General features: G+C 61.4%; 48 protein-coding genes and 1 tRNA gene (1 of these 49 running past the window's edge). 18 read left to right on the top strand and 31 right to left on the bottom strand.

The genetic code is table 11. The features are described from left to right. Nucleotides 1-266: 266 nt before the first annotated feature. The 3 genes from HA052_RS13100 (at nucleotide 267) to HA052_RS13090 (ending at nucleotide 3268) form a co-directional block, all read left to right on the top strand. Complete coding sequence (locus HA052_RS13100; protein WP_166452253.1) at nucleotides 267-905, top strand: TetR family transcriptional regulator; 639 nt, start codon at nucleotides 267-269, stop codon at nucleotides 903-905. 88 nt (nucleotides 906-993) lie between these two features. After that, nucleotides 994-2391: a purine-cytosine permease family protein gene (locus HA052_RS13095; RefSeq protein WP_166452252.1), complete on the top strand. Its 1398-nt coding sequence runs from the start codon at nucleotides 994-996 to the stop codon at nucleotides 2389-2391. Nucleotide 2392: 1 nt separating this feature from the next. Beyond that, complete coding sequence (locus tag HA052_RS13090; RefSeq protein ID WP_206118893.1) at nucleotides 2393-3268, top strand: nitrilase-related carbon-nitrogen hydrolase; 876 nt, start codon at nucleotides 2393-2395, stop codon at nucleotides 3266-3268. Here HA052_RS13090 and HA052_RS13085 read toward each other — a convergent pair. Together HA052_RS13085 and HA052_RS13080 are read right to left on the bottom strand one after the other, a co-directional pair. Further along, nucleotides 3162-3974 carry an AraC family transcriptional regulator gene (locus tag HA052_RS13085; RefSeq protein ID WP_240937357.1) on the bottom strand — a complete coding sequence of 271 codons (813 nt, stop codon included), beginning with the start codon at nucleotides 3972-3974 and terminating at the stop codon, nucleotides 3162-3164. The genes HA052_RS13090 and HA052_RS13085 overlap by 107 nt on opposite strands. 210 nt (nucleotides 3975-4184) lie before the next feature. After that, complete coding sequence (locus HA052_RS13080; RefSeq protein ID WP_166452250.1) at nucleotides 4185-6434, bottom strand: M9 family metallopeptidase; 2250 nt, start codon at nucleotides 6432-6434, stop codon at nucleotides 4185-4187. Between the two features lie 718 nt (nucleotides 6435-7152). Here HA052_RS13080 and HA052_RS13075 point away from each other — a divergent pair. Beyond that, nucleotides 7153-7237: transfer RNA gene (locus tag HA052_RS13075), tRNA-Tyr, on the top strand. Nucleotides 7238-7287: 50 nt separating this feature from the next. On the opposite strand, the gene fghA is transcribed toward HA052_RS13075, so the two are convergent. Beyond that, entirely contained in the window at nucleotides 7288-8121 is an 834-nt protein-coding gene (fghA, locus tag HA052_RS13070) for an S-formylglutathione hydrolase (RefSeq protein WP_206118897.1), read from the bottom strand. A gap of 19 nt (nucleotides 8122-8140) precedes the next feature. Next, nucleotides 8141-9265 carry an S-(hydroxymethyl)glutathione dehydrogenase/class III alcohol dehydrogenase gene (locus HA052_RS13065; RefSeq protein WP_166452248.1) on the bottom strand — a complete coding sequence of 375 codons (1125 nt, stop codon included), beginning with the start codon at nucleotides 9263-9265 and terminating at the stop codon, nucleotides 8141-8143. 131 nt (nucleotides 9266-9396) lie between these two features. Between HA052_RS13065 and HA052_RS13060 the strand changes: the two genes are divergently transcribed. The 5 genes from HA052_RS13060 to HA052_RS13040 all read left to right on the top strand — a co-directional run bounded on the left by HA052_RS13060 (nucleotide 9397) and on the right by HA052_RS13040 (nucleotide 16596). Next, the gene (locus tag HA052_RS13060) at nucleotides 9397-10290 is read left to right on the top strand and encodes a LysR substrate-binding domain-containing protein (protein ID WP_166452247.1); all 894 of its coding nucleotides are present in this window, start codon (nucleotides 9397-9399) and stop codon (nucleotides 10288-10290) included. A 76-nt stretch (nucleotides 10291-10366) separates the two neighbouring features. Further along, a complete protein-coding gene (locus HA052_RS13055) occupies nucleotides 10367-11377 on the top strand; it encodes a nucleoid-associated protein (protein WP_240937356.1) in 1011 nt (336 codons plus the stop codon). Between the two features lie 830 nt (nucleotides 11378-12207). Next, nucleotides 12208-13461, top strand: coding sequence for an EAL domain-containing response regulator (locus tag HA052_RS13050; RefSeq protein ID WP_166452246.1), 1254 nt, complete (start codon nucleotides 12208-12210; stop codon nucleotides 13459-13461). A 94-nt stretch (nucleotides 13462-13555) separates the two neighbouring features. Further along, on the top strand, nucleotides 13556-14212 hold the full coding sequence (locus tag HA052_RS13045; protein ID WP_081549221.1) for a response regulator transcription factor: 657 nt from the start codon (nucleotides 13556-13558) through the stop codon (nucleotides 14210-14212). A 2-nt stretch (nucleotides 14213-14214) separates the two neighbouring features. Then, nucleotides 14215-16596 (top strand): ATP-binding protein, encoded by a 2382-nt coding sequence (locus HA052_RS13040; protein ID WP_166452245.1) that lies wholly within the window; start codon nucleotides 14215-14217, stop codon nucleotides 16594-16596. A 222-nt stretch (nucleotides 16597-16818) separates the two neighbouring features. Here the strand turns inward: HA052_RS13040 and HA052_RS13035 are convergent, their stop codons facing one another. The 8 genes from HA052_RS13035 to hemF all read right to left on the bottom strand — a co-directional run bounded on the left by HA052_RS13035 (nucleotide 16819) and on the right by hemF (nucleotide 24996). After that, nucleotides 16819-17718: a 4-deoxy-4-formamido-L-arabinose-phosphoundecaprenol deformylase gene (locus tag HA052_RS13035; RefSeq protein WP_166452244.1), complete on the bottom strand. Its 900-nt coding sequence runs from the start codon at nucleotides 17716-17718 to the stop codon at nucleotides 16819-16821. Nucleotides 17719-17775: 57 nt separating this feature from the next. Beyond that, nucleotides 17776-18819 (bottom strand): bifunctional UDP-4-keto-pentose/UDP-xylose synthase, encoded by a 1044-nt coding sequence (locus HA052_RS13030; RefSeq protein ID WP_052051892.1) that lies wholly within the window; start codon nucleotides 18817-18819, stop codon nucleotides 17776-17778. 70 nt (nucleotides 18820-18889) lie between these two features. After that, nucleotides 18890-19792 (bottom strand): formyltransferase, encoded by a 903-nt coding sequence (locus tag HA052_RS13025; protein ID WP_166452243.1) that lies wholly within the window; start codon nucleotides 19790-19792, stop codon nucleotides 18890-18892. After that, nucleotides 19789-20736, bottom strand: coding sequence for a glycosyltransferase (locus HA052_RS13020; RefSeq protein WP_166452242.1), 948 nt, complete (start codon nucleotides 20734-20736; stop codon nucleotides 19789-19791). The genes HA052_RS13025 and HA052_RS13020 overlap by 4 nt, the downstream gene beginning before the upstream one ends. A gap of 6 nt (nucleotides 20737-20742) precedes the next feature. Then, nucleotides 20743-21870 carry a DegT/DnrJ/EryC1/StrS family aminotransferase gene (locus HA052_RS13015; RefSeq protein ID WP_166452241.1) on the bottom strand — a complete coding sequence of 376 codons (1128 nt, stop codon included), beginning with the start codon at nucleotides 21868-21870 and terminating at the stop codon, nucleotides 20743-20745. A gap of 16 nt (nucleotides 21871-21886) precedes the next feature. Next, on the bottom strand, nucleotides 21887-22258 hold the full coding sequence (locus HA052_RS13010) for an SMR family transporter (protein ID WP_019102862.1): 372 nt from the start codon (nucleotides 22256-22258) through the stop codon (nucleotides 21887-21889). A 28-nt stretch (nucleotides 22259-22286) separates the two neighbouring features. After that, nucleotides 22287-23957 (bottom strand): glycosyltransferase family 39 protein, encoded by a 1671-nt coding sequence (locus tag HA052_RS13005; protein ID WP_166452240.1) that lies wholly within the window; start codon nucleotides 23955-23957, stop codon nucleotides 22287-22289. Between the two features lie 127 nt (nucleotides 23958-24084). After that, nucleotides 24085-24996: an oxygen-dependent coproporphyrinogen oxidase gene (gene hemF, locus HA052_RS13000; RefSeq protein WP_166452239.1), complete on the bottom strand. Its 912-nt coding sequence runs from the start codon at nucleotides 24994-24996 to the stop codon at nucleotides 24085-24087. Between the two features lie 97 nt (nucleotides 24997-25093). On the opposite strand from hemF, the gene HA052_RS12995 reads away from it, so the two are divergent. Beyond that, nucleotides 25094-25714: a glutathione S-transferase N-terminal domain-containing protein gene (locus HA052_RS12995; RefSeq protein WP_166452238.1), complete on the top strand. Its 621-nt coding sequence runs from the start codon at nucleotides 25094-25096 to the stop codon at nucleotides 25712-25714. A gap of 65 nt (nucleotides 25715-25779) precedes the next feature. On the opposite strand, the gene HA052_RS12990 is transcribed toward HA052_RS12995, so the two are convergent. The 4 genes from HA052_RS12990 to HA052_RS12975 all read right to left on the bottom strand — a co-directional run bounded on the left by HA052_RS12990 (nucleotide 25780) and on the right by HA052_RS12975 (nucleotide 30028). Beyond that, nucleotides 25780-26370, bottom strand: a complete 591-nt coding sequence (locus tag HA052_RS12990) for an outer membrane beta-barrel protein (RefSeq protein ID WP_166452237.1) — start codon at nucleotides 26368-26370, stop codon at nucleotides 25780-25782. Nucleotides 26371-26830: 460 nt separating this feature from the next. Continuing rightward, nucleotides 26831-27652, bottom strand: coding sequence for an alpha/beta hydrolase (locus HA052_RS12985; RefSeq protein WP_081549207.1), 822 nt, complete (start codon nucleotides 27650-27652; stop codon nucleotides 26831-26833). 306 nt (nucleotides 27653-27958) lie between these two features. Continuing rightward, nucleotides 27959-29305, bottom strand: a complete 1347-nt coding sequence (locus HA052_RS12980) for an ATP-binding protein (RefSeq protein ID WP_166452236.1) — start codon at nucleotides 29303-29305, stop codon at nucleotides 27959-27961. 3 nt (nucleotides 29306-29308) lie between these two features. Further along, the gene (locus HA052_RS12975; RefSeq protein WP_081549203.1) at nucleotides 29309-30028 is read right to left on the bottom strand and encodes a response regulator; all 720 of its coding nucleotides are present in this window, start codon (nucleotides 30026-30028) and stop codon (nucleotides 29309-29311) included. 244 nt (nucleotides 30029-30272) lie between these two features. Between HA052_RS12975 and HA052_RS12970 the strand changes: the two genes are divergently transcribed. Both HA052_RS12970 and HA052_RS12965 read left to right on the top strand, forming a co-directional pair. Further along, nucleotides 30273-32333, top strand: a complete 2061-nt coding sequence (locus HA052_RS12970) for a carbon starvation CstA family protein (RefSeq protein ID WP_166452235.1) — start codon at nucleotides 30273-30275, stop codon at nucleotides 32331-32333. Continuing rightward, on the top strand, nucleotides 32333-32521 hold the full coding sequence (locus HA052_RS12965) for a YbdD/YjiX family protein (protein ID WP_043589723.1): 189 nt from the start codon (nucleotides 32333-32335) through the stop codon (nucleotides 32519-32521). Before HA052_RS12970 ends, HA052_RS12965 begins: the two co-directional genes overlap by 1 nt. Nucleotides 32522-32587: 66 nt before the next feature. Here HA052_RS12965 and HA052_RS12960 read toward each other — a convergent pair whose 3' ends face one another. The 3 genes from HA052_RS12960 to HA052_RS12950 form a co-directional block, all read right to left on the bottom strand. Beyond that, nucleotides 32588-33535 (bottom strand): AEC family transporter, encoded by a 948-nt coding sequence (locus tag HA052_RS12960; RefSeq protein ID WP_166452234.1) that lies wholly within the window; start codon nucleotides 33533-33535, stop codon nucleotides 32588-32590. A gap of 3 nt (nucleotides 33536-33538) precedes the next feature. Next, a complete protein-coding gene (locus tag HA052_RS12955; RefSeq protein WP_081549197.1) occupies nucleotides 33539-34780 on the bottom strand; it encodes a hydroxymethylglutaryl-CoA lyase-like TIM-barrel protein in 1242 nt (413 codons plus the stop codon). Nucleotides 34781-35170: 390 nt separating this feature from the next. After that, nucleotides 35171-36196, bottom strand: coding sequence for a YeiH family protein (locus HA052_RS12950; RefSeq protein ID WP_166452233.1), 1026 nt, complete (start codon nucleotides 36194-36196; stop codon nucleotides 35171-35173). 116 nt (nucleotides 36197-36312) lie between these two features. Here HA052_RS12950 and HA052_RS12945 point away from each other — a divergent pair, with 116 nt between their 5' ends. Next, nucleotides 36313-37197, top strand: coding sequence for a LysR family transcriptional regulator (locus HA052_RS12945; RefSeq protein ID WP_166452232.1), 885 nt, complete (start codon nucleotides 36313-36315; stop codon nucleotides 37195-37197). Between the two features lie 42 nt (nucleotides 37198-37239). Here the strand turns inward: HA052_RS12945 and HA052_RS12940 are convergent, their stop codons facing one another. The 5 genes from HA052_RS12940 to arsC form a co-directional block, all read right to left on the bottom strand. After that, nucleotides 37240-38772, bottom strand: coding sequence for a DHA2 family efflux MFS transporter permease subunit (locus tag HA052_RS12940; protein ID WP_166452231.1), 1533 nt, complete (start codon nucleotides 38770-38772; stop codon nucleotides 37240-37242). A 12-nt stretch (nucleotides 38773-38784) separates the two neighbouring features. Beyond that, nucleotides 38785-39945 carry an EmrA/EmrK family multidrug efflux transporter periplasmic adaptor subunit gene (locus HA052_RS12935; protein ID WP_166452230.1) on the bottom strand — a complete coding sequence of 387 codons (1161 nt, stop codon included), beginning with the start codon at nucleotides 39943-39945 and terminating at the stop codon, nucleotides 38785-38787. A 10-nt stretch (nucleotides 39946-39955) separates the two neighbouring features. Then, nucleotides 39956-41362 (bottom strand): efflux transporter outer membrane subunit, encoded by a 1407-nt coding sequence (locus HA052_RS12930; protein ID WP_166452229.1) that lies wholly within the window; start codon nucleotides 41360-41362, stop codon nucleotides 39956-39958. Between the two features lie 109 nt (nucleotides 41363-41471). Then, on the bottom strand, nucleotides 41472-41972 hold the full coding sequence (locus HA052_RS12925) for a MarR family transcriptional regulator (protein WP_081549171.1): 501 nt from the start codon (nucleotides 41970-41972) through the stop codon (nucleotides 41472-41474). Nucleotides 41973-42115: 143 nt separating this feature from the next. Then, a complete protein-coding gene (gene arsC / locus HA052_RS12920) occupies nucleotides 42116-42463 on the bottom strand; it encodes an arsenate reductase (glutaredoxin) (protein WP_081549169.1) in 348 nt (115 codons plus the stop codon). 185 nt (nucleotides 42464-42648) lie between these two features. On the opposite strand from arsC, the gene HA052_RS12915 reads away from it, so the two are divergent. Further along, nucleotides 42649-43845, top strand: coding sequence for a multidrug effflux MFS transporter (locus HA052_RS12915; RefSeq protein ID WP_166452228.1), 1197 nt, complete (start codon nucleotides 42649-42651; stop codon nucleotides 43843-43845). On the opposite strand, the gene HA052_RS12910 is transcribed toward HA052_RS12915, so the two are convergent. The 7 genes from HA052_RS12910 to HA052_RS12880 all read right to left on the bottom strand — a co-directional run bounded on the left by HA052_RS12910 (nucleotide 43842) and on the right by HA052_RS12880 (nucleotide 52562). Further along, nucleotides 43842-45035, bottom strand: coding sequence for a GumC family protein (locus HA052_RS12910; protein ID WP_166452227.1), 1194 nt, complete (start codon nucleotides 45033-45035; stop codon nucleotides 43842-43844). The two genes, HA052_RS12915 and HA052_RS12910, sit on opposite strands and share 4 nt — an antisense overlap. 31 nt (nucleotides 45036-45066) lie before the next feature. Continuing rightward, on the bottom strand, nucleotides 45067-47043 hold the full coding sequence (locus HA052_RS12905) for an SLBB domain-containing protein (protein WP_240937355.1): 1977 nt from the start codon (nucleotides 47041-47043) through the stop codon (nucleotides 45067-45069). Between the two features lie 11 nt (nucleotides 47044-47054). Further along, a complete protein-coding gene (locus tag HA052_RS12900) occupies nucleotides 47055-49889 on the bottom strand; it encodes a YjbH domain-containing protein (RefSeq protein WP_166452226.1) in 2835 nt (944 codons plus the stop codon). Between the two features lie 193 nt (nucleotides 49890-50082). Further along, a complete protein-coding gene (locus tag HA052_RS12895; protein WP_166452225.1) occupies nucleotides 50083-50352 on the bottom strand; it encodes a hypothetical protein in 270 nt (89 codons plus the stop codon). 173 nt (nucleotides 50353-50525) lie between these two features. After that, the gene (thrB, locus tag HA052_RS12890; RefSeq protein WP_166452224.1) at nucleotides 50526-51470 is read right to left on the bottom strand and encodes a homoserine kinase; all 945 of its coding nucleotides are present in this window, start codon (nucleotides 51468-51470) and stop codon (nucleotides 50526-50528) included. Nucleotides 51471-51480: 10 nt separating this feature from the next. Then, a complete protein-coding gene (locus tag HA052_RS12885; RefSeq protein WP_081549046.1) occupies nucleotides 51481-51807 on the bottom strand; it encodes a DUF2782 domain-containing protein in 327 nt (108 codons plus the stop codon). Nucleotides 51808-51833: 26 nt separating this feature from the next. Then, complete coding sequence (locus tag HA052_RS12880; protein WP_019101898.1) at nucleotides 51834-52562, bottom strand: LOG family protein; 729 nt, start codon at nucleotides 52560-52562, stop codon at nucleotides 51834-51836. Nucleotides 52563-52577: 15 nt separating this feature from the next. Here HA052_RS12880 and polA point away from each other — a divergent pair, with 15 nt between their 5' ends. From polA to HA052_RS12860, 4 genes are all read left to right on the top strand, one after another. Continuing rightward, the gene (gene polA / locus HA052_RS12875) at nucleotides 52578-55346 is read left to right on the top strand and encodes a DNA polymerase I (RefSeq protein ID WP_166452223.1); all 2769 of its coding nucleotides are present in this window, start codon (nucleotides 52578-52580) and stop codon (nucleotides 55344-55346) included. Nucleotides 55347-55527: 181 nt separating this feature from the next. Beyond that, complete coding sequence (locus tag HA052_RS12870) at nucleotides 55528-56064, top strand: GspH/FimT family pseudopilin (RefSeq protein WP_081548955.1); 537 nt, start codon at nucleotides 55528-55530, stop codon at nucleotides 56062-56064. Further along, nucleotides 56048-56494, top strand: a complete 447-nt coding sequence (locus HA052_RS12865; RefSeq protein ID WP_166452222.1) for a hypothetical protein — start codon at nucleotides 56048-56050, stop codon at nucleotides 56492-56494. The genes HA052_RS12870 and HA052_RS12865 overlap by 17 nt, the downstream gene beginning before the upstream one ends. Before the next feature lie 2 nt (nucleotides 56495-56496). Further along, nucleotides 56497-57250: the 5' portion of a PilW family protein gene (locus tag HA052_RS12860; RefSeq protein WP_166452221.1), read on the top strand. It continues 98 nt past the right edge of the window; 754 of the gene's 852 nt are visible here — the first part of the coding sequence; the start codon lies at nucleotides 56497-56499; its stop codon lies off the right edge, out of view.

The following is a 57250-nucleotide window of genomic DNA, read 5'->3' as shown; positions in this document are numbered from 1 at the left end:
GCTGCGCTGCGGCGATACGGCGTTGAAAACCGCTTCGAAATGCTCATGTACCACGTGTACATTCCGCTTTCTCAGCCGTTTACGCCTTGTCTCGCTCTTGCTCGCGAGGTCGTAAATAGACTCTAAGAAAAGTTTCAAAAGATCGAGGGACGGCAGGTCGGCGCGCCTTGCCTTGGCGGCGCTGAGTGTTGTCCATTCAATTAATCAATCACGGTTGATTAATTAATTCTTTGAGGTAGCATCTGGGGAAAAGTTCAGAGGCGGATATGGCCAGGAAAACCAAGGAAGAATCGCAAAAAACCCGGGAGGCGATCCTGGACGGCGCGGAGCGGGTGTTTCTGCTGCAAGGCGTGGCCAACGCCACGATGGCGCAGATCGCCGATGCTGCCGGCGTGTCGCGCGGCGCGGTCTATGGCCACTACGACAATAAGATGGAGGTGTGCCGGGCCATGGTGGACCGCGTCTTCGAACTGGACGCGTTGCGCTTCCCGGCGGAGCAGGCGTCGGCGGGCGAAACCCTGGTGGCGGTGGGCATGTATTATCTGCGCCAGTTCCACGAGCCTGGTCCGGCGCAGCGGGTGACGGAGTTTCTGTATCACAAGTGCGAGCGCAACGAGGAAAACCGCGGCATCCTGCGCCGCCGCGAGCTGATGGACCGCGCCACCATGCATTATGTGCGCCGCCAGCTGAGACGCGCCATCGCCCTGGGAGAGCTGCCGCAGGACATCGAGGTGGGCATCGCCGCCGAGTTCCTGGTGCGCTTGTTTGAAGGCATGTACGGGATGATGGACGGCGGCAAGGCGCCGTTCGCGGCTTGCGAGCGCATTTTGCGCGGGGCCTGGCTGAGCCTGGCTACGGTGCCGGCCTGGCGGGGCGGGGCTTCGCATTCATCCGCGTCAATATGAACATTGCGCATTAGGTATGGGTTGCCGCCGCGCGGCCGCCTAGACTGGCTCCTCCCCCCGGCGGGTACCGGGCAGACAGGAGGGGCTCATGACTATAGGCGACAAGCGGAAGCGGCGCGTGCCGGCTTGGGTGGAGACGCGTTCCATTGATTATGTGCCGGCGGCGGAGCGGCGCGGCAAAGTCTGGCATCAGGCGCCGTTCTGGTTTGCCGGGAATTTCGTGTTGACCACCATGATGGTTGGCTTCACCGGGCCCTTGCTGGGCTTGGGGGTGGGCTGGTCCATTCTGGCGGTGGCGCTGGGCGTGAGCCTGGGCACTTTGCTGATGGCCTGCCACGCTAATCAGGGGCCGCGGCTGGGTTTGCCGCAGATGATACAGTCGCGCGCCCAGTTTGGCCGTCGCGGCGCCGTTTTGCCGTTTATGGCGGTGGTCTTCATCTATATCGGCTTCAATGTGTTCGATGTGATCCTGGCCGCCGACGCCATCGCCGTGGTGGCCGCCGCGCCGCGCTCCGTCAGCTATGCGTTGTTGATCGCCGCGGCGGGCATCGTCTCCATCGTCGGTCACGATCTGCTGCATGTGGTGCAACGCTGGCTGACCGGTTTGCTGATCCTGATATTCGGCGCGCTGAGTCTTGCCCTGTGCGTAAGGCTGGCCGCCAGCGGCGGCGTGGCGATGGGGGCTTTCGCCTGGCCGGCCTGGCTGGCGCAGGGGACGGCGGCGGCGGCTTATCAACTCAGTTACTCGGTCTACGTGTCGGATTATTCGCGCTATCTGCCGGAGGAGACGCCGGCGGCGCGGCTGATCGGCTGGACCTGGCTGGGGGCCGCCGGCTCCGCCTTGTGGTTGATGTCGTTGGGCGCGGCGCTGGCGGGAGAGCAGGCGTCGCCGGACGCCATCCAGAGCCTGAAACGGCTGGGCGATGGGCTGGCCCCGGGCTTCGGCTCGCTGGCCGTGCTGGCCGCGGCGCCGGCCTTGGTGGGCATCATGGCGGTGAATTTCTACGGCGCCACGCTGACCGGGCTCAGCGTGCTGGACGCGGTGCGGCCGGCGCCGCGGGGGCTGGCCTTCCGCGTGGGCGGGGTCGCGTTGTTCGCCGTGGCGGTGTGGCTGGCGGCGCTGGGGCTGCCGGCGGATTACCTGGCCAGTTTTCATATTTTTGTCGCGCTGATGCTCTACTTGCTGGTGCCCTGGAGCGCGGTCAACCTGATGGATTTCTACGGGGTGCGCCGCGGGCGCTATGTGATCCGCGACATCTTGCTCGCGGACGGTGTTTACGGACAATGGTCGCGTCCCGGCCTGCTGTCCTATCTGGGCGGCTTGCTGGCGATGTCGCCCTTCGCGGCGGTGGGGGCTTATGTCGGGCCGGCCGCGGCGGCGTTGGGGGGCGTGGATCTGTCGCTGGCGGTGGGTTTATTGGCGTCGGGCGGCACGTATTGGGTGTTGAGCCGCAATGGGGCGGTCGCAGCGGCATGGGAGCGATAAGGTGAGGCAGATCAAGGTGGCGTGTTGTCAGGTGGCGCCGGTGTTTGGCGATGTCGAAGGCAATCTGGCGCGCGCGGAACGGGCGCTGGAGCGGGCGGCGGAACTGGGCGCGCGGGTGGCGGTGTTGCCGGAGCTGGCCAATACCGGTTATGTGTTCGCCTGCCGCGAGGAGGCGCTGGGCCTGGCCGAGGCGGCCGACGGCCGCAGCGTGTCGTTCTGGGCAGCGCTGGCGCGGCGGCTGGGCATGGCGGTGGCGGCGGGCTTTTGCGAGGCCGGCGCCGACGGCGGGTTATACAACAGCGCGGTCTTGCTGGGGCCGGACGGCGAGCGGGCCGGGTACCGCAAGGCCCATTTGTGGGATGCGGAGAAGCTGGTCTTCGATCTGGGCGAGCAGCCGCCGCCTGTGCTGGAGACGCGGTTTGGCCGGCTGGCCTTGATGATCTGCTATGACCTGGAGGTGCCGGAGTGGGTGCGTTTGCCGGCCTTGGCCGGCGCCGATCTATTGTGCGCGCCGGTGAATTGGCCGGTGTTGCCGCATCCGCCCGACGAGCGCCAGGCCGAGCGTTTCAAGGCCCAGGCCAACGCGGCCTTCAACCGCTTGCCGATCGCGGTGTGCGACCGCCATGGTCGCGAGCGCGGCGTGGACTGGAGCGGCGCTTCTCTGATCGTCGACGCCGACGGCTATCCGCTGGCGCTGGCCGAGACGGGGCGGGACGAGGATCAATTGCTGCTAGCGGATCTGGACCTGGCGGCGAGCCGGGACAAGTTCATCAGTCGGCGCAATCATGTGCATGCCGACCGGAGGCCCGAGCTGTACCGAGCGCTGCAGGATGAGGAAAGCCGAGCGGCGTCCGCAGCCGCAACTGACGCGGGCTGAGGCCGAACATCTGCCGACACAGCCGGGTTAGCGCGCTTTGATCGGAAAAGCCGCAACTGGCGGCGATGTCGGCCAGCGGCCGGCCGCTGTGCTGGATGGCGTGGCAGGCGGCTTCCATTCGGGTGCGGCGGATGAATTCGCCTACGCTGGCCTGGAACACCCGCTTCATGCGCCGGTCCATCTGGCCGATGCTGAGGCCGGACAGATCGCACAACTCCTCCAGGTGCAAGGGTCGGTCGTAATGGGTCTGGATGTGGTCGACGCAGGCGGCGAAGCGTTCGTCCAGCAGCTTCTCTCGGGTTAGTTCGGTCAGATCCTTGGAAATGCAGACCAATCCGATCAAGTGTCCGTCAGGGTCGTGCAGCGATTGTTTGTTGGTCAGGCACCAGCCGGGCGCGCGGTCGTGGTAGACGGTGAGGTCCAGCCGGTTGCGCACCGGACGGCGCTCCGAGAAAACTTGCAGATCCTGGCTGCGGTAGCGGTTGGCCATGGCGTTGGGAAACAGCTCGTGCGCGGTCTTGCCTTCCGCCTGCCATTTGTTGCGCAAGGCGCAACGGCCTACGCAGCCCTCGCTCAAGGCCAGATAGCGGCTGTCCAGGTCTTTGACCGCGAACACTACGTCGGGCAACTGATCGAACAAGACGGCCATCGCCTGCATGGCGTTCAGGTCGCTGACGATGTAGGGGCGTTGCGGCGGCATGGACATGGCGGGCGGCCTTATAAGCGGTTTACGGTGTGTTGAGCTCCAAAGAAACAGCCGACCGCCGACGGCGGATCGGGCCATTTAATCTTCATGTCATTCATTAATCATTGTTTGAAAACAAAGTGCATTAATTCAACCCATTTTGCAAGTCCGCCGCGGACGGGCCGCGGCGGCTTGGGTTGAGGTGCTTGGCGCGAGGGTTTGAACCGGGTCTTAATCGTAGCTGGCGCTGACCGTGACGTTGGCGAAGGGTTGGCGCGCCTGTAGCGTCAGGTAGTACCAGCGGCCGGCTTGCGGCGCGGCGATGGCCACGCTTTCCTCATTGCCGGCCGCGGCGGACGCGTAGTCGTAATTGCCGGGCGTTGGGTAGCGGCCCAGCGCCACGTAGAGATCGACGTCGCCGCTGCCGCCGCTGGTCCACAGCTTGAGGTTGCGCGCGCCGGCCGGCAGCAGGATGGTGGCGTAGGCCGCGCCGGAAGCGGAGGCGGAGAGACCGCCGATGGAGCAGTTCTTGCCTAGGTAGCTGGGAGAGGTTTCCTTGCACGGCGGCAGGCCGGTGTCCGACGGCAGCGGCGGTTGGCCTGCGGTGGTGGCGCTTTGCGCCCAGCTGGAGAATTCGGCGTCGTAGCGGCCGCCTATCTGCTGGATCTGATTGAAATAGCCGTTGTAATCGCCGCTGCGGAAGCGGGCGAGGAAGCCGTCCACGTCGCCGCGGTGGCGTTCCATCATGAAGCGGGTGGCCATATAGCCCCAGCGGTAGGCGCGGGTGACGTAGTCCGTCATGTCGTAGGTGTTGCCGAAGATCTGGCTCAGCGTGTAGTTGCCGCTGCGGGCGGCGTCTATGGCCGGCTGGTTGACGTTGCCCAGCGACAGGTATTCGGCCAGCCCTTCTATCCACCATACCGTGGGCAGGCGGGTGCTGGCGCCGAAATCGCCGTACATGTCGAAGCGGCCGTCCAGATAGTGGATGTATTCGTGTTCCAGGTTCCAGACTTTGAAGGTGGGGCGCAGCCAAGAGGCTTCGTGAGCGATGAAGCGCGCTTGGTTGCCGGCCGCGGCCGGGTCGCCTTCAAGATACATGCCGCCGTTGTCGGTGCTGATGCCGTAGATGATGGAGGCGTATTTGGCGTAGTTGTTGTAATCGTCGAACACCACCACTTCCAGCGAGGTGTTGTTGTCGTTGGCCACCGGCTGCTTGCGGGTTTGCAGCATCTGGTGGAAGTAGGACTCCTCTTTTTGCAGCAGCGCGCAGGAGGACTGCAGCTGGTCCAGGGTCATTTCCTGGGAGCGGATGCGGATGCTGGCGCTGCAGGTGTAGCGATTGACCAGGATGGCGTCGGCGAGCCGGGTTTCGAAGTCGCAGGTGCCGTAATCGGCGCAGCTGGCGGCGTCGTAATACTTCACCGCTTCGGCGGCGGCCAGCCACAGCTCGTTGTCGTTGCCGGTCATGCTGCTGCCGGAGAGAATGGCCTGGACCTGGGGTTTGATCGCGGGCTTCAGCGCCGGGTATTGCATGAAGCGCAGCCCTTCTCGGGTGGCGTCGCCCAGCTGGAAGGCGCTTTCAGTGCCGAGCAGGGCGCTCTTGTTGGCCAGGGCGAAGCGGGTCAGCGCCGCCGAGTAGCTGCCGTCATTCTGCAACAGCGGCGCGGCGTTGGCGCGGCCGTGGGCGTAGAAGAACACGGTCAGCGCGCCGGTGAAGCCCTGGCTGGCGGTGGTTTCGCGTAGGGCCTGGGCGGCATTGGGCTGGCCGGCGCTATTGGTGTAGCGTTGCACGATGGCGCGCATGCTGGGCAGGTAGTAAGCCTCGTCCGCCATATTGGTGATCAGCTTCATCACCTCGCCGGCGGTCGTGGAGGCCTGGGCGTTGGCGGAGAACAGTGCGTTGCCGTCGGCCAGTTGTTTGATGCCGGGGCGCAGCACGGAGAGCAGATTGGGGTCCAGCGCCGGCAGGGCGCCACCGCTGGCCAGGTAATAGCCGGCGCGCAGGTAAAGGGTGAGGTTGACCAGGGCCATGGAGCCGGCATTGTACGCCGCGGCCTCTTGGGCGAAGCGTCCGGCGACGGCGTTGAGGTTGGCCGCGCTGTAGAGCGTGGCGGCCAGTTTGCTGTCCAGGGAGAACAGGCCGTAGGTGCAGGTGTAGTCGGGCAGGCCGACCAGGTAGTTGGCCAGGGCCGCGCCGCTGTAGCCGGCCATGGCTTTCACGTCCGGGCATTGCACAACGGCGGCGCGGCGGATCAGCTTGCTTTTGGGCTTGCCGATCACGGTGCGGTCGTCAGGCAAGCGGTAGCGGGATTGCGCGTCGCTTGGCGGACGCTGTTGCCATTGTCGCGGCGGCGGCGCTTGTTTCGGCCGGGCCTGCGCCTGGTGGGGGGCTTTTTGCAGCTTGGGCGCGGCCAGCGCCGGCTGCGCCAGCAAGGCGGCGGCCAAGCTTAGGCTCAGCGCGGCGAGAGGAATGATCTGCATGGCTTGTCTCCGTATGTCAGGGCGTGTCCCTGATGGCGAGATCATGCCAATGGCACAGCGGGCTTTCTTGGCGCGCTTGAGCGTCCGCGCGCGCAGATTTGCCAAATCCGCGGCTGGCGCGGGGGAGCAGGCTAAGAGCCTGTTTACGATCGCGCCAGCAAGGGAGAGACAAGGCGTTGCGGCTAAAGAAGCGGAGTGGTCATACGGTGCATGAGCATGTCGAAGCCGGTTTCAACGCCTTTTATCTATCCATCCCGCCGACGCGCAGCAGATCGTAAACAGGTTATAAGAACCTGCTTACGATCTTTTGTCTGTGCTTTGAAACACGGTTTTCTGCACAGGAGGCAGCGTATCCGACGCGCCCCGGGTCCCTTCAAGCCTGCCGTCGGGTGGCAGGTCCGAGGTCTTAAGCGGCTGCCTGTTCGAGCAGCGCGACGGTAGCGCGCTGCGAGTTCAGCCGCGCCTCGGACCTGACGGGAACCGGCGGGAAGTCGTAGGCCTGGCTTGCAGGGTGGCCTTTAGGGGTGGAGGGGATATTTGGCCAAGCAAATATCTCCTCCCTGCTCGCCGGGCAGCCCCGGCAATCAAAATCATCATCCGCGCAGCGGATTCCATGTCTTGGAGCCATCTCTCGGAAAGATCGTGAACAGGCTCTAAGGGTTTTCGCTAGGCAGTGATTGACGTGGGCGGCGCGAGGCTATATTATCCGCCTCTCTCTGGAGGGGTTCCCGAGCGGTCAAAGGGATCAGACTGTAAATCTGACGGCTCTGCCTTCGAAGGTTCGAATCCTTCTCCCTCCACCAGATTCAACAAAAAAGCCAGGCGATGCCTGGCTTTTTTGCGTTCCGCCGTCTCACAGGCCAAGGTGGCGCGCGTGGAAACGCAGCTGTTCCTCAATCAGGCTGGCGACGAAGTAATAGCTGTGGTCGTACTCGGCGTGGCGGTGCAGCTCCAGCGGGTAGCCGCAGTCCCGCGCCGCCCGTTCCAGCGCCTCCGGCTGCAATTGCACATCCAGAAAGCTGTCGGCGAGGCCAATGTCCACGCGCAGCGGCAGTTGTCGCTGCGCGTGTTTGAGCAACAGGCTGGCGTCCCAGTCCTCCCAGGCGGCGCGGTCTTCGCCCAAGTAGGCGGCGAAGGCCTTTTGGCCCCAGGGCGCGTTGACCGGGTGGCAGATGGGGCTGAACGCCGATGCCGAGACATAGTCCTGCGGTCGTTTCAGCGCGCAGATCAGCGCGCCGTGGCCGCCCATCGAGTGGCCGGCCACCGCGCGTTGCTCGGTGACGGGGAAGTTGGCTTCGATCAGCGCCGGCAGTTCCCGGCTGACGTAATCGTACATCCGGTAATGACGGTCCCACGGCGCCTGGGTGGCGTTCAGGTAGAAGCCGGCGCCCTGGCCCAGGTCGAAAGCCTCGTCGTCCGCCGCTTCCGCGCCGCGCGGGCTGGTGTCCGGCGCGACGATGGCCATTCCCAGTTCCGCGGCGACGCGTTGCGCGCCGGCCTTTTGCATGAAGTTCTCGTCGGTGCAGGTCAGGCCGGACAGCCAGTACAGCACCGGCACGCGCCGGCTGGCCCCCGCTTGCGGCGGCAGGTAGACGGCGAAGCGCATCCGACAGCCCAGCGTCTCCGAATCATGCAGATACTGTCGGTGCCAGCCGCCAAACGATTTGTTGACGCTGATGTTTTCCAGGTTCACGCGCGTCTCCGGCTCAGTAATGGATCACGGAACGGATGCTCTTGCCCTCGTGCATCAGGTCGAAGGCTTCGTTGACGCGTTCCAGCGGCATGGTGTGGGTGATGAAGTCGTCCAGGCGGAATTCGCCCTTCAGATAACGTTCCACATAGTCCGGCAACTCGCTGCGGCCGCGCACGCCGCCAAAGGCGGAGCCGCGCCATACCCGGCCGGTGACCAGCTGGAACGGGCGAGTGGAGATTTCTTGCCCGGCCCCGGCCACGCCGATGATCACCGATTCGCCCCAGCCCTTGTGGCAGCATTCCAGCGCCGCGCGCATCACTTTGACGTTGCCTATGCATTCGAAGGAGAAATCGACGCCGCCGTCCGTCATTTCCACGATCACGTCTTGGATGGGCTTGTCGAAATCATTGGGGTTGACGCAATCGCTGGTGCCCAGCTTCTTCGCCAGTTCGAACTTGCTCTCATTGATGTCGATGCCGATGATGCGGCCGGCGCCGGCCATGCGCGCGCCGATGATGGCGGACAGGCCGATGCCGCCCAGGCCGAAGATGGCCACGCTGTCGCCGGCCTTGACCTTGGCGGTGTTGATCACCGCGCCCATGCCGGTGGTGACGCCGCAGCCCAGCAGGCACACTTCTTCCAGCGGCGCGGCCGGATTCACCTTGGCCAGCGAGATTTCCGGCAGCACGGTGTATTCGGCGAAGGTGGAGGTGCCCATATAGTGGTAGATGGGCTTGCCGTCCTTGGAGAAACGGGTGCTGCCGTCGGGCATCAGGCCCTTGCCCTGGGTGGCGCGGATCTTCTGGCACAGATTGGTTTTGCCGGACAGACAGAATTTGCACTCGCGGCATTCCGGGGTGTACAGCGGGATCACGTGGTCGCCCACCGCCACGCTGCTGACACCGGGGCCGACGGATTCTACGATGCCGCCGCCTTCATGGCCCAGGATGCAGGGAAACACGCCTTCCGGGTCTTCGCCGGACAGGGTGAAGGCGTCGGTGTGGCACACGCCGGTGGCCACCATTTTCACCCGCACCTCGCCGGCGCGGGGCGGCTGCACTTCCACTTCTTCTATGCTCAGCGGCTGGCCGGCGGCCCAGGCCACGGCGGCCTTGCACTTGATGATGTCCTGGCTCATGAGCCCTCCTTTGGTGTTGGATCGTCGTCGCCGGCGGTTTTTGGCCGACGGCGGCAAAACTTTCATTGTATTTCTCGTGTTTGAATAGATAATCGTGGCAATTGGTAAATGATTTTTTCCGAGGTGGAATAATGTTGGGTTGGGAAGGCATTTGCGAATTCGTCAGCGTGGCGGAACAGGGCAGTTTCACCAAGGCGGCGCAGGCGCTGGGGATTTCCGTCGCCCAGGTTAGCCGTCAGGTCACGCATCTGGAGCGGCGGCTGGGCGCCAAATTGCTGTATCGAACCACCCGCCATCAGGCGCTGACCGAGATCGGCGCGTTGTATCTGCGCCACTGTCGGCAGTTGTTGGATTCGCTGGCGGAGGCGGAGCAGGCGATTTCGCGTCATCAGGCGCAGCCGCAGGGCAAGCTCAAACTCACCGCGCCGCTGGCTTACGGCGAAAGCCATATCGCGCCGCTGTTGACTCGGTTTCTACAGTGCCACCCGCAGCTGGAGGCGAGTTTGAACCTGTCCAACCAAGTGCTGGATCTGGTGCAGGACGGTTACGATCTGGCGATCCGCATCGGGCATCTGAGCGATTCCACGCTGATGGCGCGGCGGTTGGCCTCGCGCCGTCATCATGTCTGCGCCGCGCCGGCCTATCTGGAGCGCTGCGGCACACCCTTGGAGCCGGCGGACCTGGAGCGCCACAACTGTCTGTCTTTGGGGGGAGAGCATTGGCATCTGCTGGACGGCGGCCGCAGGCGGCAGGTGAGGATCAAGGGCAGCTTGCGTTGCAACAGCGGTCACGCCTTGGCGCACGCGGCGCGCTTGGGCCTGGGGCTGGCGCAATTGCCGGATTACTACGTCGCCCGCTTTTTGAGCAGCGGAGAGCTGATCGAGGTGCTGGCCGATTACCGCGAGCCGGAAGAGGGCATCTGGGCCTTGACGCCGCATAACCGCCAACTATCGCCCAAGGTTCGGCTGCTGATGGACTTCCTGGCGAACTCCCTGACCGACGATCCGTTGGCCTTGCCGGAATAGCAGGCCGCTTTCGCGGTTGCCAAGCCAGGGCGCAGTGGCAATAATCGCGCATTCGATTTTAGGCGGGAGCGCGGAAATGTTGGCGATTGGCGAATGCAGGGTGGAGCGGTTGGTGGTGCACCGGGTGGGCAACGCCGCGCGCGGCGAGGGCGCGCGCTTGTCCGAGCGGACCAGCTCCGTGGATGAGGAAGTGTCCTCCTTGTTGCTGGGCGGCTATTTGAAGAACATTGTGTCGGACAAGCGCCAACACCAGTTTTTCCATGAGTCCGATCTTAATCTGAACGAGATCTACCATTTCACTCGCCAGTTTTTCCGCGGAGAGCTGGATTTCCTGGCAGTGTCCCAGCGTATCGCCAAGCATCTGTACGCGCGTTCGCAGCATCCCAACATCAATGCCGGCGACCTGCTGGTGATCTTGTTTTCCGGCCTCAGCGACGGCGACCGCGAGCTGCGCGCGCTGGGGGTGTTCAAATCCGAGATCCGCGATGATTTCCTCACGGTGGTGGAATCCGGCGACGTGTTCGACATCAGCCACGCGTCCGGCATCAATCCGCGCTTGATCGACAAGGGCGCGTTGATTTTGGAGCATGGCCCCACGGTGTACGCGGTGGACCGGCTCAGCCGCGAGGCCAAGTTCTGGCTGGACGATTTCCTGAAAGCCATGCGGGTGCCGGACAAGGTGTCCAGCAGCAAGATGATGGCCAGCGTGGTGGAGCAGTTGTCGGAGGAGATAGAAGACCCGCTGCAACAGGCGCGCTTCAAGGATGAGTTTCTCACCCTGGTGAGCAGCGAGGAAGACGTGTCGGCCAGGCAACTGGCCAGCGCCGCCGAGAAGTTCGTTCCGCGCGAGCAGGTGGATCAGGCCATGGGTTCCGCCGCGGAGTCCTATGGTTTCGCGCTGGACGAGGAGGCGAAACTGCCGGCCAAGGGCATGGCGCGGCAGTTGGAAAAAACCTTGTCCAAGTACGGCGTCGGCCATGGCATCAGCGTGTTGCTGCCCAGCGGCGTTACCTTGAAGAATATCCAGTCGCAAAATGACGGCGAAGGCGAACTGACCCTGACCCTGCGTCTCAACAAACGCGGCTGATCGCTAGCCGAGTTTGTGTCTTGCCGCGCCGGTCGCGTGACCGGCGCGAAATCTTTTGTCGTGTTTCCTCGTCAAGCGTGTGGCCCTTGTCGCCTTGCCCTGCTTAGAGCCGCGGAAAACCCCCTGCCCCTTCTTGTCGTTCAATCTGTACCGTCTACGGCGGCGCGCCTTGGTTCAAGTGGTCTGCGGGGTTTTGTTTGTCTTGCTCTCCCTTCTTGTCGCTATTCTCGGCATCGCCATGTCTGGCGGCCTGGGTCGTATGCGCTATTGATTATTGTTTGTCGGAAATAATGTTGGTGTTGTTATTTATATCTTTAAATGTTTATTAATTCATATATTAATAATATATTTAAAAAAAGAATTATGCGTACTGGGTTGTGTTTTAAGATAAATCCTATATTTGATTATGAAATATTTTTTTATCATCGAGTTTTAAAGCCTAAATAAAGCGGCGTTATTCCGTTTTGTTTCACACGCGAGCAGCCGCCGCGGGAGCGACGGCTATGAATACGCAGGCATGATGTGTGCGGTGAGTCACGGCCGGCACGGCTTGTTTGGTAAAGACGGACCTTGCATTGCCATGTCAAAGACATTATGGCGCGGGGCTTTGCCGGCAGGGGTTTGCAACCTTGGATGATTCTTTGAGATTCATTGACTTGGGATGGGTGCTGCCGGCAATGTGACTGCCACATTGTCATGAGTTAATTGGCTAAGTCAGAGCCGTAATTAAACTTGTAAATCATATGCTTTTTGGGATTCTTAAAATGACGGCGCGTCAAGGCGAGCGTGGCGGATATTAAGCTGTCAGTATTCCAAACGGTAGGAAATCCATGGAAAATCTTAATGTTATGCTGGTGTCCGGATCTTCGCGGGACAATGACCGTTTTCAGCGCATGCTGTTTCGGGCCGGTATCCGCAATATTCGTCATTGCGGCCATATTCGCGAGGCGGAGCAGCAATTGCTGCGCGAGCCGGTGGATTTGCTGGTATGCGATATTCAGATGCCGGACGGCGGCGGCGCCGAACTGATCGCCAAAGTGTATGCCGGCGTGCGTCGCGGCGAGTTGGCGGACACGCCGATGCTGTTGTGGCAGAGCGCGGCGGGCAAGCTCTTGCAGGAGTCGCATGTCAGGCTGGCGCGCGAAGCCGGTTTCAACTATGTCTGGGTGACGCATCCCAGCATGGATGACGGCGAATGCGCGCTGTTTCTGCGTCAGGTCGAGTTGGCTAGGGAGGCGATGGCCGAAGCCGCCCGGGTCAACGGCGTGCCGGGGCGTTTGGGAACCCGGCCTTTTAGCGAGCAGGAGGTGATTGAAGCCCTGTGCTCCAAAGGCAATATCTCGATCGATTTGCAGCCGCAGGTGCGCCTGCGCGATGGGGCGGTGGTTGGCGCGGAGGCGCTGGCGCGTTGCATGCATCCGACGCGGGGCAATATCCGCCCGTCGGTGTTTCTGCCTGTGGTGAGCAAGTTGGGCCTGGATTTGCTGCTGTTCTTCCATGTGCTAAGCGGCGTGATCGCCACTCAGCAAGCGTTGAACGAGCAGGGCGTGCGCTTGCCGATTTCCATCAACGCGTCGGCGGCCACCCTGGCGTCGCCGAATCTTGTGCGGGAGATCACCATGCGTTGGGACAAGACCAAGCTGGCCCGATCGTTGCTGGTGATCGAACTGACGGAAAACATCGAGCCGGAAATCGGGCTCGATTTGATGGTGGCCTTGAACCAGTTGCGCGCCAATGGCTTCGACATTGCCTGCGACGACTACGGCATCGGCATCTCTTCGTTGAAGATGTTGTCCGCCATGCCTTTCTCGTCCCTGAAGCTTGATCAACTGTTCGTCGCTTCGATGCTGGAGAGCTCGCGACATTACGAAATCGTCCGCTCTTCCATCCTGCTGGGCAAAGAGCTGAATCTGCAGGTAATCGCCGAAGGAGTGGAGAGCGCGCGTCACGTCAAAGCTTTGCGGGAAATGGGCTGCGAGACCGGTCAGGGCTTTGGTCTGTACCGTCCGATGGCGCCGTCTCGCTATATCGAACTGGCGCGGCGGGCACCGGTGGAGTGGGATGCGCGAAGCCCGGACAGTTAGGCTAGGCGGCGGGGAAGCCGGGTGGGGAAGGAGGCGGAGGCATTCCCGCAGGAAGCGGCGATAAGCGGATGGGTCAATTTTAAATGAGAACGGCATGAGAAAAAGAATATCGCTGATGATTCTGGATGACCATGACGTGGTCAGGGTGGGGCTGGAAGCCAACCTCAAGCAATATCAGGAGTTCGAGATCGTTGGAAGTTTCGCGCAGAGCTCCCAGCTGCTGGCGGTTTTCCGCAAGCAGCTGCCGGATGTCCTGTTGATGGATTTTTCCTTGGGCAGCAATGAAGTGGACGGACTGAACCTGATTCAGTCCATCAATGTCCGTTATCCGGAGTGCAAGGTCCTGGTGCTGTCGTCGGTCGACTTGGTGGGAACGGTCAACCTGATGCTGCGCGCGGGCGCCCGCGGCTTTTTCAGCAAGTCGCAGCCGGTGGACGCGCTGGCGGGGGCGATTCACAGCGTTTATGCCGGACGGGTGTATCTGACGGTCAAGATGATGAGCGAGATGAATCTTTTGCTGTCGGGCGACATCAAGCTGGAGGAGGGCAAGGTGTTGGATCCGTATTCGCGCCTGTCGCCGCGGGAACGCGAGGTGGTGCGCTGTTGCCTGGACGGCATGAGCACCAGTCAGATTGCGGAGAAGTTCTCGCGCAGCATCAAGACGGTCAGCACCCAGAAAAAGGCGGCTTTTCAGAAACTGGGCATCAATACGGACAGGGAACTGTTTTTATTGAACTCCAAATTGGAGTAGCGGTGCGACTTCGACATTTGGGCTGCCTGATCGTCCTGTGCGCGCTCTTGTCCGCTTGCGCGGATCAGGGCAGCAAAATCCAGTTGAGCCGGGAAGAGGCGGAGTGGGTAGGCCGGCATCCGGTAGTGGATGTGTACGTACTCAGGTCCAAGCTGGCGCCCAATCGCAAGAACAGCAATATCCAGTACAAGGGTGTTGAGGCTTTCTTTCTGCAGTACGTGGGCAAGAAAAGCGGCTTGCAATTCAACATCGTGCAAGTGCATTCGGCGCAGAGCCTGATCGAGGCCAGTCGCGGCGGACGGGCGATGATGCTGGCCAGCATCAATCAGGACGCGATAGGCGAATTGAACCTGAACAAGGACTACTACTTCACCCAACCGTATTCCTCGCAGCCCTTGATGGCGATCACGCGTCGCGACCACCCGGTGGTGTTCGACCACGACAAGCTGCACGGGCGCAAGCTCGCTTTCATCTTCAACGACAACTCCCGTTCCTGGCTGCTGGGAGACCAGGCCAATCTGGACCTGCTTGTGGTGGAAACGCCGACTCAGGCCTTGAGGGCGATCCGGGACCGGCGCGCGGATGTTGGCCTGGTGCCGGAAAGCTACGCCCGCTTTCTGTTGAATTATCGTTTTCCCGATTTGACCAGCTCCGGCGCGCTTCCCGGGTATTACGCGATCTACCGAATGGGGGTCAGCAAAAGCCAGCCCCTGCTCTATGCGATCCTGCGGCGCAGCCTGGAGCAGATGTCGGCCGACGACGTCGACGCCGCCCGCCTGGCTTGGGAAGAACAGGTGGCGGCCCGGCCGTCGGTCTACAACGTGTTCAGAAACTATGCCGGAGAGGGCACTGTGCTGGTGCTGCTGTTCTTCGTCTTGCTGTTGGCGATGCGCTCCACCACGCAACTGCTGCGCAAGGCGCGAATGGGCGAAGCGGCCAAGAGCGAGTTCCTGGCGGTGGTCAGCCATGAAATCAGAACGCCGATGAACGCCATCATCGCCGCCGGCGAAATGCTGCAGGCCATGCCCATGGGCGAAAAGCAGCGCGAACTGGTGTTGCAGTCCAATCTGGCGGCCAACAGCCTGCTGCAACTGCTCAACAATATTCTCAACGCTTCGCGCTTGGACGCTGGTCAGGAAAGCCTGGAGCCGTCCTTCGTTAATGTCGGCTCTATCTTGGAAGGGCTGGTGAAGCTGTACACGCTGGCGGCGCGGATGAAGGGGCTGGAGCTGCGTTATGTCTGCGAGCTGCCTGAGCAGGCGCTCCGGCTGGATCCTTCGCACCTGCAGCGGGTATTGCACAATCTGATTTCCAACGCGATCAAGTTCACCGACAAAGGTTCGGTCACGCTGCGGGCGAGCTTGCAGAGCGGCCGCTCGGGCGGCAAGCGCGGCGTGCTGGTGTGTCAGGTGATCGATACCGGCATAGGCGTGCCGCTGGCGGCGCAGAAGACTATTTTCGAGGCCTTCGTGCAGGCGGATTCCGTCGCCACCCGCAAGTTTGGCGGCTCCGGGCTGGGGTTGACCATCTGCAAACGCCTGGTGGGCTTGATGAAGGGGCGCATCACGCTGGACAGCGACGGCGAGACCGGCACCACGCTTACCATCAAGCTGCCGGTGCGTCTGGGGCCGGCGCTGGCCAAGGAGGAGACGGAGACGGAATCATCCGGGCCGCCTCAGGCGGTGGGGCAAGGGCAGCGAGTATTGGTGGTGGAGGACCATCCCGCCAATCAACTGATGATTTGCGAGCAGCTGCGCCAGTTGGGCTGCCGGGCCATCGTGGCCGGCACCGGCGCGGACAGCCTGTTGATTCTGCAGCAAAGCCAGGATATCCGGTTGATCCTGATGGACTGCAGCCTGCCGGACTTCAGCGGTTACGAGGCGGCGCGACGGATACGGGCGTGGGAGCAGGCAGAGGGTCGCGCTCTGTTGCCCATTGTGGCGATCTCCGCGGCCAGCGGCGATCCGCACCGGGAAAAGTGCATGGACAGTGGCATGAACGGGGTGCTGGTCAAGCCTTTGCGGCTCAGGGATCTGCAGCACATGCTGTTCATGTGGCTGCCGGAAACGGTTCCAGTTTCCGACTCCGCGGGATCGCCGCTCCAGGACAGCGGGCTATGGGAGATGTTCATCGAACACAATGAGCGCGATTACCGCCAGGCGGTGAGGGCGGTTCAGCACGCTCATTGGTCCACGGCCAGCCAGCATTTGCACCGGATCTACGGCGCGGCCATGACCATGGAGCAGCAGGAGCTGGCAGAGTTGGCGCGAGAGCTAGAGGGCATGCTGTTGCAGGGCGATGCGGAGGGTTTGAATGAGCTCATGGACGCGTTGCGCGCGATGCTGGATCGGTTGGCAGGCCAAGCGCCGCCGGTCGGAGAATGAAGCTGGCCGGCGGCTTGGAGCTTGTGCGTTGGGCTATCGTTTCAACCCTAGTAAAGCGTGAGCCGGCTTTTGGAGCGTGTTCACGATCTCGCGAGCAAGAGCGAGACAAGGCGACAACGAGCGAAAAAGCGGAATGTACGAGGGGTACATGAGCATTTTGAGCTTGTTTTTAACGCCCTTGTCTAAAATCCCGCCGCAGCGCAGCAGATCGTCAACAGGTTCTCAGGCTTGCAGCGCCAGAGCGCCGCTGCGCCCGGGAATCTCTCCCATCACTACGCGGCCGGCGGGCAGCGCGGCCGTGTCCAGGCTGTTGAACAGCTCGATGCAGCTGCACAGCTGGTAGCCCTGGGCTTTCCAGCCCACCAGCAGATGCTCGAAGGTATAGCCCAGGCGCAGGCCTTCCAGCTCGGCGTGCAGGGTGTACACATGGCCGGTGGCCGGCGCTTCTTCCGTCAGCGCCAGGATATGGTGATGGACGTTGTCGGCGGTGAGGCCGTCCAGGCCTATCAATTCGTCCAGCGTCGGCAGCGTGGTGGGCAATTGCGGCACGCCCAGCGGCTGGCCGGCGGTGTCCACCGGCTGGAACGGGTGGGTGCCGCGGCCGTCGGACGCGTACAGCATGCCCAGCTCGCGTTCATAGGCCAGCGCCGCGTCGTTGATTTGCCAGCCGGCCGCGCCGTGGGTGCGCGCGGGTTCGCCGAAGATCTGTTCGAAGCGTTCGGCCGCCTTGCGCATTTCGGCGCGGGTCCAGGCGGCGTCCTTGCCGGCGACGTAGTCCTGCCACTTGATGTGGTCCCAGGTGTGAATGCCGACCTCGAAGCCCTGCGCGCGCACTTCCCGCATCAGCTCGGCCTCGCGCTTGCCGATGTCCGGGCCGGGCAGCACGGTGCCGTACAGCAGGGTGCGGATGCCGTAGTGCTCCACCACCGAGGTGCGCGACACCTTGGACAGGAAGCCGGGGCGGAACACCCGTTTGATCGCGCGGCCGGTGTGATCCGGGCCCAGGCTGAACAAGAAGGTGGCCTTGGCGTGGTGCTGCTGCAGCATGTGCATCAGCCGCGGCACGCCGTCGCGGGTGCCGCGCCAGGTGTCCACGTCGATTTTAAGAGCGAGTTTTCTCATGAAGGATCTCTGAGGCCGGCGCCGGGCCGTGGATCTTGGGCCGACGCCGGGAGCAGCTTACTCGGACAGGTCGCGGCTAGCGGCTACTTGGTCGCGGTAGTAGTCGTAGATGCCGCGCAGCGCGTCGGCCATGGTCACGCTCGGTTTCCAGTCCAGGTCCGTCATGGTGTTGGCGATCTTGGGCACGCGGTTCTGCACGTCCTGATAGCCTTTGCCGTAGTAAGCGCCGGAGGTGGTTTCCTCGATCTTCACCTTGTCGGCGTTCAGCTGGTATTCCGGGTAGACGCGGGCCAGGTCCAGCATCATCGCGGACAGTTCGCGGATGGAGTAGTTGTTGGCCGGGTTGCCGATGTTGTAGATCTGGCCGGAGGCCTTGCCGTCCTTGTTCTCGATGATCTTCATCAGCGCGCTGATGCCGTCGTCCACATAGGTGAAGGCGCGCTTCTGATGGCCGCCATCCACCAGCTTGATGGTTTCGCCGCGCACGATGTGGCCCAGGAACTGGGTGATCACGCGGCTGGAGCCTTCCTTCGGCGTGTTGATGTTGTCCAGGCCGCCGCCGATCCAGTTGAACGGGCGGAACAGGGTGTAGTTCAGGCCTTCCTGCATGCCGTAGGCGTGGATCACGCGGTCCATCAGCTGCTTGGAGCAGGAGTAGATCCAGCGCGGCTTGTTGATCGGGCCGCAGATCAGCTCGGAGTTCTCCGGGTCGAACTCTTCGTCATGGCACATGCCGTAGACTTCCGAGGTGGACGGGAACACCAGGTGTTTCTTGTACTGCACGCACTGGCGCACGATGGGCAGGTTGGCCTCGAAGTCCAGTTCGAACACGCGCAGCGGGTTGTTCACATAGGTGGACGGAGTGGCGATGGCCACCAGCGGCAGCACCACGTCGCATTTCTTCACGTGGTACTCGATCCACTCCTTGTTGATGGTGATGTCGCCTTCGAAGAAATGGAAGCGCGGATGATCTTTCCACTCGGCCACGCGGTCATCGTGCATGTCCATGCCGTAGATGTGCCAGTCGGTGGTTTCGATGATGCGCTTGGTCAGGTGGTGGCCAATAAAGCCGTTGACGCCGAGGATCAGTACTTTTTTCATTGAGATTTCCTTCATCGTCCCCTTCGGAAGGGGACTGTGATTTGCATGTGTATTCCGTGAGTCCGCCGCTTCAGGCCAGCGCCAGCGTCAGTGTCGTCGCCGGATCCAGCGCCGCGCCGTCCAGCGTGGCGGACAGAACCTTCAAGCGGCCGCCGTCCACGGCGTCCAGCCACAGCGCGCCGTTTTCTGAGTGTAGCCGGGCCGTTTGCAATTGTTGATCGTGACCGCCTGCGCGCAGGGTTTTCCAGATCACCAGCCGGCCGCCGTCGATGTCGGCGAAGGCGCCTGGAAACGGGTGGGTCAGCGCGCGCACGAAGTTGTGCAGCTGGGCGGCGCCGGATTGCGGATCCATGCGGCCGTCCTCCGGTTTGCGGCCGCCGAAATAGCCGCCCTGGCTCAAGTCCTGTTGGCGGAATTCAGCCTGGCCGGCGAGCAGCGCCGGCAGGCTGCGGGCCAGCACCATCTCCGCGGCCACGGTGACCTTGGCGAACACCTCGTCGGCATTATCGTCCGGCAGGATGGGCACCGCCATCTGGTCGACGAGGGGGCCGTTGTCCGGCTTGACGTTCATCACGTGCAGGGTGGCGCCGGTTTCGGTTTCGCCGTGGATGATGGCCCAGTTGATCGGCACTCGGCCGCGGTATTTGGGCAGCAGGGAGCCATGCATATTGAAGGCGCCGCGCGCCGGGCATTCCAGCAGCGGGGCCTTCAGCATGTGACGGTAATAGAAGGAGAACAGGAAGTCCGGTTGCGCGGCTTGCACTTGAGCCAGCACTTCCGGCGTGTTCGGGTCGTCTGGGGTGATCACCGGTATGCCGTAGTCGCGGGCGACTTGCTCCACGCTGGCGAACCAGATGTTTTCCTTGGGGTTGTCGCTGTGGGTGACCACCAGCGCCACCTCCACGCCGCCGCCGATCAGCGCTCTCAGGCAGCGCACGCCGACATTGTGATAAGCGAAGACTACGGCTTTCATGGCTTGTCCTTTTGCTCCAGCACTGCGCCGATCACATAGCGCGGCCTATCCCGCACTTCCTGATAGATGCGGCCGATGTATTCGCCGAGCAGGCCGATGCCGAACAGCGCGATGCCGATCAGCAGGAAGGCGATGGCGAACAGGGTGAACAGGCCGCCCACTTCAGGTCCGACGATGAGGCGGCGCAGCACCAGATAGACCACCAGCACGCCGGAGCCGGCGGAGACCAGCATGCCCAGCAGCGAGAATAGCTGCAGCGGCACGATGGAAAAGCCGGTCATCAGGTCGAAGTTCAGGCGGATCAGGCTGTACAGCGAGTACTTGGATTCGCCGGCGAAGCGCTCTTCATGGCCGACGGTGACTTCGGTCGGGTTCTGCGCGAACTGATAGGCCAGCGCCGGGATGAAGGTGTGCAGCTCGTTACACTGATTGATGGTGTCGATGATGCGGCGGCTGTAGGCGCGCATCATGCAGCCCTGGTCGGTCATCTTGATGCGGGTCAGCTTCTCGCGCAGGTGGTTCATCGCGCGGCTGGCCAGATGGCGCCACAGGCTGTCGTTGCGCTGGCGGCGGATGGAGCCGACGTAGTCGTGGCCCTTGTCCATTTCCGCCAGCAGCAGCTTGATGTCCTCCGGCGGGTTTTGCAGGTCCGCGTCCAGCGTCACCACCCGATCACCGCGGCTGTATTCGAAGCCTGCGAGGATGGCGCGGTGCTGGCCGAAGTTGCCGTTGAACAGCACTACCCGGGTCACGTCCGGCCGCAGGTCGAACTGCGCGGCGAGCATGGCCGGACTCTTGTCGCGGCTGCCGTCGTTGACGAAGACGACTTCATAACGCACGCCCAGCGCGTCCAGCGCCGGGTAGAGGCGGTCGAACAGCGCGGGCAGCACGTCCTGTTCGTTGTAGACCGGGATGACGACGGAAAGATCGATTACGCTTTTCATAATGTTTTATACGCTCAGCACGGGCTTCAGCACGCCGCTCACGGCGGCGCACACGCGTTCCACGTCCTCGTCGGCCATGGCCGGGAACAGCGGCAGGGTGACGGTGCGGCGGCCGATGTCTTCCGCCACTGGGAAATCGCCCGGCTGGAAGCCCATCTCGCGGAACAAGGTGAACAAATGCATGGCGGGGTAGTGTACGCCCACGCCTATGCCCAGGTCTTTCATTCGGGCGATGAATTCGCCGCGGTCCATGCTCATTCGGTCCAGCGGCAGCAGCGGCTGGAACATATGCCAATTGCTCTGGGCCATGTCCTCAAGCGGCAGCTCGCAGCCCAGCTCGCGGTCGAAGCGGCGGAAATACAGTGCCGCCAGTTCGCGGCGGCGGGCGTTGAAGCCTTCCAGCCGCGGCAGTTGGCCCAGGCCGATGGCGGCGGCGATGTCGGTCATATTGGACTTGCCGCCCAGCACGTCCACGTCCATGCCGCCGTCGGCGTGGCGGGTGACGCCCTGCAGCCGCAGCTTCTCGAACAGACGGGCTTCGTCCTCGTCGTTCAGCACCAGGCAGCCGCCTTCGCCGCTAGTCATGTTCTTGTTGGCGTGGAAGCTGAAGGACACCAAGTCGCCAAAGCTGCCGATGCGGCGGCCGTCCCAGTTGGCGCCCATGGACTGGGCGGCGTCCTCCACCACGCGCAGACGGTGGCGCTTGGCGATGTCGTACAGGCGGTCGCGGTCCACCGGCAGGCCGGCCAGGTCCACCGGGATGATGGCGCGGGTGCGCGGCGTGATCGCCCGTTCCGCCAGGTCCAGGTCGATATTGCGGCTGGCACGGTCGGCGTCGACGAACACCGGCTTGGCGCCCACCTTGAGAATGACGTTGGCGGTGGCCACCCAGCTCAGCGGGCAGGTGATCACCTCGTCGCCGGGGCCGACGCCGGCCACCTGCAAGGCCATTTCCAGCGCGGCGGTGGCGGAGACCACCACCCGCACCGGACGGCCGCCGACATGGGCGGACAGCTCGGCTTCCAGTTGGCGGGACTTGGGACCGGTGGTGATCCAGCCGGAGCGCAGCACCTCGCCGACGGCGGCGATGGTGGCTTCGTCGATGTCCGGGCGGGTGAAGGGCAGGAAATCCATGTGAGCCTTTCTGGCGTTAGCTGCGGGCGACCAGCACCACGCCGATGATGATGACGCCGATGCCGATCAGCTTCTGAGCGCTCAGCGCTTCGCCGAACAGCCAATAGGCCAGCAGCGCGTTGACCACGTAGCCGATGGACAGCATGGGGTAAGCGATGCTGACTTCCACTCGCGACAGCGCCATGATCCAGACCACCACGCTGACCACGTAGCAGGACAGGCCGCCGACGATGGGCAGATTGGTGGCCAGCGACCAGCCTATCGGCAGTACGTTGGAGGCGGAAAAGTCAAAGTGGCCGATCTGGCGCACGCCGGCCTTCAAGCATAGCTGGGCGGCGGCGTTGAGCAGCACGCCGAGCAGAATCAGGCCGAATTCGATCAACTTCATAGTAGAGCGGGTCCAAAGGTTGGCTGTTTCACGGCTTGACCACCACCAGGCGGCGCGGATCTTGGTAGACCACCCGCATTGGCAGGCCCTGGGCTTGCAGTTCCTGATAAGTGGCGGGGTCGGTCATCGCCAGCGCGCGCGGGGCGGCGTTCCAGGCGGCGACGAATTGTTCCAGGCGCGGCATCCAGCGCCGCGGCTCCTGGCTCTCGCCGAATTCGAACTCATCGACAAACTGCACCAGGGTGACCGGGCGGCCCAGGTAGAAGGGGAAGGTCTGGTCGTAATAACGGACCGAGAACACCGGCGTGTCCGCATGGAGATAAGGCTGGATCTGGCGGACGATTTCCTTGCTGCCCTTCAGCCGACCATAGCTGTCGTGGCCGGCGGCGGCGATGCTGACGGCCAGCAAGCTGCCGAAAGCCAGCCAGCACAGCGCGGCAAGCTTGCGTTCGCGGCCCAGCAAGCGCCAGGCGACGGCGGCGCAGACCAGGAACAGCAAGGCGGCGGCGGCGACGAAATGGGCGAAGCCGTGCAGCACGTCGAGCGGGATGTCCTCGGACGCGAAACGATCAACAAAGGGGTAGAGCGCAAGCGCGGCCAGCCACAGCAGCAGCGCCGGCAGCAGGTGCTTCTTCAGCGCGGCGGAGGGCATGCGTTGCAGCGTGGGCGCCAGCAGCAGCGCCAACGCCGGGAACATCGGCAGGATGTAGGACGGCAGCTTGGAGCTGGACTTGCTGAAGAAGGCGAAGATGAAGACCGACCAGATCAGCAGCAGGCGGCCGACGCGCAGCCGCGCGCCCGGCTCGCGCCAGCCGTCGCGGCACAGCGCCGGCAGCAGGCTGGTCCAAGGCAGCAGGCCCAGCAGCAGATAGGGTACGAAATACCACAGCGCGCCGGTGCGTTTGTGTTCGGTGGTGAGGAAGCGCTCCAGGTGTTCGCGGATGAAGAAGAAATGGGCGAAGTCGGGGTTGCGCTGGGACACCAGAATGAACCACGGCGCGGTCAGCAGCAGGAACAAGGTCAGGCCGCTCAGCCAATGCATGCGTTTCCAGAATGCCCATTGCCAGTTGAGCAGGCTGTACAGCACCAAGGTGGCGCCGGGAATCAGCAGGCCGATCAAGCCCTTGCTCAGCGTGGCGGCCGCCATCGCCGCCCAGGTGACCCACATCCAGTTGCGGGTCGCGCGCGCGTCGGCGCCGTCGTGTTGTGCCAGCAGGAAGCCGCACAGCGCCACGGTCAGGAAGAAGCTCACCCCCATGTCCAGCGACAGGAAATGGCTGTTGGCCACGATCCAGGCGCAGCTGCCGGCGGCCAGCGCCGCGTAGCGGCCGGCGTCTACGCCCCAGAACCGGCGCGCGGTAAAGCCGCACATCGCCACGGACAGAAAGCCGGTCAGGCCGGGCCAGAAGCGGGCGGCGAACTCGTTGACGCCGAAGGCGGCGAAGCTCAGCGCGCCCATCCAGTATTGCAGCGCCGGTTTTTCGAAGTACAGCAAGCCGTTCAGCCGCGGCGTGATCCAGTCGCCGCTGTGCAGCATGAATAGCGACAGCGTCGCGTAGCGGCCTTCATCGGCGTGAATCAGCCCGCGGTAGCCGAGGGAGCCGAACCAGACGACGGCGAACAGCAGCCATAGCGCCGGCTCCTGCCAGGGGCGGGCGGCGCGGCCGGAGAGCCCGGCCGAAAAATGGGGTTGATTCATGCGGAACGGATGGTCATGGGATTGTTATGGACAGCTGCGCAAGGATACCCGATTTCGCCGTTCTTGTGATTGGCTAAACTCATGTGTGCGCTGAAGAAAGCCGCGGTATCCGGCTTGGCCGCGGCTCTCAGGCCAGCCAGTCTCGCGGGGTCAGAAAGCGCTCGGTCAGCGCCGCTTCCGGGCTGCCCGGCTCCGGCTGGTAATTGTACTCCCAGCGCGCCAGCGGCGGCATTGACATCAGGATGGATTCGGTGCGGCCTCCGGACTGCAGGCCGAACAGGGTGCCGCGGTCCCAGACCAGGTTGAATTCGACGTAGCGGCCGCGGCGATAAAGCTGGAACTGGCGTTCGCGCGGTCCCCAGCTGTCGTTCTTGCGGCGCTCGACGATGGGCAGGTAGGCGTCGGTGAAGCCGTTGCCCACCGCCTGCATGAAGCGGAAACAGGAGTCGAAGCCCCAGGCGTTCAGATCGTCGAAGAACAGGCCGCCGATGCCGCGCGACTCGTTGCGGTGCTTCAGGAAGAAATACTCGTCGCACCAGCGCTTGTAGTCCGGGTATACCTGCTCGCCGAAGGGCTGGCACAAATCGCGGGCTACGCGGTGCCAGTGCACCACGTCGGCTTCCACCGCATAGAACGGCGTCAGATCGAAGCCGCCGCCGAACCACCATACCGGCGCCTCGCCGTCCTTTTCCGCGATGAAGAAGCGGACATTGGCGTGGCTGGTGGGGATATGCGGGTTTTCCGGATGGATCACCAGCGACACGCCCATGGCCTGAAAGCCGCGGCCGGCCAACTCCGGCCGGTGGGCGGTGGCGGAGGCGGGCAGCGCGTCGCCGTAGACATGGGAGAAATTGACGCCGGCCTGTTCGAACAGCGCGCCCTTGGCCAAGACCCGGCTGCGTCCGCCGCCGCCGCCCGGCCGTTGCCAAGCGTCCTCGACGAATTGAGCGCCGCCGTCGGCCTGCTCCAGCGCCGCGCAAATGCGGTCTTGCAGGTCCAAGAGAAAGGCTTTGACATCATTGACGCGCGGCTGGCTCATCGCAGTATCCTGAAGGCTTGAAATGGGCTGCATTGTAGCAGACGGGGCGGCGCGCGCAGGCGCGCTGCCCGGGCTTTGAACATGGGAGACGCGCATCGTGATTGATCTGTATACCTGGGGCACGCCCAATGGGCGCAAGATTTCCATCATGCTGGAAGAACTGGAGCTGCCATACGCCGTGCACACCGTGGATATCGGCAAGGGCGAGCAGTTCGCCGAGTCCTTCCTGGCCATCAGCCCCAACAACAAGATTCCGGCCATCATCGACAGCGAGGGGCCGGATGGTCGGCCGCTGGCGATGTTCGAGTCCGGCGCCATTTTGCAATATTTGGCGGAAAAGCACGGCCGCCTGCTGCCGGCGGCGGGCGCGGCGCGCTACGAGGCGTTGCAATGGCTGATGTTCCAGATGGGCGGCTTCGGGCCCATGCTGGGGCAGGCCCACCATTTCCTGCGCTATGCGCCGGAAAGTCTGCCTTACGCGCAGAAGCGCTATCACGACGAGGCCTTGCGCCTGTATGGGGTGCTGGACCAGCGGCTGGAAGGGCGGGATTACGTCGCCGGCGAGTACGGCGTCGCCGATATCGCGCTCTATCCGTGGGCGGCGCGTCATGATTGGCATCAGGTGGATCTGGCGGCGTTTCCGCGGGTAAGCGATTGGTTCCAACGCGTCGGCGAGCGGTTGGCGGTGCGGCGCGGCATGGCTGTGCCGGCGGCCTGAAACGCAAAACCAGCCGCGGACACAGGGGCCGCGGCTGGCGATGGAAGGGCGTGGCAAGGCTGAGATTAGAAGTGGTAGCTGATGCCGGCCTTCAGCACGCTGGTGCCGGACGTCTTGACCACGCTTTGGCCCGCCATCTGGAAATCAGTGCCGGCGATGTATTCGTATTCGCCACGCAAGGACAGGTTTTTGTGCAGCTGATACTGCGCGCCGAAACCAAGACCCAATCGGGTGTCGTTGAAAGTTTTGTTGGCAACTCGGTCGATCTTGAGCTTGGTGTGCACGTTGTTCAGGCTGGCCTTGCCGAAAACTTCCAAATCCTGGGTCACCGGCAGGATGCCCAGCACGGCGATGCGCTCGGCCTTGGTGGCGACGGAGCCGTTGCCGGTGCGGCCGCTGAAGGAGCCGTTGGCCGTGGATTTGCCGAAGTCAGCGTAGGACAGCTCGGTAGCCAGATATTGGTTGAAGCGGTAACCGGCGCCCAGTTCCCATACCGTGCCGGCGGCCTTGGCGTCTTTCAGGACGATGTTGCGGTTGCCGGACTCCGGCTTGGAGAAGTTATAACCAGTGTTGCCGAAGACGTAGAAGCCCGGATCGGCTGCATGCGCGGACAGAGCTGCCAGGCTCAACACGGAAGCGGTGATTAGTTTTTTCATTTTTGCGACTGTTTGCTTTGTTGATAACTGCGATATTGTGCGAATAAGAAGCAAGTCAGTCTGTTGGGCTTGTAAGCGCTCTTTGTGTGAAGGGTAAAGGGCTTGTGTAACAATCTGTAACAAAACAGGGTGGGCGGCTGAAAGAAAAGATGCCCGCCGAAGCCGGCGGGCACGCAAAGTCACACAAAGGGAAGAGAACGGAACCGTTGCAAGACCGGCTGGGGGCCGATCCGGCTCGTGCAAACAGTTTGCTTCAGCTGGTCCTTGCCTTCCATTGTTGCTGTGTTCTGGCTTGATGACGGTTGGTGACGAGGCGGCTTGGAAGTTTGCGTAGCTGTTAAATTCAATGTTCAGTTGTGATTGCTTGCAACTTTAATTCAAGGCGAGGAGGCCGGCGCAGCTGGCGCAGACAAGAAAAAAGGCAAGCGAGAAGCTTGCCTTGATTGTAAGAGCGCGGCGTTCAGGCGGCGGCGAACAGGGCCCAGCCGTCTTGCTCGGCGGTGGTGGCCGGCGCTTGGGCGCGCTGGTTGAAAAACTTCAGGCTGCGCTTGAGCACTTCGCCGCGTTCATTGTCCACCATTACCATATGGTAGCTGTTGGACAAAGGCATGAAATCGACCTTGCCGCCCAGGTGGCGCTGTAGGTGATGGGCGGAGCGCGGGCTGGTGATGTCGTCCTCGTCGGCATGCACGATCAGCGTCGGACAAGTGATCTGTTCCAGCCGCGACATCAGCTGGCGGCGCAGCCCATCCACCTGGCGGATGCAGGCCAGCGGGATGTAGGCGTAGTGGAAGCGCTCGCCGCGTTCAAAGCGCTGCTGGATCGCTTTGCGGATGCGGGCGTTCTTGATGCCGAAAGGTTCCACCTCCGGCACGCGCATCTTTTTAGCCAGGCCGGGAATGCGGTAGACGATGTGGCGCGCCCAAGTGAGCTTGGGCAGGCTCCAGCCGTCGAGGAACAGCGGCGGCGCGTACAGCGCGAGGCCGTCCTTGTGGTTTTCCAGCCGCGCCACTTCCAGCGCCACCAGGCCGCCCAGGCAAACGCCGGCCAGATGCACTACCTTGTGGCGCGTCTTCAGCTCCAGGTATTCCTTGCGTATGGTTTCCACCCAGTCCTGCCAGCGGACGGACAGCAGATCTTCCGGCTCGCCGCCATGTCCCGGCAACAGCGGGGTGTGCGTGACGATGTCAGCCTCCTCCAGCGTGCGTCCAAGCGCGCCAAGGTCGTATGCGCTGCCGCCCAGACCGTGTACCAGCAGGGCGGCCGGTCGTGAAGAAACCATGGAAAATACCCGAATCCAAGTTGAGATGCTGGCATTATCCCGGCGCCTCGGCCCTGGGTCTGTTGGCTTCCTGTCCCCGCTTTGTGACGGCGCGTGACCCAATTCAGATTGCTTAACAAACTGCGGCTTTACTTTTCGTCGGTTCTGGCGAAAGCGTTTCGGCATCCTTCTAGAGCGGGTTTACGATCTTGCTAGAGCGAGACAAGGCGAAAACGGCTGAGAACCTGTTCATAGTTTGCTGCGTTTCGCGAAGCGTTGTACTCACCGTGTCACGCCTCGAGGCGCGCAGCAGATCGTAAACAGTGCTTATTGCTGCGGCTGCATGATGCGCAGTGTAAATCGCGCGCCGCCTAGTTCGCTGGCGGCCACGCTGGCCTGGCCGCCGTGATGTTCGGTGATCAGCTTGACGAAGGACAGGCCCAAACCGTAGCCGCCGGTGGCGCGGTCGCGGCTGCGGTCCAGGCGCAGGAAGGGTTCGAACACCTTGTCGCGCTCAGCCTCGGGGATGCCGCAGCCGTCGTCGTCGACATGGATCAGCAACTGACCGGCGGCGTTGTGACACACCGTCAGCCGCACTTGGGTGTTGGCGTATTTGAAGGCGTTGAGCAAGAGATTGCGGCTGGCCACGTACATCAGTTTGCGGTCGAAGGCGCCGTTGCCCAGCGCGCAGTCCAGCTCCAGTTTGATGCCGGGCGGCTTCAGCGGCGTGACCAGATCGATCAGATCGTCGAACCAGTCGTAAAGGTCAACGGTTTCCCAGTGCAAGGGAACTTCGTTGCGGTTGAGCTTGGCGAACTCCATGCTGGTGTTGAACAGCTCTTCCAACTCCTGCATATCGCGCTCCATGCCTTCGCGGTAGCGCCGCCACTCCTGCTCGTCCTCTTCTTCTTCCAGCATGGTCAGGCCGAAGCGCAGCCGCGCGATCGGGGTGCGTATCTCGTGGGCGATGGCGTGAGACAAGGCCTGGCGGGTTTCCATCTGCCGCTCCAGGCGGGCGGCCATGCTGTTGAAAGCCAGGGACAAAGGCGCCAGCAGCCGGCTTTTCGAAGGTTGGGCGCGGGCGCTGAAGTCGCCGTCGGCGAACACCTCCGCCTTGCGGCGCACTTCCAGCAAGTCTTTCCACAAAGGACGCAGGCTGAAGTAGATCAGGGTGCCCAGCGTGGAGCCGGTCAGCAAAATCCACAGCAGCAGGATTTCCATGTCTTCGCTGATCCAACTGCTGTTGCTGGCCGGCGCCTCCAAGGGGCCCAGCAACAGCAGGCGCGGATCATGGGGCAGCGGCACGTAGAGCAATTGGTTGTCGAAGTCCAGATAGGGACGGCCGCTCAGCAGCGCGGCGTGGCCTTCCTGCTCGAAATCGTCGGGAGGGTGGGCGATTAGTTTGACCGGATAGCTGAAGGCGCGGGCGATGTCGGCCAGCTTGCCGTCCCAGTCCTTGTGCGGCGTCTGGGCCAACTGCTGGCGGATCAGCGTCACGGTGCCGTTCATGAACTGCAGCTTGCCGTCGCGGTCGCTGTTTTCGTACAACTTGGTGACCAGGAAGCCGAAGCCGATGATGATGATCAGCTCCACCAGCATGGTGGCGAAGAAATAACGGGCAAACAGGGTGCCCAGCGACGGTTTGAGCCAGCCGCGCAGACGACGGGTGCTCATTGCTTATTCCCAGTCGCTGCGTGAGAACAGATAGCCTTTGCCGCGCACGGTCTTGATCCGGGCCGGCGCGTCCGGATTGTCGCCCAGTTTGCGGCGCAGCCGCGAAATGCGCGCGTCTATCGAACGATCCAGCCCATCGAAGCCTATGCCGCGCAATTCGCTCATGATGTCGTCGCGCGACAACACCTGGCCGGCGTGGGAGGACAGCAGCCACAGCAGGTCGAATTCGGCGGTGGTCAGATCGATCAGTTCTCCATTCAAGGTGGCCTCGCGCGTGGCCTGGCTGATGCAGAACTGGCCAAAGGTGAAGCTGTCTTCGTCGCCGGCCTCGCCGTCCGCCTGCGCGCCCGGCCCGCCGCGGCGCAGCAAAGCGCGCACCCGCGCCAGCAGGCGACGGGGCTCTACCGGCTTGGCCAGGTAGTCGTCTGCGCCCAGTTCCAGCCCCAGGATTTCGTCCACGTCCTCGTCGCGCGCCGTCATGATCAAAACCCTGCCGTTATAGCGCGGGCGGATTTCACGGCAGACGTCGAAGCCTTCCTTGCCTGGCAGCATGATGTCCAGGATCACCAGGTCCGGCTTTTCTTCCAGGATGATGGCCGGCGCGGTGTCGCCGCGGCCGTGCTGGGAGATGCGATAGCCGTGCTTGCTCAGATAGGCGCCTATCAATTCGGCTAGTCTCACGTCGTCTTCGACAATGAGAATATGGGGGGTATCGCTGTTCATGTCCGTCGACGGGATTTCGGTGGTTCAAATCAAAATATTAGCACGCGGTGTTTGCCGGCGACTTTAGCATTATCGTGACTGCTATTCGTCATAAATCATTGATAGCTTTTGTAAATTATAAGGCTTGCTTGATTTTCCGGCGCTATCAATCCAGAATCGGTCAGGCAAAAAAGCCGGCCGTGGCTGCTGTCGTCGCCAGGGACCGATGAATTAAAACGGGATAAAGAGAATAGGAACTTGCCATATGCAACAGATAAGAGAATGGGCCGTGTGGCTGGCCATCGCCCTGGCCGGCGCAGCGGCCTTCGCCGTTGTGGCCCTCAATCGCGGCGAACCGGTCAACGCTGTTTGGCTGATTGTGGCTGCGGTGTCGGTCTACTCCATCGCCTATCGTTTTTACGGCCGCTTCATCGCCGACAAAGTACTGGAGCTGGACGCCCGCCGGCTGACCCCGGCGGAAAAATACAATGACGGCCTGGACTACGTGCCCACCAATAAATGGGTGTTGTTTGGCCACCACTTCGCCGCCATCGCCGGCGCCGGACCGCTGGTGGGGCCGGTGCTGGCCGCGCAGATGGGCTATCTGCCGGGCACGCTGTGGATTTTGGTGGGGGTGATGCTGGCCGGCGCGGTGCAGGACTTCCTGATCCTGTTCTTGTCGGTGCGCCGCGACGGCAAATCGCTGGGCGAGATCATCCGCACCGAACTGGGCGCTATTCCCGGCATTATCGCCTCCATCGGCATTCTGATGATCATGGTGATCCTGCTGGCGGTGCTGGCGCTGGTGGTGGTCAAGGCGTTGACTGGCAGCCCCTGGGGCACCTTCACCATTGCGGCCACGATACCGATCGCTCTGTTCATGGGCGTCTACACTCGCTACATCCGGCCGGGCAAAATCGGCGAGATTTCCGTCATCGGCTTTATCCTGCTGATGCTGGCCATCGTTTACGGCGGCGACATCGCCAAGAACGAAACCCTGGCGCCCTTGTTTACCTTGAGCGGCACCACGCTGGCCTGGACTCTGATCGGCTACGGCTTCGTCGCTTCGGTGCTGCCGGTGTGGCTGTTGCTGGCGCCGCGAGATTATCTGTCCACCTTCCTGAAAATAGGCACCATTGTCGGCCTTGCCATCGGCATCATGATTGTGGCGCCCAATCTGCACATGCCTGCGGTGACCAAGTTCATCGACGGCAGCGGCCCGGTATTCTCCGGCAATCTGTTCCCCTTCCTGTTCATCACCATCGCCTGCGGCGCGGTGTCCGGCTTCCATGCGCTGGTGGCCTCCGGCACCACGCCCAAGATGCTGGAGAATGAAACCCACGCCCGCGTGATCGGCTACGGCTCCATGCTGATGGAAAGCTTCGTCGCCATCATGGCGTTGATCGCCGCCTGCGTGCTGGATCCGGGCGTCTACTTCGCGATGAACAGCCCGGCGGCGGTGATAGGCAAGACCGCGGAGGAAGCCGCCCAGGTGATTTCCAGCTGGGGCTTCGTCATTACGCCGGACATGTTGACCCAGATGGCCAAGGACGTGGGCGAGAGCACCATTCTGTCTCGCGCCGGCGGCGCGCCGACTCTGGCTGTGGGCATGGCGCACATTCTGTCCAATGTGATTGGCGGGCCGGCGATGATGGCCTTCTGGTATCACTTCGCCATCCTGTTTGAAGCCTTGTTTATCTTGACCACCATCGACGCCGGCACCCGCGTGCTGCGCTTCATGATCCAGGACCTGCTGGGCCTGGTGATCAAGCCGATGGCCAACACGGAATCCTGGGCCGCCAACCTGATCGCCACCGGTCTGGCGGTAACCGGGTGGGGCTACTTCTTGTATCAGGGGGTGGTGGATCCACTGGGCGGCATCAACACCTTGTGGCCGCTGTTCGGCATCGCCAACCAGATGCTGGCCGGCATCGCGCTGATACTGGCCACCGCTGTGCTGATCAAGATGCAGAAAACCCGCTATATCTGGGTTACCGCGGTGCCCACGTTGTGGCTGCTGGTCGTGACGCTGACCGCCGGCTGGCAGAAGCTGTTCCACGCCAGTCCCAAGATCAGCTTCCTGGCCCACGCCGACAAGTTCTCCGCCGCCGCGGCCAAGGGCGAGCTTCTGGCGCCGGCCAAGAATATGGCGCAAATGCACCAGATCATCTTCAATGACTATGTGGACGCCACTTTGACGGCGCTGTTCATGGCGGTGGTGATCGCCATGCTGGCGTTCGCGTTGAACGTGATGCGCAAGTCGCTGGCGGTTAAGTGGTCCACCGCCAAAGAGGTGCCGGCGGTGTTCCGTGAGGAGGGCGCGTAATGAACAAGCTATGGCAGCAATGGGCGAAAACCGCCCGGTTGATGGTGGGCGTCAAGGATTACGACGCCTATGTCGCCAGCCGCCGCCGTTTCAATCCCAATGCGGAGGTGATGAGCCGGGAGGCCTTCTTTCGCCGCTGCCAGGACGAACGCTACGGCGGCAAGAGCATGAAGAAGTGTCCATGCTGACGTTGTTCTCGCTGCATTAAATCACCACCGCCCGAGTAGTATCCGCCGGGCGGTGGTTTTTTAGCCTCAAGCCAGAATCAGCAACAGGCCCGAGAGGACGAGCAATCCCATGCCCACCGATAACAACATGGCGCTGGATACTTGCGTTTCATAACTTTGGTAGCGAGACGCCAGAATGAAAACATTGACAGCCACCGGAAGCGCTGCCATCAGAACGGCGATCTTGACGCTGAAAGGGTCAAGTTCAAAGCCGTAACGGCAGGATAAAAACACCAGTCCCGGCAGCACGGTCACTTTTAGGACGGCCAGAAAAATCGAGTCAGCTTGGGCCAGGCCTGTCATTGGGTGGATGGCCAGCGCGGCGCCCAGGGCGACCAGCGCAAGCGGTCCGGTTGCATCGGTCATTTGCCTGGCGAAGATGTGCAGGGCGCTGGGTAGACTCAGTCCGGCGGCGATGAAAACAGCAGCAAGAAGTACAGCTAGGATCAAAGGGTTGCGGACGATGCCTTTGGCTATCGCGATCAATAGCGGCCAGCCTCCAGGCTGAGCATGGCCGGTCCGAACGCTGGTCATTTCCATCAGCAGGCTGCCTCCCGCCAGAATGACAAGATTGTCCGCTGTTGTGATCATTACCGCGGGCAACACGGCGGCGTCTCCAAACGTCATTACCATCAATGGCAAGCCCATATAGCCGACGACGCCGGAAATAGAGGCCAAGCCTCGGAGTCCAGCGATGCGTAGATCCCCTCCCCAAAAGAGGCGGCCAACAGCGGCGGCGATTAAAAACACCAGTAGGCAAGCTAGGTAGTAGGCGTTGAGCAAATTCCAATTAATACCAGCCTGGTAGTCCGCGCTCAGCGTCTTCATGAAGATAAAACAGGGTAGGAACAGCCAAAATACGACGCCGACCAAGCCTCTGACGGTTTCTTTTCCAATGACGCCCGCGCGAACTATCCCATACCCGCATAGAATCATCGCAAACAGGGGTAATACGATGGTTATGATTTTTCCCATGGCTCAAGCTTCATTCTCTACCAGTAGCTTATATGCAATGGATGCGATTTTTTGGGGAGAGTAGGCGCTTGAGCGATAGTAGTTATGCAAGTGTAGTCTCAAAGCCTTGTATTTGGCTTCGGTTTCAATAGCCTCTGCTTGCATCTTGATTTTGATGAGTTCAATGACATGCAACCATCTTTGACTTGGGATGTTGGTTAAATCTAAAGATGGGCAGTACTCTTTTAACGCTTGTTTTATTGTGTTGGGATGTAATCCGACAAGGTTGATAAAGTAAGATTTTTCATCTTTAGCTTCTAGGAAGTCAGGGATGTTTAGTACACCGTAGTTTGAATCAGTCTCGAATATTCCGCTGACAGAACGGTAAATATTGGGTGGTTGTAAGAAAATTTCTTCGCAAGCTTGTGCTGTACGAATGATTTTTTTTAGGTTGATTTCATGATTGCCCAGCTTGATGTCATTGTTTAGGCATAGTTTGAGAACTTGTTCTATTGGGGCAATTCCTGAACGGTTCCCAAAACCAGCCAATGAGCCCTCTATCATCTGAAATCCGGATTGAATAGATTGCATGGCATTGGCCACGGCAAGCCCATTGTCATTGTGTGCGTGAAGGCAGAAAGTAATGCCGGGATAGTCTTTAACTAGTTTGGAGCAGAGCCATTGGGTGATGTGGGGTTGTAAAGAACCAAGTGAGTCGTTGATGCGTATGATAGAGACGCCTAAAGAGATTGCCCAGTCAATTTGCTGGCAAATGGCTGAGTAGGTTTGATCTGATACGCTCGTTCTGAAATTGTTTAGTATGCTGGCTTTAAACTTTTTTGCCCCCAGTTTTTTAAATGCCATTAAGGCCTTTTCGAACTCGTTTTCATTTTTACGATAAGTGATCATGCCAAAGCTGAAAATAGTATCCTCTATGTCCTCAATGTTTTGCTTTCTTTGGCTAAAGTAGTAGTAGGCAGTTTCCCAGCAATTTACTAGGATGATAAATGTGGTCTGGGTGTCTGACGGTAGTGTTCCGTCCCTTTTTTCTTGTTGTACTCGGTCCCAGACCAAAGGCTCTTCAGGACCACAGCCAATGACGAAATCTCTGATTCCGGCATCAGTAAGACTATGCAAAATTTGCATTTTTGCATCTAGTGAAATGGGGAAGGCTGTCCTCTCAATGCCTTCTCTTAAGGTTTCATCCACTAGATAAGGAACTGAGAATTTTTCGTGTCTTAACGGTAGAGGTGATAAGGCGTACATTGGTGTGCTCCTTTTCTTTTGTTTAGAGCATCCCCGAGTTTTTTTGAGTGTGATTCAGTCTCCCCGCTTGATGTTATCGAGTCAATTGATCATTTTTTATTTTATTCTTGTTTTATTAAATTAGATTATCGATCCGGTTTTTCTGCTTTGAGTATGAGGTATTAGTATTTTTTCGTGTTTCTTGTAAGATAGGTTTAGTTGATGTAATGCGAGGGTTGCATGAGTTAATTTGATGGCTACGTTTGTAGGTAGAGGAAAGTAGGGGGAGAGGAACAGAGTTGGATTCAGTTCCTAAACCGGTTGAAGGGGGGCTGATTTGCTTGGGCGGGAGGCCCGGATCGTCATGTTGAAGCATGAGGATCCTGGGAGGGGCGTGTTGTTTCTGCTAGTTCAATGCAGCAGATAACTAACGCTGAAGTTGATCAGGCCGCCGCCGACGATCAGCCAACCAAACAGGATGGAAGCCAGCAGCATCGGTTTGGCGCCGGCCTGGCGGATGGCGGAGAAGTGGGTGGTGATGCCCAGCGCGCCCATTGCGGCGGCCAGCAGCAGGTTGTCCAGCGAGACGATGGCGCTGACCCACGCGGCAGGCAGCAGGTTGAAGGAGTTGAAGGCGGCCACGGCAAGGAAGACGACGGCGAACCAGGGGATGGCGATGCCGCTCTTCTGTTGGCGGCTGCCGTGGGGTTTGGCAGCCAGCCAGCTGGACAAGGCGATCAGGAACGGCGCCAGCATCATTACGCGTATCATCTTGGTGATCACCGCGGTGGTCATCGCCGCTTCGCTGACCGATTTGCCGGCGGCAACGGCTTGCGCCACTTCATGGATGGTGGAGCCCGCGAACACGCCGTAGTTGAACTCGGAAATGCCCAGATGGCTGGTCCATTGATACAGCATCGGCCACAGGAACATCGCCACGGTGCCGAACACCACTACGGTGGCGACGGCCACCGCCACTTTTTCCGCATGAGCCTTGATCACGGGTTCCGTGGCCAGAATCGCGGCCGCGCCGCAGATGGAACTGCCCGCGCCGATCAGGATCACGCTTTGCTCGTCCATGCCCAAGTATTTGCGGCCGATGCGGAAAGCCAGCAGAAAGGTCGTGCACAACACTAGGGTATCGATCAATACGCCGGCGAAGCCGACGGCGGCGATGTCCTGGAAGGTGAGTTTGAAGCCGAACAAGATGATGCCCAGACGCAGCAGCTTTTGCTTGGAGAACTGGATGCCGTGGTGGCTGGCGCCGGCAAAGTAGCGGTAGACGGTGTTGCCTATCAGCATGCCGCCCAGAATGGCGATGGTGAGCGCGGAGAAGCCCAGGTGTTTCATCGCCGGCAAATCCGCTGCGTACAGCGAAGCGGCGGCGACGGCGATGGCCAACGCCAGGCCCGGCATGATTTGGCGAAGGTTTGTCATAAGTAAATGCCTGTTTGGTCTATGGCGAATGGTGCTAACGATACGCCCCTCGATTTCAGTAGAGAAACGGATAAAATGGATATATGTCAGTAGCAAAATCAATATAAGGAGAAGACATGGCCTTAAAGCTGACCCTGCGCGAACTGGAGGTCTTCGTCGCGGTGGCCGAATACGGCACCGTCACCCTTGCGGCCCAGCAGGTGGCGCTGACTCAGTCCGCGGCCAGTCAGGCGTTGGACAAGCTGGAAACCGGCCTCGATGTGCGCCTGTTCGACCGGATCGGCAAGCGGCTGAGCCTGAACGAGCACGGCCGGCTGCTGTGGCCCAAGGCGCGTGCGATGCTGGACGCGGCCCAGGACATGCAAAGCCTGTTCAACGCCGGGGCGATGTCTTTGAAGATAGGCGCCAGCAGCACGGTGGCCAACTATTTATTGCCGCAGCAGTTGGCGGCCTTTCGCGCCGCCTGGCCGCTGGCGCGGCTGGAGCTGGACGTGGCCAATACCCGCGACATCGTCGACGCGGTAGCGGCGCTGCGGGTGGATTTCGGTTTCATCGAAGGGCCTTGCCACCACCCGGACTTGATTGCTCAACCCTGGCGTCAGGACGAACTGGTGGTGTTCGCCGCCGCCGATCACCCCTTGGCGCGAGGCGAAGCAGCGCGTCAGGACCTGGCGAAGGCCGAATGGATTCTGCGTGAAGCCGGTTCCGGCACGCGCGAGGAAGTGGATCGTCTGTTGTTGCCGCACCTGGCCATGCTCAACGTCAGCATGGAGCTGGGCCATTCCGAGGCGATCAAGCACGCGGTGGCCGCCGGCCTGGGGGTCAGCTGCCTGTCGCGGCGGGTGGTGGCTGATCTGTTGCAGACCGGCGCGGTGGTGGAAGTGAGGGCCGGTTTGCCGGCGCTGACGCGCACGCTGTACCAGGTGCAGCACCGCGACAAGACGCTGACTCGCGGCATGGCCGCGTTCCAGAACATGACGATGGCGGCGCTGCTGGCGTAAATGAAAAACGCCGGACAGTTGGGGTGGGCTGTCCGGCGAGATTCAATGCGCGCCGCTGTCGCCGCCTGCCGCGGTGAACGGCGGCTTGGCGAACCACACCAGGCCGATCAACAGCACGAATAGCACGCCGGACAGCCAGAAAATCTCATTGGCCGCCATGATGTAGCCCTGCTTGGTGATTTGCAGCGAGGTCAGCGCCGCCTGCTGTCCGGAGGATAGGCCGGCCATGTCCAGCAGCCGGAACCAGGCGTTGGACGCCTGATCGTAGAGGCTGACATGCTCGGTCAGGCGCGCGTGGTGCATCGCCTCGCGGCGGTCCCACATCGTGGTGGTGATCGAGGTGCCGATGCTGCCGGCCAGAATCCGCAGGAAGTTGGACAGGCTGGACGCGCTGGCGATCTGGCTAGGGTGCAGGCCGGACAGGGTGATGGTGGTCAGCGGCATGAAGAAGCAAGCCACGCCGATGCCCTGCACCACCTGCGGCCACACCACATAGGCGAAGTCCATCTGCGGGTTGAAGGTGCTGCGCCAGAAGAAGCAGATCGCGTACACGCTGAAGCTCACCGTCACTACCCAGCGCATGTCCAGTCGCTGCGCGTACTTGCCGATGATGGGCGACAACACCACCGGGATCAGCCCGATGGGCGCCGCGGCCAGGCCGGCCCAGGTGGCGGTGTAGCCCATCTGGGTCTGCAGCATCAGGGGCAGCAGCACCACGGTGCCGAAGTAGAGCATGAAGCCCAGGCTGATGGCGACGGTGCCGACGGTGAAGTTGCGCTGCTTGAACAGGCTGAGGTCGACGATGGGATGTTTCTCGCCCAATTCCCAGATCACCAGATAGACCAGCGCCAGCACCGCGATCACCGCAAGAGTGACCACTTCGGTGGAGTTGAACCAGTCCAGCTCCTTGCCGCGGTCCAGCACCATTTGCAGCGAGCCTACGCCTATCACCAGCAGAGCGAGGCCGATGCGGTCGATAGGCAGATCGACGGTTTCGGTTTCGCGCGGCTTGAGGATGCGCCAGGAAATGAAGGCCGCCGCCAGTCCCACCGGCACGTTGATGAAGAAGATCCAGCCCCAGTGCCAGTTGTCGCTGATCACGCCGCCCAGAATCGGGCCGAACACCGGCGCGACGATCACTGTCATCGCCCATAGCGCCAGCGCCATGCCTTTCTTCTCCGGCGGGTAGCAGGACAAAAGCAGGCTCTGCGACAGCGGAATCATCGGGCCGGCCACCGCGCCTTGCAGCACGCGGAAGAAAATCAGCATTTCCAGGCTGCTGGACATGCCGCACAGCCAGGAGGTGAGCACGAACAGCAGGGTGGAGGCGGTGAACAGCTTCACTTCGCCCAGGCGTTTGGCCAACCAGCCGGTCAGCGGCACCGCGATGGCGTTGGCCACCCCGAAGGAGGTGATCACCCAGGTGCCTTGGCTGGTGGCCGCGCCCAGGTTGCCCGAAATGGTGGGTAGCGCCACGTTGGCGATGGTGGTGTCCAGCACTTGCATGAACACCGACATCGACAGCGCCAGCGTGATCCAGACCAGCTTGGAGCCGGTCAGTGGTGGATGATTCATGGTCCGGCCCCCTTATTCGGCCTTGCTTTCACCCGCGTTGGCCGCCAGCAGCGTCCGCACCAGTTCGTCGGCCTGTTTCAGGTCCGGCAATTGGCCGGAGACGTCCTGATGGGCGACGAAGGGCTGGGCCTCGGCCACCGCCTTGCCGTCGGTGCTGGAGGTGTCCACCACCGCGTCCATCGACAAGCCGACGCGCAGCGGGTGCGATTGAAGGTCTTTCGGGTCCAGCTGGATGCGCACCGGCACCCGTTGCACCACCTTGATCCAGTTGCCGGTGGCGTTCTGCGCCGGCAGCAGCGAGAAAGCGCTGCCGGTGCCGGCGGACAGGCCCACCACTTTGCCGTGGTAAACGATCTTGCCGCCGTAGAGGTCGGATTTCAGCTCCACCGGCTGGCCGATGCGGATCTTGGCCAGTTGGCCTTCCTTGAAGTTGGCGTCCACCCACAGGTTTTGCAGCGGGATCACCGACATCAGCGGTGTGCCGGCGGCCAGGCGCTGGCCAACCTGCACATTGCGGCGGGCGACGGCGCCGTCCAGCGGCGCCTTGATCTCAGTGCGTTGCAGCGCGAGCCAGGCCTCCTTCAGCCGGCTGGCGGCGGCTTTGACCGCCGGCTGCTGCGCCAGCGCGTCCTTGCCCAGCAGCGCGGCGCTAGCTTTTTGCTGTTCGCGCGCGGCGTCCAGCGCGGCCTTGGCGCCGGCGACGGCGTCGTTGGCGTGGCTCAACTCTTCCGCCGACAGCGCGTCGGTGCCGGCCAGCTGTTTGCGACGCTTCAGGTCAGCGTCGGCGCGGGCCAGTTCGGTTTCGCGCAAAGTGACTTGAGCGGCCAATTGCTGGGTGTTGTTCATCAACTGCCGCGTCTGGCGCACGACTTGGGCGAACTCATTGCGGGCGCGGTCGAAGTTCAGCTGCGCATCGTTTTTGTCCAGGCTGACCAGCAACTGGCCGGCCTTGACGTGTTGGGTGTCGTCCACCAGGACTTTGGCGACGGTGCCGCCCACTTCCGGGGTGACTTGCACCAGATGGCCGCTGACATAAGCGTCGTCGGTGTTTTCCTGGTGGCTGAGCACCAGCGCCCAGTAGGCGCCGTAGCCGATGGCGATGGCGGCGAACAGGGTGGTGGCGACGATCAGATTGCGCTTGCGGCCTTGCGCAGTTTTGGTTTTCTTGTCCATGGATGCGTTCTCAGTGGGTGGCGGGCGCAGCGTTGAAGCCGCCGCCCAATGCGGTGTTCAGGGAAACCCAGGCCAGTTTGCGGCCGGCTTCGGCGTCGATGCGCGCCGATTGTTGCGCCAGAGCGCTGTCCTGGGCGTCCAGCAGGTTCAGCTTGTTGATGATGCCGGCCTTGAAGCGGGCGGCGGCGGAGTCGGCTGCGCGATGGCTGCTGTCTTGCGCCTGGCGCGACTGCTCCAGCTGCTTGCCGCTTTGCTGCCAGCCGCTGACGGTGTCGGCGGCGTCGCGCAGCGCGTCCAGCACGGTCTGGTTGTAGCTGTGCACGGCGATGTTGTAGCCGGCCCGCTGCTTGCCCAGATTGGCCTGGATCGCGCCGGAGTGGAAGAGGGGCAGGCTGATCGCCGGCATGAAGCCCCAGAAGGTGGAGTCGCCGTTCATTAGCTTGTTGAATTCCAGCGAGGTCTGGCCGGCGAAGGCGGTCAGCTTGATATTGGGATAGAACTCGGCGCGCGCTGCCTTGACCGCGCCGGCGGTGGCTTCCACCCGCGCGCGCTGGGCGGCGATGTCCGGGCGCTTGCCCAGAAGGTCGGCGCTCAGGCTGTCGGCGTCCATGGCCGGCACGGTCAGCGCCTTGCCGGCTTGCAAGCCGCGCAAGGCTTCCGGGCCTTGGCCGGTCAGCGCCGCCAGCGCATGACGAGCGCGGTCGCTGTCCTGGGTTAGCGCGCTTTGCTGCTGGCGCAGGCGATGCAGCGAAACTTCGTTGCCGCGCTGGTTGTCGCCCGGCAGCAGGCCGGCGTTGATACGGGCCTGGGTCAGCGTCTGGCGGCTTTCCGCCAGTTGGATACGCTTGGCCAGCACCGCGCTTTGCGCCTGCAGCCGTTGCAACTGGGTGTATTGGGCGATGACGGCTTGAGTCAGCGTTAGCCGGGTTTGCGCGCCTTCGAAGGCGATGGCTTGCTGCTGGCCGACGGCTTCGTCGATCTGGCCGCGGTGCTTGCCCCAGAAGTCGAACTCCCAACTGCCCATCAGCATCGCGGTGTAGGCGTTGACGTAGTCGCGCGAGATCGGCGCCGGGAACTCGTAATGGAGCTGCGTCATATTGGCGCTGAAATCGAGTTTGGGGCCGCTATTGCCTTCGACGATGCCGACTGCGGCGCGCGCTTGGCGCAGCCGGGCTTCGGCCAGTTTCAGCGAGGGCGCGTCCTGCAGGGCCTTGGCTACCAGCTGGTTCAGCACGGCGTCGTTCAGTTGCGTCCACCAATCATTGGCGATCTGTTCGCCCTGGCCATTGGCCAGCCGTAATTGTTCGGCTTTGAGCTCAGATGCCGGGACGTTGTCAGGGCCGAAGCTCGCGCAGCCGCCCAGCAGGGCGCTGAGCAGCAGGGCGCTGACGCCGTGCTGCCATTGAGTCTTTTTCACCTTGTGGGACTCCCGTATTCACTTGCTGTATTAGCAATTGGTAAAGTGATTGATGATGTGATAGTCACGCAAGTTATTATAAGGGCGAAAAAAAGCCGGTTTCCCAGCTTTAACCGCCCAGGCTGCAGAGCAGCTTGCGCAATAAGCGTTCGAACTCCTGTTTTTCCGCGGCGTCGAAATCCGACCACAACTCGCGGTGGCATTCGCGTGAAACGGGCAGCAGGGATTCCACGAGTTGCACGCCGCTCGGCGTCAACTCCAGCAGGATCTTGCGCCGGTCCTCCGCGCTGGGCGAACGAGCCGCCCAACCATTTTTGACCAGTTCGTCGGCAATGCGCGTGGCGTTGGTGCGCGATGAATCCAGCGTGTCGCTGATTTCAGACGGATAGAGCGCTTGTTGCGGGCAGGCGTACAGCGCCAGCAAGGCCATCCACACCGTCTCGTTGAGGCCGTGATGCTTCAGCTTGTCGCACAGATGGGCGGACAGCCGCGGCAGGATGTGGTACAGCAAGCGCGCCAGAATGACTTCCTGGCGGGGCACGCCGGGAAAACGCGCTTCGATCCGGTTAACGGCCTGCTCAAGCGTTTGAAATGACTTGGTTGGATTCATGGTCGTTATTTTAGTAACGGAAGTTACTATTCCGCAAGTGATAATTTTGAAGGGGATGGGACAGATGCAGGCCGGCGGGGCGTTGGATGCAAAAACGCCCAAGAGCGATTGCCTTGGGCGCTGGAGGGCGGAGCCGGCGAAGCTTAGTCCAGAAGCTGCAGCACCCGTTCCGGCGGCCGCCCCACCACGGCGCGTTCGCCGCAGACGGCGATAGGGCGCTCGATCAGCTTGGGATTGTCTATCATGGCGGTAATCAGATGTCTGGGTTCCAGCGTAATGTCGTCCAGGTAGAGTTCGGCGTACTCCTCCTCTTTCTGGCGAATCAAGTCGCGCGGCTCCATGTTCAGGAGAGTCAGCAGGCGCTCCAGTTCTTCGTAACTGGGCGGGTGCTTCAGGTACTCTATGATTTCTATTTCCGCGCCGGCGTTTTCCAGCAGGCTCAGCGCCTCTCTGGATTTGGAACAGCGGGGGTTGTGATACAGGCGGATCATGCTGGTCTCTCCTTGTTATGGCTGGCGTGGAGTGGATTGATCGTGGCACGAAATCGAAGCCGGCGCCAGCGGCGCGAGCTTGAACGGCAAGATATGCACTATGACGTTTTATTTATATCAGTCCGGTTTGGCAAGTGTCGGCCTAACCGTTAACATGCATTGACTCTCATTGTTATTTATCCGCCATGCACCCCTCCACTCGCAGCCACTTCGGGCTGGCAATCCTGTTGGCGGCCCTGTCCACGCTGGGGCCGTTTTCGATCGACACTTTCCTGCCGGCGATGAGTGCGATCGGACAAAGCCTGGCGGTCTCGCAACTGCAGATGCAGCAGGCGTTGACGGTATATCTATTGTCTTACGCGGTGATGATGCTGTGGCATGGCTCGATCTCGGACGCGGTGGGCCGTCGCCCGGTGGTGCTGGTCACCACCTTGTTGTTCAGCCTGGCGTCGATAGGCTGCGCTTTGGCCGACAGCCTGGGCCAGCTGCTGCTGTTCCGCGCGCTGCAAGGCTTTTGCGGCGGTGCCGGCCTGGTGGTGGGGCGCGCCATCATCCGCGACAAGCTGGACGGCGCCGACGCTCAGCGGCTGATGTCGCAGGTGACCATGCTGTTCTCGCTGTCGCCGGCGATTGCGCCGGTGGTGGGCGGCTGGCTGTTCGGCGCTTTCGGCTGGCATTCCATCTTCGTGTTCATGGCCTTGATCGGCCTGGCGCTGTTCCTGATGAGTTGGTTTGCTTTGCCGGAAACCCATCATGAGTCCGCACGGCAGCCATTGAAAATAAAGTATCTGTTGGCCAACTACTGGCAGGTGGGGCGCAAGCGCGAGTTCCAGCTGCTGACCGCAGCGGTGTCTTTCAATTTCGCCGGCTTCTTCTTGTACATCCCGTCGGCGCCGGTATTTCTGATGCAGCATCTGCACCTGGGGCCTGAGCAGTTCCTGTGGATGTTCGGCCCGGCGGTGTCCGGCATCATGTTTGGCGCCTATTTGTCCGGCAAGATGGCGGGGCGGGTGTCGCAGAAGGACATCGTGTCGCGCGGCTACGTGGTGATGTTCATCGCCGCCGGCTGGAACTTGCTGTACAACCTGCTGGCGCCGGAAGCCGCGATGCCGTGGGCGGTGCTGCCACTGGCGCTGTACACCACCGGCATGTCGATCGCCGCGCCGTCCATCACCCTAAACCTGATGGACCAGTTCCCATCGCTGCGCGGCACCGCTTCCTCGCTGCAGGGCTTTTTCCAGACCATGATGTCCAGCGTGGTGGCGGGTCTGATCGCGCCGTTGGTTTGGGGCAGCCCGCTGAGCCTGGCGGCCAGCATGATGGTCATGCTGGTGCTGGGGTTTGTGTTCCGGATGGGTTATAGGAGGAGAGTAACGCGTTAGCGTTCTTTCAACGCCCAGTTCAACTCAGGCAAGCGGCCGGATTTGTGCGCTAGCTGGAAGCGTTCGCGCAGTAGGGCCAGCGCGATGCCGAGCACCAGGCCGCTGAATAGCCCTACAGCGGTAATTAAAGAGCGAACAGGTTTGCTCTTTAGCTCGGGTATTGCAGCGCTGTCCAGAATCTGGATTTGAGACGAATCCTTGGCTTCATCGATTCTGGCCAGTTCATATTGCTTCGCCAGCAGTTCAAAAATTGTTTCCTGATACTTCAGCTCGCGCAGCCGTCTCAGATACTCCAGTCCGGATTGCGGCATTTTACCGGTGGGCACCATCACGTCGCCTGCGGTTTCGGCGCCGTTTTCCAGTTTGGCCAACTGAATTTTCAGGCCTGCCAGTTCTTGTTTGGTTCGCTGATAGAGCGGGTTCTGCTCGGTGGCATAGCTGCGCAGCGCCTCCAATTGCACCTCTTTGGCTGCGACGCTGGCTTTGAGTTGGGTGACGGCGTTCATAATGGCTTGCACCTGGCCGTCCGGTTGAATCATGCCGGTGCGTTCCTGGGTCTGGCGCAGTGCGGTTTCTGCCGCGGTGAGCTGAGTCTTGGTCTGTTTGAGCTGGGTTTCGAAAAACAGCCGGCGTTTGGCCGCATCAGTGACCGCCAGGGACTGGTTCAGCCGGATCAATTGGGCGATATAGCCATTGGCCAAGGCGGCGGCGAATTGAGGGTCCTTGTCTTCCACGCTGATGCTGATCAGACCGTCCTTGCTGCTGATGATGGCGCTGGCGCTTTGCAGCGCTTTTCTGGTTTCGTCCATCGTTTCCGTGGCATAGCGCTGTTTCAGTTTGAATTGTTGAATTAAGTTGTCCGCCACGGTGCGGCTTTGAAGAAGGCCGATATAGAGATCGCTCGGGTTCTTCAGCCCGGCGATGCCACCCACCCCTGCCATGCCGGCAAGTCCGCCCAGTTGGCCCAGCAGCATATTCGTGCTCGAGCTTTGCTGTTGAGGCGGCAGGATTTTGGCGGTGGAGATATACAGAGGCGGCAGAATCAGGCTCAGAATCAAGGCGCTGCTTCCCAGCGCGAGAATGCTGCCGATGACCCAGTGCTTGTGCTTCAGCAAAGTCTTCAATACGTCGAAGAAGTCGATGTCATCGGAAGAGAGGCTTTGAGGTTCTGCCTTGTCGTGTGTGGACATGTCTGAATCCCGAGTTAAATGATGACTTGCTTTACTTCAAGACTTTCAGACCGGCGGCGCCTAGCCCGAACTGATAGAGAATCGATGTCCATTCCTTTAGCGACTGAGTCCAACTGCTGACAACCAATTCGTCGGGAACGACGATAGTGTCGCCCGGGTTGATGCGCTTGCCGCCTAGGCTGTTGAACCAGCCAGCGTTGTTATTGCTGGCCACGGTGCCGTCGGCGCGGATCACGTAGGTTGCGGACTTGTCGCCGGTCTGGCTGATGCCGCCTGCCAGGTCCAGATAGTCTTTCACCGAGCGCTGCGCTCTATAGATAAAGGCATTGCTCTGGTAAACGGAGCCCAGGACATTGACTGTGCCCGGGCGGCGCGGGATGGTGATGGCGTCGCCGTTCTGCAGGGGCAGGTCGGGTAGGTCCTTGACTTGAGCGCTGCTGCCGCTCAGTTCTAGCACGACGCGTCCCTCCGCTTTGATGGCGCGCATTTTTTCCGCCAGCTTGCGTTGGCGTTCGACTTCTGCGGTAATGGCCGCGACATTGTCTTTATCGGTCTGTTTGGACAGCCGCGCGGCGGAGGCCTGCTCCAATTCCTTTTCAAAGCGGTTGGCTACTTCGTCCAGCTTGGCCTGCTGTTCTTTTTTGATGTTTTCGCGCTGCAAATTGGTGGCGAAGATATAGCCGTTTTCCGTGGCGCCGCCCAGGCGCATGATCAGATCGCGCAAGGTCTCGCCTTTTTGCAGCAGAAAGGTGCCGGTTTGTTTCACTTCACCGCTGACGCGGACGTATTCGGTGTCTTGCTGAATATTTACCGGCAGGGCGTTGGGAGCGAACACGCGGAAAATATCGCTGGCGCCCAACTTGAGTTGCTGCAGAGCGACGTGATCGAGGCTGCTTTTCCCATTGGAGGTCTGCCATTGCGTCTCGAAGCGATTGTCTACGCTTTTTTCCAATTGCCAGGCTTTGCCTTCCGCTGCGGACTCCAGGCCGCCAGCCCAGTGCAATAGGTCGGCGGCGCTGTCGCCATCGGAAAATTCATAGATGGCGGGATGCTTGACGTCACCTTGCAAGGCAACCCGTTTGCCGGCGGGCCTAATTTGAATCACGTCGCCGTCGCGCAGAGTCAGATCGCTGGACTTGTCCCCATCCACCAGAATTTTGTAGAGGTCTAGCTGGCCGACGGCTTTGCCGTCTCGCATTAATTGGATTTGGCGCATCGATCCATTGTCGTTGGGGCCGCCCGCGGCGAACAGCGCGTTCAGCAAAGTGCTCATCCCGCCCAGGGTATAGCTGCCGGGCGCGCGAGCATTGCCGACGACGTACACTTGCACAGCCCGGGTTTGCAGCAGGCTGGCGCTCAAATCGAAGTTATGGAACACGCGCGAGACGCTTTTTTTCAACGTGTCTTGCAAATCCCTGAACTTCACGCCGGCAATCGCGATGGCGCCGACTCTGGGCAGATAGACCGTGCCGTTGCGCTCAACCGTCAGAGTCAGGTCGATATCGACCATGCCCCAGCCCTTCACTTGGATCTGGTCACCGGCGCCAATCACATAGTCAGGATTGACCTGAGCGGTGCCGCTGGGGGCAAAGGTTGACGGAGGGCTGTCGAACAAGTCTGCGCCGAAAACAGGAAGGATGTTGCCGGTGGCTACTTTCACGTATTCGACGAAGGGCGGTAGCTTCTCTTCCTGCGACTCATTCTGCGGTAGTTCACGCTTGATTGGTTTTGCGCTGGATGGTGGCAATCTGCGCTGTTGTTGCCATTGTTGTTGAGGCGCTTGTTGCTGCCATGGTTGTTGTGCAAGCGGGACTTGATTGCTGATGCTGGGCTGCCCGTACATCATGGCTTCCGGCTCATAACTCGGCATCATGGTGCTGGAAAAGTCGCCGCCCGCGCTTGGCATGGCTGCGATGGCGGGACCGGCGGCGCATAGAGCGATAAGCAGGGGAACCATCTGGCGGCGAAGGCGTGGATAGTCGGTCATGGTCGCAAGAAGAGGGGTCATGGGCGTTCGTTTCAATCCAGTGATTTCGTAACTTGGATGCCGGCTTGTTTGGGGCCCAGTATCAGCGAGGTGCGATAACGGGACTCGTCCCGCTGAGCTTGCCAGAGCCAGGAGCCCGAGGCATAGCCGAGCAGACTGCCGGCGGCAACGTCGGACAACCAGTGGTCTTTGCCGGCGACGCGTCCGAGCGCGCCGATGGCGGCTAAGCCGTATAGCCAGGGCTGATCGTACTCTTTGGCAAATGGCGTCAGTGCTCCGAACAGTACTGCGGCGTGATTGGAGGTAAAGCTGCTTTGGAAGCGGGAACTGCCCGTTGGCTGCTGTTGCCAGGGGCTATCGCTGGCGTCTGGCCGCGCGCGATTGCTCAGCCCTTTCAGGGCGACGCTGCCGGCGACGGCGAGTGCTGAGGATTCCAGCGAGATCAAACCGGTGTTGCTGAGCCTGTCGTCGCCCAGGGCGAAGGCTCCGCCCGCCAGGCCTAGGGCGGCGATTGGCAGGGTCTTGCCTATCTGTTTCCAGCCCTTGAGCAGGCGGTTGTCCTGATGCCGGCCCACCGCTTGGTTCACCGGTTTGTCCAAGGCAATCGCCGCCAGGGTCATGCCGGTTGCAATGGCCACGGCGCCAGGTTTGTCCTCCATGGACGCGAATTGTTTGGAAGAGTCGTTCAGCCGCAGTCGTACCAATGGCCAGGGGTGGAAAGACGGAGCGGGCGGGTTGACTTGAGGCAGGTCTTGCTCATCCGGCCGTTCGGCGAAATTGCCCAGGCCGTCGTAGGCGTTCACATCGCTGCGCGGGTCATTGAGCTGATCGTAGAGGTCTCCGGGCGACAGCACCATCTGGCCGACATCTCGCGTCCATGGGGACAAGGCGAAATTGCCCACCGCCTGGGTGTCCAACGTCAACATGCTGTTCAGCGGGATGGAAATGAACAAGCCCTTGTCCTTATAGGGCGAGCTGGGCAGGCCGGGTGAGGTGATGTCGTTGCCGTTGGTGCTGGTGTACCAGGCGCCGATCTCGATGCCGGAGCGAAAGCGGCGTTTCAGCTCCAGACGGGCGCCGCTGTCTTTGGCGAGAAAGCGGCCCGCCCGCACCGTGGCGGTGACGTTCATCGGCAATTTATAGTGCAGCGAGGCCAGTGCGGTGACTGTCTGGTAATCGCGTTTGCCGAGCCAGCCCTTGAAGTCGCGTTGTTGCAAGGCGTCCAAGGCGAGGTCTATCGCCCAGTGGCGGGTTTCGGGGTAATAGATGATCTGGCCGCCGGCGCCGCGGAACATTTCCTCGTAAATGCCGGCGGAGGCGCGGGCATAGGTATTCGGCCCCAGGGTCAGATACTGGTTCAGCAGCAGGCGGTCCAGCTTGGGAGAATTGGTTTTCTTGTACTCGGCCACGTCGGAGCGGACATGAGGCAACAGGCTGTTGGATGGCTGTTTGACGCCGGAGACCGTGTTGTAGAGATTGGCGCTGAGCGCGCTATTCAGAAACAAGCCGGTTCCCATACGCCGCGTATAGGTGGCGGCGGCGGCGATTTCATAGCGGAAGGCGCCGCTGGGGTCATTGAAGTAAACCCCGGTCTTGGGCACCAGTCGGAAGCGATTGGCCTCGTTGTCCTCGGCGTTAAGTTGGACGATGTCGCCGTCCTTGCCCGCCAAAATCTCCAGGTTGACGCTGTCTTTGATGCTGGCGCTGAGCTGCTGCGCGTCGACTTCCTCCAACTCCAAGTTCTTGCCTGGTGTGATGCTCACGCTTTCCAGAAAGCGTTGGCGATCGATCTTGCCCAGCAGGTAGTCGTTCAAGGTGGACAGCTTGAAAAAACTATAGGTCGCGATGGGCTGTTCCAGCTTGGTGTAGACCACGCGGATGCTGCGCGTTTCAATTGGGGTAAAGTACAACGCGGTGCGAACCGCGCGGCCCACCGCACGGCCCACATTGGAAATTCGGCTATTGTTCAATTCCAGTACGAATTCGTCGCCGCGCATGCTGATGCGGATGTTTTTGAAATCCTGTTTGCTTAAGGCGCTAACCAGGCCGTGGCCATAGGCGCTATTGGCATGCCATTGACGCAAGGTGGGGCGGAGCGGGACTTCGGGACCGCCGCTGAAATAAGCGGGTTCGCTGATTTTTGGAACGAATTCGTGCTCATTCAAGGGGATTTCGATAGAGGCGTTCAGACTGGCATGGGTTTTTTGCTTGGCTAACTGCAGGCCCAGCCAGCCCCATCGGTATTCAATGCCGGCCGCAGGCCCTTTTTTTCTTTGCGAAGCGAAGGTGTCTTTGGAACGAATATCCGATATATAGTGATTCGCGTCGTATTCAGCTACCAGCGACCAGCGGGGGAAGCGTTCAGGAGTCCAGCGCAGGCCGCCGAAAGGGCCTTCGATCCGGCCGGAGCCGACGCCCGCCGAGACTTCTAGGTTGGGTCGGAGGCGCTTGCTGGCCACTAGATAATCACCGCGCCATAGGGCGGTGCCGAAAATATCCGTTCGGCCATAGGAGAGCGCGGGCCAAAAGTCGGCCTCTTCAAACAAACGCCATTTGGTGTCGATGGCTTTGTCTTTATAACTGCCGTAGCCGCCGCCGTATTGCTGATCGTCAAAACCGGCAATGCCGGCAATAGAGATATAACGCCCCGAAATCTGCAGGAAGGGAAGCGCCGTTGCCGAGACCCACAAGGTGCTGTATGGCTTGTCGGAGCTGAAACCAAAGCTTAAGGAGCCATCGCGGCCAAGGTCCGCCGACGGCATATTGATGTAGCCGGATTGGCCATTGAGCGACGGTTGCGCGTAAACCGGCAACAGCAGGCCGCAACTACCCCCGAAAACGATCCCTTTTATCAGAATGCCACGCATGGATTGCTTTATTTAGAGTTATTGATTTGGTCTTGCAAACAACAAATGAATATCAATAAAGAACGTCAAGCTTACGCAGCGCCTGTGTCAGACGCAGGCAGAAACACAGGCAGCCTGTTGCGGGTGCAGGCAGGCTGCCTGTTCGGGACGAACGCCAGTGTCCGGTCAAGCCGCGGTGCATAGGCACGGCGGCTTAATGGTGGGTGGTGGCGGAGTGGGAGGTAGAGGAGTCGCTGTTGCTGGAAACTGCAACCGCTGCGGCAACCGCTGCGCCGATGGCGGCGATGGTGCCTACGCTCAGGCCGGCAATGCCGGCGGTGGTGCCGGCGGCGCCAGCGGCTGCCGCGGAGGTGGTGCCGGCGGCGCTGCTGCCCGCGGCCGAGGTCGCTGCGGCTTCCTCTGCGGCAAACGCCGGAGCAGAGAGCAGGCCAGCCAAGGCAAGAATAAAGACTTTCTTCAACATGATAGTGTGCCCTTGTGTATTTGTGCTTCGAAGTTAATCTAAGTGCAACATTTAAAACAGGAAAACTATCAACTTCATAAAATCAATACTACTTGCCATCAGCATAGTGCAAGACTGTAAGTCTGCAAAGTGACAACTGGGGATTTGTCAACGCGACGGGAATGAGTGTGCCATTAATGTCGCAGCCAGCAGTCGCTGCGCGAGCGATGCGCCTCCAGCACAGTTTGGAAGACTTTGGGATCCTTGGTGTAGGTCATCTCGCCCGCCGTCGGGAAATGCAGATCCTGCAGCCGCGAAACCCAGAAGCGCAGCGCGGCAGCACGCAGCATCAGTGGCCAGGCCTTTTTCTCTTCCGAGGTGAGCCTGCGTTCCGACTGGTAGCCGGAGAGCAGAGCGGCGGCGCGTTCGTCGTCTATGCCGTGGTCCGCGTTGCGGGCCCAGTCGTTGACCGCGATGGCCAGGTCGTAGAGCAGCACGTCGTTGCAGGCATAGTAGAAGTCGATGAAGCCGGCTATGCGGTCGCCGTCCAGCAGTACATTGTCGCGGAACAAGTCGGCGTGGATCACGCCCGAGGGCAGGTGATCGAAACGGTGGCTGTCCTGAAACTGCACCTCCTCGCGCAGCAAGGCGGCGGAGTCTTCGTCCATGTGAGAGTAGACTTGGCGCGCGGTTTCGCTCCACCAACGCGGGCCGCGGGGATTTGCCATCTTGCCGGGGAAGGTGGCGCCGGCGATATGCATTTGCGCCAGCATCTCGCCGACGGAGCGACATTGCGCCGGGGTCGGCTCCGCGACGTCGGCGCCGTCCAGGCAGCTAACCAGGCAGGCCGGCTTGCCGGCCAGCATCGAGGCGAACTGGTCGGTGTTGTCGGCTACCGGCGCCGGGCAGGCTACGCCGTGGCGCGCCAAGTGGCTCATCAGCGTCAGGTAATAGGGCAGTTCCTGCAGCTTCAGCGCTTCAAACAGCGTCAGCACGTAGCGACCGTGCGTGGTGGTGACGAAGTAATTGGTATTGGTGATGCCGGAGGCGATGCCATGCAAGTCCAGCAACTGGCCCAAGGTGTAGCGCTTGAGCCATTCTTGCATCTGGTCATGGCTGACCGTGGTGTAAACAGACATAGTTGCCCTCTCAGAACCGGATCAGCACCCAGCGCGGGATGATGATGCGGTTGGCGGGGTCGATCTGTTTCATGGAGCCGGAGCCGTTGTCGTCCATCAGGTAATAGGGCACGCCGTGCGACGGTGTCACCTTGACCATGTACAAATGGCCGTTGAGCCGGTATTCCTCGATCTTGTCTTCGCCCTTCTGGATGATGCGCACCTCCGGTTCCGCGGTAGCGGCGTTTTGTTCGCTGATCGTCGGCGGCGGCGGCACCGGGGTCTTGGCGGGAGGGGGCGTATCGGCCCAGGCGGCTGTCAATGGCAGCAGGGCGAGGGCGGCGAGCAGGCGGCGCATGGCGTGGTCCTTGATTGTCATCAGTTTTAAAGGTGCAGCAGTTGTTCGCGCTCTTCGGGCAGCGCTTCAAAACCGCGGGTTTCGTAATGTTTGAAGATAGTTTCGACGATTTGCCGCGGATCGTCGATCAGTTGGATCAGATTCATGTCGTCGGGGTTGATCATGCCTTCGCTGATCAAGCGGTCCTTGACCCAGTCCAGCAGGCCTTCCCAGAACTCCCGGCAGCACAGAATGATGGGGATCTTGCGGCTCTTGCCGGTCTGGATCAGCGTCAGCGCCTCGAACATTTCGTCCAGCGTGCCGAAGCCGCCCGGCATCACCACGTAGGCGATAGCGTGTTTGACGAACATGACCTTGCGGCTGAAGAAGTGGTTGAACTTGATGCTCAGGTCTTGGTATTCATTGGGTTTCTGTTCATGCGGCAGCACGATATTCAGCGCCACCGACGGGCTTCTGCCGTAGAATGCCCCCTTATTGGCGGCTTCCATGATGCCGGGGCCGCCTCCGGAAACGACGGAGAAGCCGGAGTCCGACAGCAGGCGCGCGACTTCTTCGGTCAATTTGTAATATTTGTGGTCGCGCGGCGTGCGCGCGCTGCCAAAAATGCTCACCGCCGGCATGATGCCTTGCAAGGCTTCCGCCGAATCGACAAACTCCGACATGATCTTCATCACATGCCAGGCTTCGCGGGAACGGAAACGCTGCATCATCGCGTGACGATCGCTGGTTTGCGGTAATTTATCGGACAAGCTCATATTCTGCCTCTTTTTATGAAAACACTGTTATTGATCGACGGCTCTTCTTATTTGTACCGCGCCTTTCACGCGATGCCCGATTTGCGCTCTCCGGATGGCCGCCCGGTGGGGGCTGTCTACGGCATGGTGAACATGCTCAGGCGGCTGGAGAAGGAAGTGCAGTTCGATTATAGCGCCTGCGTTTTCGACGCCAAAGGCAAGACATTTCGCGACGACCTTTACCCCGAATACAAGGCCAATCGCCCGTCGATGCCTGAGGAACTGGCCTCTCAGATTACGGCGGTCCATGAGGTGGTGCAAGCCTCGGGCTGGCCGATGCTGGTGGTGCCGGGGGTGGAGGCCGACGACGTGATCGGCACGCTGGCGCGAGCCGGCGCGGCCGCCGGCATGAAGGTGATCATCTCCACCGGCGACAAGGACATGGCGCAATTGGTGGACGGCCTGGTGTCCATCGTCAATACCATGACCAATGAAACCTTCGACCGCGATGGGGTCAAGGACAAGTTCGGCGTGCCGCCGGAATTGATCGTCGACTACCTGACCCTGATCGGCGACAAGGTGGACAACGTGCCGGGCGTCGACAAGTGCGGTCCCAAGACCGCGGTCAAGTGGCTGGAGCAGTACGGCAATCTGGACGCCATCATCGCCCAGGCGGCGGAGGTAGGCGGCAAGGTGGGCGAGAACCTGCGCGCGGCCTTGGACTGGCTGCCCAAGGGCCGCGAGCTGATCACCATCACGTGCGACGTCGATCTGAACGCGGACATGCCCTACGGCCTGGACAGCTTGCAGCATGGGATCAAGGACAAGCCGCGGCTGGCCGAGCTATATCAGGGGCTGGGCTTCCGTACGTTCTACCGCGAGGTGACCGAGGGCGAAGACATGCCCGCGGTGGCGCAAACCACGGCCGGGGCCCAGGGGGACGATCTGTTCGCCATCGAAGCCGCGCAAGACAGCCCGGCTCTGCCGGAGGCGGTGGCGGAGCGACGTTATGAAACCATTCTGCTCGCTGAGCAACTGGACGCCTGGCTGACCAAGTTGGCGACAGCGGATGTTGTGTCGCTGGACACCGAGACCACGAGTCTGGACCAGATGCAGGCGCGCATCATCGGCATCAGTTTCTCGGTGCGTTCCGGCGAAGCCGCTTATCTGCCGCTGGACCATCACTATGCCGGGGCGCCCGAGCAATTGGATCTGGAGCAAAGTCTGGCCAAGCTGAAACCTTGGCTGGAAGACGCCGACAGCAAAAAGTGCGGGCAGAACCTGAAGTACGATCGCCATGTGTTCGCCAATCACGGCATCCGCTTGGCTGGCGTGATCGACGATTCCCTGCTGGCTTCCTATGTGGTGGAGAGCCATGAGCGCCACAATATGGACGATCTGGCGCGCCGTCATCTGGGCGAGTCCACGGTCAGTTACGAGGAGATTTGCGGCAAAGGCGCCAAGCAGATCGGCTTTGGCGAGGTGGACGTGGACACCGCGTCCAACTACGCGGCCGAGGACGCCGATATCACGCTGCGCTTGAATCAATACTTTTCCGGCCTGTTGACCGGGCGCTTGCGCGAAGTCTACCGCGACATCGAGCTGCCGGTGGCCGAGGTGTTGTTTGCGATGGAGCGCCATGGAGTGTTGATAGACCGCGACCGGCTGGCGGCGCAAAGCCATCAATTGGGCACGGAAATGCTGCGGCTGGAGAGCCAGGCTTATGAATTGGCCGGCCAGCCGTTTAATCTGAACTCGCCCAAGCAGTTGCAGGAAATCTTGTTCGGCAAGCTGGCCATTCCCACCAAGGGAGTGAAGAAGACTCCGTCCGGCGGTTATTCCACCGATGAGTCGGTGTTGGAGGCCTTGGCGCTGGATCATCCGCTGCCCAAGTGCATCCTGGAATACCGCGGCCTGGCCAAGCTCAAGTCCACTTATACCGACAAATTGCCGCTGCTGATCAATGCCGCCACCGGCCGAGTGCATACCAATTACGCGCAAGCGGTGGCGATCACCGGGCGCTTGGCCAGCTCGGACCCGAACCTGCAGAACATTCCAGTGCGCACACCGGAAGGGCGTCGCGTGCGCGAGGCCTTCATCGCGCCGCCGGGGCACATGATCGTCAGCGCCGACTATTCGCAGATTGAGCTGCGCATCATGGCGCATTTGTCCGACGACGCCGGCATGCTGCAGGCCTTCGCCAGCGGCGAGGACATCCACCGCGCCACCGCCGCCGAGGTGTTCGGCGTGGAACTATCCCAAGTCAGCCCCGATCAGCGGCGCGCCGCCAAAGCGATCAACTTCGGCCTGATCTACGGCATGAGCGCCTTCGGCCTGGCCGCGCAGCTGGACATAGAGCGCAGCGCCGCCCAGCAATACATCGACCGTTATTTCATGCGCTATCCGGGCGTGGCGGAGTATATGCAGACCACGCGCGAAACCGCGCGCGAGCAAGGTTATGTTGAAACCGTATTCGGCCGTCGCCTGTATCTGCCGGAAATCAAACTGTCGAATCAGGCGCGCCGCGCCGGCGCCGAGCGCGCGGCGATCAACGCGCCGATGCAGGGTACGGCGGCGGATCTGATCAAACTGGCGATGATAGCGGTGCAGAACTGGCTGCAGGACGACGCCATGGGCAGCAAACTGATCATGCAGGTACATGACGAACTGGTGCTGGAAGTGCCGGAAGCCGAGTTGGAGCTGGTTAAGCGGCGTTTGCCCGAGATCATGGCCGGCGTGGCCAAGCTCAAGGTGCCGCTGTTGGCGGAGGTGGGCGCAGGGGAAAGCTGGGAAAGCGCGCACTGAGCGGGATTTGCGCCGTAATTAAAAAGCCAGCCGGGCAGGCTGGCTTTTTTCATGCCCATGTCGTTTTGTTGGTCCTAGCCTAAATGCCTGGCTGGTCGGGCGTTTTCGGGAACAAGATCGGTTTCGTTAGCCTCGCTTTGCTCAATATATTATCCAGACTCCCAATGAGACGGAGTCTGACATGCGAACTCAGATCGGTTTCACCCTGATTGAGGCCATGACGGTTCTGGCGATCATATTGTTGTGCCTGGCGATCGCCGCGCCGGGATTGAGCCGTTTGTTGTTGACGCAGCAATTGCGCAGCCACGCCCAAGCTATGGCCAATCTCTTGCACTTTGCCCGCAGCGAGGCGCTGCGTAGCAACCGACCGGTATACGTGTGCGCAGCCAATCTGAAGCGGAATCTGCAATTGCAAGGCTGCGCCAAGCAGCGACAGGTGTGGGACCGAGGCGCTCTGGTTTACGCGGACAAGGATGGCGGCGTTCAGGCCGGTTACGACAGCCAGGAGCGCTTGCACCTGCTGGTGTTCGCCGTGGGCAAGGTGCGAATGCGCGCGGAACGGGATCAGTTGCAATTCATGCCGGACGGGCGGCTGGCGCGTGGGCAAGGCGCTCGCCTGGTGCTGGAAAGCCCGCGCGCGGGTCTGTGTTTGATTCTGACGGTCAGCGGCTATGGCCGTGCGGAAATCGGCAAGGCGGATCATGGCTGTCCGGCCTGAGTCCGTCTTGCGCGGCGGCGCTTTGCTGGAAACCATGCTGGCCTTGTTCGTCGTCATGGTTTCAATGTTGGCGCTGTCCTCGGTGCAGCTACGTGCTCTGCTGCATGGCCGCGACGCTTTGTTGCGGGCGGAGGCGGTCGCGGCCGCGCTGGAGCTGGGGGAGGCGGCGCTGTTGTGGCCGGAGACGGAAGAGGAGCAGGCGGCTGCGCAACGGCAGGCGGATTGGTCCCGTTTGCGGCAGCGGCTGCAAGGCTTGGGGGGAAACGCCATTGAGGCGCGGCAGTGCCGCGGCGCGTTGAACGCGATGACGGAGCTTTGCGAGCAGCAGGGCGATGTTGTCTATGTGCGGCTGACTTGGAACGACAGGGCGGGCGGAGATGGCGCCGGTCGTTTTGCGCGTCGTTACGCGCTGGCTTTGGAAGCGCCTTAGCCGTGGCGGCCGGTGCGCGTGGCCAGGGTTTTTCCCTGGTGGAGATGATGGTGGCGATGAGCTTGGGCCTGCTGGTGTTGGCGCTGGCCTTGCAAGGCGCGTTGACGATGCAGGGCAGTCTGCGAGCGATTGAGAACGGCTTGCGGCGGCACCAGGATGGGCAGTTTGCGCTGACGCAACTGGCGGAGAGCTGGCGCAGGCATGGACGTTTTGCGTGCGCGCAGGCTGCGGAATCGCCGGGGCGCGGGTTTGAGGCGCCGGAAGGCATGCGTTTTCGCTACGGTGTCGGCGCTGCTGTGGTGTCGGTGAAGGAGGACGCGGCGCAGACCATGCTGCGTTGGCAAAGCGAGGTGGATTGGGAGGAGGCGGCGTTGGCCAGTTGCTCCAGCCTGAGACTATTGACGCAGGGAGAGCCCGGTTTGCAATGGCGGCGGGAGTCCGGCACGCATGTTCTGGCCTGGCAGGGCGGCGCTGCGGCGGGGCCGTTGCGCGGAGCGGATAGCGCCTCCTTGGAGGTATTGGCCATCGCCTCGCAGCGTTACGTCCTGCGTAGGGAGGGCGACGGCGATGCGCTATGGCTGGAGGAAAGCCGGCCCGGCCGGGCGGTGGAGCCGCCGCAATTACTGGCAACGGGCGTGGCGGCGTTGCGGCAGCGCTTTGGCGTTCGCCGTGCTTGCCGTCCGCTGGAGCTGACCTGGCGGGAACGACCGGATCAGCTGAGCGTTGAGGATTGGATGCGTCTGTCGCGGGTGGAGT

The sequence above is a fragment of the Chromobacterium fluminis genome (assembly GCF_011602385.1).
Taxonomy (GTDB): Bacteria; Pseudomonadota; Gammaproteobacteria; order Burkholderiales; family Chromobacteriaceae; genus Chromobacterium; species Chromobacterium fluminis.
The sequence above is the reverse complement of the archived record's forward strand: the minus strand, read 5'-3'. Positions and strand labels throughout refer to the sequence as shown.

Bases quoted from the DNA above. Each gene is read 5' to 3' on its own strand.
- HA052_RS12950 (WP_166452233.1), bottom strand. From the start codon at position 36,196: ATGACAAACCTTCGCCAAATCATGCCGGGCCTGGCGTTGGCCATCGCC.
- polA (WP_166452223.1), top strand. From the start codon at position 52,578: ATGAAAACACTGTTATTGATCGACGGCTCTTCTTATTTGTACCGCGCC.
- HA052_RS12975 (WP_081549203.1), bottom strand. From the start codon at position 30,028: ATGAACAGCGATACCCCCCATATTCTCATTGTCGAAGACGACGTGAGA.
- HA052_RS12910 (WP_166452227.1), bottom strand. From the start codon at position 45,035: ATGTCCACACACGACAAGGCAGAACCTCAAAGCCTCTCTTCCGATGAC.
- HA052_RS12905 (WP_240937355.1), bottom strand. From the start codon at position 47,043: ATGACCCCTCTTCTTGCGACCATGACCGACTATCCACGCCTTCGCCGC.
- HA052_RS12870 (WP_081548955.1), top strand. From the start codon at position 55,528: ATGCGAACTCAGATCGGTTTCACCCTGATTGAGGCCATGACGGTTCTG.
- HA052_RS13100 (WP_166452253.1), top strand. From the start codon at position 267: ATGGCCAGGAAAACCAAGGAAGAATCGCAAAAAACCCGGGAGGCGATC.
- HA052_RS12970 (WP_166452235.1), top strand. From the start codon at position 30,273: ATGCAACAGATAAGAGAATGGGCCGTGTGGCTGGCCATCGCCCTGGCC.
- HA052_RS12965 (WP_043589723.1), top strand. From the start codon at position 32,333: ATGAACAAGCTATGGCAGCAATGGGCGAAAACCGCCCGGTTGATGGTG.
- arsC (WP_081549169.1), bottom strand. From the start codon at position 42,463: ATGATCCGCCTGTATCACAACCCCCGCTGTTCCAAATCCAGAGAGGCG.
- HA052_RS13005 (WP_166452240.1), bottom strand. From the start codon at position 23,957: ATGAATCAACCCCATTTTTCGGCCGGGCTCTCCGGCCGCGCCGCCCGC.
- HA052_RS13015 (WP_166452241.1), bottom strand. From the start codon at position 21,870: ATGGATTTCCTGCCCTTCACCCGCCCGGACATCGACGAAGCCACCATC.
- HA052_RS13030 (WP_052051892.1), bottom strand. From the start codon at position 18,819: ATGAAAAAAGTACTGATCCTCGGCGTCAACGGCTTTATTGGCCACCAC.
- HA052_RS13045 (WP_081549221.1), top strand. From the start codon at position 13,556: ATGAGAAAAAGAATATCGCTGATGATTCTGGATGACCATGACGTGGTC.
- HA052_RS13055 (WP_240937356.1), top strand. From the start codon at position 10,367: ATGTTGGCGATTGGCGAATGCAGGGTGGAGCGGTTGGTGGTGCACCGG.
- HA052_RS12960 (WP_166452234.1), bottom strand. From the start codon at position 33,535: ATGGGAAAAATCATAACCATCGTATTACCCCTGTTTGCGATGATTCTA.
- HA052_RS12915 (WP_166452228.1), top strand. From the start codon at position 42,649: ATGCACCCCTCCACTCGCAGCCACTTCGGGCTGGCAATCCTGTTGGCG.
- HA052_RS13010 (WP_019102862.1), bottom strand. From the start codon at position 22,258: ATGAAGTTGATCGAATTCGGCCTGATTCTGCTCGGCGTGCTGCTCAAC.
- HA052_RS13060 (WP_166452247.1), top strand. From the start codon at position 9,397: ATGTTGGGTTGGGAAGGCATTTGCGAATTCGTCAGCGTGGCGGAACAG.
- thrB (WP_166452224.1), bottom strand. From the start codon at position 51,470: ATGTCTGTTTACACCACGGTCAGCCATGACCAGATGCAAGAATGGCTC.
- HA052_RS12865 (WP_166452222.1), top strand. From the start codon at position 56,048: ATGGCTGTCCGGCCTGAGTCCGTCTTGCGCGGCGGCGCTTTGCTGGAA.
- HA052_RS12940 (WP_166452231.1), bottom strand. From the start codon at position 38,772: ATGAATCATCCACCACTGACCGGCTCCAAGCTGGTCTGGATCACGCTG.
- HA052_RS12885 (WP_081549046.1), bottom strand. From the start codon at position 51,807: ATGCGCCGCCTGCTCGCCGCCCTCGCCCTGCTGCCATTGACAGCCGCC.
- HA052_RS12990 (WP_166452237.1), bottom strand. From the start codon at position 26,370: ATGAAAAAACTAATCACCGCTTCCGTGTTGAGCCTGGCAGCTCTGTCC.
- HA052_RS13025 (WP_166452243.1), bottom strand. From the start codon at position 19,792: ATGAAAGCCGTAGTCTTCGCTTATCACAATGTCGGCGTGCGCTGCCTG.
- HA052_RS12935 (WP_166452230.1), bottom strand. From the start codon at position 39,945: ATGGACAAGAAAACCAAAACTGCGCAAGGCCGCAAGCGCAATCTGATC.
- HA052_RS12925 (WP_081549171.1), bottom strand. From the start codon at position 41,972: ATGAATCCAACCAAGTCATTTCAAACGCTTGAGCAGGCCGTTAACCGG.
- HA052_RS12900 (WP_166452226.1), bottom strand. From the start codon at position 49,889: ATGCGTGGCATTCTGATAAAAGGGATCGTTTTCGGGGGTAGTTGCGGC.
- HA052_RS12945 (WP_166452232.1), top strand. From the start codon at position 36,313: ATGGCCTTAAAGCTGACCCTGCGCGAACTGGAGGTCTTCGTCGCGGTG.
- HA052_RS13020 (WP_166452242.1), bottom strand. From the start codon at position 20,736: ATGAAAAGCGTAATCGATCTTTCCGTCGTCATCCCGGTCTACAACGAA.
- HA052_RS13035 (WP_166452244.1), bottom strand. From the start codon at position 17,718: ATGAGAAAACTCGCTCTTAAAATCGACGTGGACACCTGGCGCGGCACC.
- HA052_RS13065 (WP_166452248.1), bottom strand. From the start codon at position 9,265: ATGAGCCAGGACATCATCAAGTGCAAGGCCGCCGTGGCCTGGGCCGCC.
- HA052_RS13080 (WP_166452250.1), bottom strand. From the start codon at position 6,434: ATGCAGATCATTCCTCTCGCCGCGCTGAGCCTAAGCTTGGCCGCCGCC.
- HA052_RS13050 (WP_166452246.1), top strand. From the start codon at position 12,208: ATGGAAAATCTTAATGTTATGCTGGTGTCCGGATCTTCGCGGGACAAT.
- HA052_RS12895 (WP_166452225.1), bottom strand. From the start codon at position 50,352: ATGTTGAAGAAAGTCTTTATTCTTGCCTTGGCTGGCCTGCTCTCTGCT.
- HA052_RS12985 (WP_081549207.1), bottom strand. From the start codon at position 27,652: ATGGTTTCTTCACGACCGGCCGCCCTGCTGGTACACGGTCTGGGCGGC.
- hemF (WP_166452239.1), bottom strand. From the start codon at position 24,996: ATGAGCCAGCCGCGCGTCAATGATGTCAAAGCCTTTCTCTTGGACCTG.
- HA052_RS13085 (WP_240937357.1), bottom strand. From the start codon at position 3,974: ATGTCCATGCCGCCGCAACGCCCCTACATCGTCAGCGACCTGAACGCC.
- HA052_RS12980 (WP_166452236.1), bottom strand. From the start codon at position 29,305: ATGAGCACCCGTCGTCTGCGCGGCTGGCTCAAACCGTCGCTGGGCACC.
- HA052_RS13095 (WP_166452252.1), top strand. From the start codon at position 994: ATGACTATAGGCGACAAGCGGAAGCGGCGCGTGCCGGCTTGGGTGGAG.
- HA052_RS12955 (WP_081549197.1), bottom strand. From the start codon at position 34,780: ATGTACGCCTTATCACCTCTACCGTTAAGACACGAAAAATTCTCAGTT.
- HA052_RS12880 (WP_019101898.1), bottom strand. From the start codon at position 52,562: ATGAGCTTGTCCGATAAATTACCGCAAACCAGCGATCGTCACGCGATG.